At 37.0% G+C, this 57671-nt stretch carries 53 protein-coding genes and 1 tRNA gene (1 of these 54 only partly in view); 21 read left to right on the top strand and 33 right to left on the bottom strand.

What is annotated here, in order from left to right; all coding sequences use genetic code 11:
- The 3 genes in view from G602_RS25400 to sufC are tightly spaced (at most 13 nt apart) and all read right to left on the bottom strand, a layout consistent with a single transcriptional unit that may run on beyond the window.
- Positions 1-769, bottom strand: the 5' portion of a protein-coding gene (locus G602_RS25400; protein ID WP_049945079.1) for a SufB/SufD family protein. 395 nt of this gene lie to the left of the window's left edge; only the first 769 of its 1164 coding nucleotides appear in the window; it begins with the start codon at positions 767-769; the stop codon falls past the left edge of the window.
- Between the two features lie 4 nt (positions 770-773).
- Positions 774-2183: a Fe-S cluster assembly protein SufB gene (gene sufB / locus G602_RS0105835; protein ID WP_026658140.1), complete on the bottom strand. Its 1410-nt coding sequence runs from the start codon at positions 2181-2183 to the stop codon at positions 774-776.
- Positions 2184-2196: 13 nt separating this feature from the next.
- Positions 2197-2976 (bottom strand): Fe-S cluster assembly ATPase SufC, encoded by a 780-nt coding sequence (gene sufC / locus G602_RS0105830; RefSeq protein WP_026658139.1) that lies wholly within the window; start codon positions 2974-2976, stop codon positions 2197-2199.
- A 261-nt stretch (positions 2977-3237) separates the two neighbouring features.
- Between sufC and G602_RS0105825 the strand changes: the two genes are divergently transcribed.
- Entirely contained in the window at positions 3238-4251 is a 1014-nt protein-coding gene (locus G602_RS0105825) for a putative manganese transporter (RefSeq protein ID WP_026658138.1), read from the top strand.
- On the opposite strand, the gene G602_RS0105820 is transcribed toward G602_RS0105825, so the two are convergent.
- The 3 genes from G602_RS0105820 to G602_RS0105810 all read right to left on the bottom strand — a co-directional run bounded on the left by G602_RS0105820 (position 4248) and on the right by G602_RS0105810 (position 7442).
- Positions 4248-5591, bottom strand: a complete 1344-nt coding sequence (locus G602_RS0105820) for a sensor histidine kinase (protein WP_026658137.1) — start codon at positions 5589-5591, stop codon at positions 4248-4250. The genes G602_RS0105825 and G602_RS0105820 overlap by 4 nt on opposite strands.
- Before the next feature lie 4 nt (positions 5592-5595).
- On the bottom strand, positions 5596-6273 hold the full coding sequence (locus tag G602_RS0105815) for a response regulator transcription factor (protein WP_026658136.1): 678 nt from the start codon (positions 6271-6273) through the stop codon (positions 5596-5598).
- A gap of 80 nt (positions 6274-6353) precedes the next feature.
- Positions 6354-7442 carry a DUF3810 domain-containing protein gene (locus tag G602_RS0105810; protein WP_026658135.1) on the bottom strand — a complete coding sequence of 363 codons (1089 nt, stop codon included), beginning with the start codon at positions 7440-7442 and terminating at the stop codon, positions 6354-6356.
- Between the two features lie 76 nt (positions 7443-7518).
- Here G602_RS0105810 and G602_RS0105805 point away from each other — a divergent pair, with 76 nt between their 5' ends.
- Positions 7519-8211: a hypothetical protein gene (locus G602_RS0105805; RefSeq protein ID WP_026658133.1), complete on the top strand. Its 693-nt coding sequence runs from the start codon at positions 7519-7521 to the stop codon at positions 8209-8211.
- A gap of 4 nt (positions 8212-8215) precedes the next feature.
- On the opposite strand, the gene G602_RS25395 is transcribed toward G602_RS0105805, so the two are convergent.
- From G602_RS25395 to G602_RS25390, 3 genes are read right to left on the bottom strand one after another with little or no spacing between them, the layout of a single operon-like run.
- Entirely contained in the window at positions 8216-9955 is a 1740-nt protein-coding gene (locus tag G602_RS25395; RefSeq protein ID WP_049945077.1) for a carbohydrate-binding domain-containing protein, read from the bottom strand.
- A 30-nt stretch (positions 9956-9985) separates the two neighbouring features.
- Complete coding sequence (locus G602_RS0105795; RefSeq protein WP_026658132.1) at positions 9986-10669, bottom strand: DUF4956 domain-containing protein; 684 nt, start codon at positions 10667-10669, stop codon at positions 9986-9988.
- A gap of 35 nt (positions 10670-10704) precedes the next feature.
- Entirely contained in the window at positions 10705-11472 is a 768-nt protein-coding gene (locus G602_RS25390) for a polyphosphate polymerase domain-containing protein (RefSeq protein ID WP_044931195.1), read from the bottom strand.
- Between the two features lie 201 nt (positions 11473-11673).
- Between G602_RS25390 and G602_RS0105785 the strand changes: the two genes are divergently transcribed.
- The gene (locus G602_RS0105785) at positions 11674-12189 is read left to right on the top strand and encodes a hypothetical protein (RefSeq protein WP_026658131.1); all 516 of its coding nucleotides are present in this window, start codon (positions 11674-11676) and stop codon (positions 12187-12189) included.
- Positions 12190-12257: 68 nt separating this feature from the next.
- On the opposite strand, the gene G602_RS0105780 is transcribed toward G602_RS0105785, so the two are convergent.
- From G602_RS0105780 to G602_RS0105765, 4 genes are read right to left on the bottom strand one after another with little or no spacing between them, the layout of a single operon-like run.
- Entirely contained in the window at positions 12258-13016 is a 759-nt protein-coding gene (locus G602_RS0105780) for an RluA family pseudouridine synthase (RefSeq protein WP_026658130.1), read from the bottom strand.
- Between the two features lie 41 nt (positions 13017-13057).
- The gene (locus G602_RS0105775) at positions 13058-13747 is read right to left on the bottom strand and encodes a response regulator transcription factor (RefSeq protein ID WP_026658128.1); all 690 of its coding nucleotides are present in this window, start codon (positions 13745-13747) and stop codon (positions 13058-13060) included.
- A 29-nt stretch (positions 13748-13776) separates the two neighbouring features.
- Positions 13777-14904, bottom strand: a complete 1128-nt coding sequence (locus tag G602_RS0105770) for a sensor histidine kinase (protein ID WP_026658127.1) — start codon at positions 14902-14904, stop codon at positions 13777-13779.
- 24 nt (positions 14905-14928) lie between these two features.
- Complete coding sequence (locus tag G602_RS0105765; RefSeq protein WP_026658126.1) at positions 14929-16806, bottom strand: HD-GYP domain-containing protein; 1878 nt, start codon at positions 16804-16806, stop codon at positions 14929-14931.
- Between the two features lie 155 nt (positions 16807-16961).
- Here G602_RS0105765 and G602_RS0105760 point away from each other — a divergent pair, with 155 nt between their 5' ends.
- Positions 16962-17885 carry an alpha/beta hydrolase gene (locus tag G602_RS0105760; protein WP_026658125.1) on the top strand — a complete coding sequence of 308 codons (924 nt, stop codon included), beginning with the start codon at positions 16962-16964 and terminating at the stop codon, positions 17883-17885.
- A 14-nt stretch (positions 17886-17899) separates the two neighbouring features.
- On the opposite strand, the gene G602_RS0105755 is transcribed toward G602_RS0105760, so the two are convergent.
- Entirely contained in the window at positions 17900-19459 is a 1560-nt protein-coding gene (locus G602_RS0105755) for a glucosyltransferase domain-containing protein (protein ID WP_026658124.1), read from the bottom strand.
- 96 nt (positions 19460-19555) lie between these two features.
- Between G602_RS0105755 and G602_RS0105750 the strand changes: the two genes are divergently transcribed.
- Positions 19556-21226, top strand: coding sequence for a hypothetical protein (locus tag G602_RS0105750; protein ID WP_026658123.1), 1671 nt, complete (start codon positions 19556-19558; stop codon positions 21224-21226).
- Positions 21227-21288: 62 nt separating this feature from the next.
- A complete protein-coding gene (locus G602_RS0105745) occupies positions 21289-22359 on the top strand; it encodes an undecaprenyldiphospho-muramoylpentapeptide beta-N-acetylglucosaminyltransferase (protein WP_026658122.1) in 1071 nt (356 codons plus the stop codon).
- Positions 22360-22475: 116 nt separating this feature from the next.
- Here G602_RS0105745 and G602_RS0105740 read toward each other — a convergent pair whose 3' ends face one another.
- From G602_RS0105740 to G602_RS0105725, 3 genes are all read right to left on the bottom strand, one after another.
- Complete coding sequence (locus tag G602_RS0105740) at positions 22476-24056, bottom strand: glucose-6-phosphate isomerase (protein WP_026658120.1); 1581 nt, start codon at positions 24054-24056, stop codon at positions 22476-22478.
- Positions 24057-24179: 123 nt separating this feature from the next.
- Positions 24180-24884 carry a 5'-methylthioadenosine/adenosylhomocysteine nucleosidase gene (locus G602_RS0105735; protein WP_026658119.1) on the bottom strand — a complete coding sequence of 235 codons (705 nt, stop codon included), beginning with the start codon at positions 24882-24884 and terminating at the stop codon, positions 24180-24182.
- Positions 24885-25048: 164 nt separating this feature from the next.
- A complete protein-coding gene (locus tag G602_RS0105725; protein ID WP_026658118.1) occupies positions 25049-25591 on the bottom strand; it encodes an NADH peroxidase in 543 nt (180 codons plus the stop codon).
- Positions 25592-25840: 249 nt separating this feature from the next.
- Between G602_RS0105725 and G602_RS0105720 the strand changes: the two genes are divergently transcribed.
- Complete coding sequence (locus G602_RS0105720; protein WP_026658117.1) at positions 25841-26698, top strand: MurR/RpiR family transcriptional regulator; 858 nt, start codon at positions 25841-25843, stop codon at positions 26696-26698.
- A 96-nt stretch (positions 26699-26794) separates the two neighbouring features.
- Here G602_RS0105720 and G602_RS0105715 read toward each other — a convergent pair whose 3' ends face one another.
- From G602_RS0105715 to dnaA, 12 genes are all read right to left on the bottom strand, one after another.
- Positions 26795-27895, bottom strand: coding sequence for a hypothetical protein (locus tag G602_RS0105715; RefSeq protein WP_026658116.1), 1101 nt, complete (start codon positions 27893-27895; stop codon positions 26795-26797).
- Between the two features lie 29 nt (positions 27896-27924).
- Complete coding sequence (locus G602_RS0105710) at positions 27925-29355, bottom strand: MBOAT family O-acyltransferase (protein ID WP_242835491.1); 1431 nt, start codon at positions 29353-29355, stop codon at positions 27925-27927.
- Positions 29356-29461: 106 nt separating this feature from the next.
- On the bottom strand, positions 29462-30223 hold the full coding sequence (locus G602_RS0105705; protein ID WP_026658113.1) for an exodeoxyribonuclease III: 762 nt from the start codon (positions 30221-30223) through the stop codon (positions 29462-29464).
- An 82-nt stretch (positions 30224-30305) separates the two neighbouring features.
- Entirely contained in the window at positions 30306-30515 is a 210-nt protein-coding gene (locus G602_RS0105700; RefSeq protein ID WP_026658110.1) for a hypothetical protein, read from the bottom strand.
- A 93-nt stretch (positions 30516-30608) separates the two neighbouring features.
- Complete coding sequence (locus G602_RS0105695; RefSeq protein ID WP_026658109.1) at positions 30609-31352, bottom strand: GGDEF domain-containing protein; 744 nt, start codon at positions 31350-31352, stop codon at positions 30609-30611.
- 318 nt (positions 31353-31670) lie between these two features.
- Entirely contained in the window at positions 31671-32060 is a 390-nt protein-coding gene (locus tag G602_RS0105690) for a hypothetical protein (RefSeq protein ID WP_026658106.1), read from the bottom strand.
- Between the two features lie 5 nt (positions 32061-32065).
- Positions 32066-34603 carry a DNA gyrase subunit A gene (gene gyrA / locus G602_RS25385; protein WP_242835495.1) on the bottom strand — a complete coding sequence of 846 codons (2538 nt, stop codon included), beginning with the start codon at positions 34601-34603 and terminating at the stop codon, positions 32066-32068.
- Between the two features lie 166 nt (positions 34604-34769).
- Positions 34770-36710, bottom strand: coding sequence for a DNA topoisomerase (ATP-hydrolyzing) subunit B (gyrB, locus tag G602_RS0105680; RefSeq protein ID WP_026658105.1), 1941 nt, complete (start codon positions 36708-36710; stop codon positions 34770-34772).
- 10 nt (positions 36711-36720) lie between these two features.
- A complete protein-coding gene (gene recF, locus G602_RS0105675) occupies positions 36721-37821 on the bottom strand; it encodes a DNA replication/repair protein RecF (protein WP_026658104.1) in 1101 nt (366 codons plus the stop codon).
- On the bottom strand, positions 37818-38039 hold the full coding sequence (locus G602_RS0105670) for an RNA-binding S4 domain-containing protein (protein ID WP_026658103.1): 222 nt from the start codon (positions 38037-38039) through the stop codon (positions 37818-37820). The genes recF and G602_RS0105670 overlap by 4 nt, the downstream gene beginning before the upstream one ends.
- Before the next feature lie 4 nt (positions 38040-38043).
- Positions 38044-39153: a DNA polymerase III subunit beta gene (gene dnaN / locus G602_RS0105665; protein WP_026658102.1), complete on the bottom strand. Its 1110-nt coding sequence runs from the start codon at positions 39151-39153 to the stop codon at positions 38044-38046.
- Positions 39154-39455: 302 nt separating this feature from the next.
- The gene (gene dnaA / locus G602_RS0105660) at positions 39456-40847 is read right to left on the bottom strand and encodes a chromosomal replication initiator protein DnaA (RefSeq protein ID WP_026658101.1); all 1392 of its coding nucleotides are present in this window, start codon (positions 40845-40847) and stop codon (positions 39456-39458) included.
- 486 nt (positions 40848-41333) lie between these two features.
- On the opposite strand from dnaA, the gene rpmH reads away from it, so the two are divergent.
- The 14 genes from rpmH to G602_RS0105590 all read left to right on the top strand — a co-directional run bounded on the left by rpmH (position 41334) and on the right by G602_RS0105590 (position 53594).
- Positions 41334-41468: a 50S ribosomal protein L34 gene (gene rpmH, locus G602_RS0105655; protein WP_022761795.1), complete on the top strand. Its 135-nt coding sequence runs from the start codon at positions 41334-41336 to the stop codon at positions 41466-41468.
- 84 nt (positions 41469-41552) lie between these two features.
- On the top strand, positions 41553-41930 hold the full coding sequence (gene rnpA / locus G602_RS0105650) for a ribonuclease P protein component (protein WP_026658099.1): 378 nt from the start codon (positions 41553-41555) through the stop codon (positions 41928-41930).
- The gene (yidD, locus tag G602_RS0105645) at positions 41902-42111 is read left to right on the top strand and encodes a membrane protein insertion efficiency factor YidD (RefSeq protein ID WP_026658098.1); all 210 of its coding nucleotides are present in this window, start codon (positions 41902-41904) and stop codon (positions 42109-42111) included. The genes rnpA and yidD overlap by 29 nt, the downstream gene beginning before the upstream one ends.
- A gap of 17 nt (positions 42112-42128) precedes the next feature.
- The gene (locus G602_RS0105640; RefSeq protein ID WP_026658097.1) at positions 42129-43421 is read left to right on the top strand and encodes a YidC/Oxa1 family membrane protein insertase; all 1293 of its coding nucleotides are present in this window, start codon (positions 42129-42131) and stop codon (positions 43419-43421) included.
- A 15-nt stretch (positions 43422-43436) separates the two neighbouring features.
- Positions 43437-44252, top strand: a complete 816-nt coding sequence (gene jag / locus G602_RS0105635; RefSeq protein ID WP_026658094.1) for an RNA-binding cell elongation regulator Jag/EloR — start codon at positions 43437-43439, stop codon at positions 44250-44252.
- An 85-nt stretch (positions 44253-44337) separates the two neighbouring features.
- Positions 44338-45735 (top strand): tRNA uridine-5-carboxymethylaminomethyl(34) synthesis GTPase MnmE, encoded by a 1398-nt coding sequence (gene mnmE, locus G602_RS0105630; protein ID WP_044931189.1) that lies wholly within the window; start codon positions 44338-44340, stop codon positions 45733-45735.
- A gap of 31 nt (positions 45736-45766) precedes the next feature.
- Positions 45767-47695 (top strand): tRNA uridine-5-carboxymethylaminomethyl(34) synthesis enzyme MnmG, encoded by a 1929-nt coding sequence (gene mnmG / locus G602_RS0105625; RefSeq protein WP_196808598.1) that lies wholly within the window; start codon positions 45767-45769, stop codon positions 47693-47695.
- Between the two features lie 166 nt (positions 47696-47861).
- The gene (rsmG, locus tag G602_RS0105620) at positions 47862-48599 is read left to right on the top strand and encodes a 16S rRNA (guanine(527)-N(7))-methyltransferase RsmG (RefSeq protein ID WP_044931187.1); all 738 of its coding nucleotides are present in this window, start codon (positions 47862-47864) and stop codon (positions 48597-48599) included.
- Between the two features lie 231 nt (positions 48600-48830).
- Positions 48831-49595, top strand: coding sequence for a ParA family protein (locus G602_RS0105615; RefSeq protein WP_026658086.1), 765 nt, complete (start codon positions 48831-48833; stop codon positions 49593-49595).
- A gap of 22 nt (positions 49596-49617) precedes the next feature.
- A complete protein-coding gene (locus G602_RS0105610; RefSeq protein WP_026658085.1) occupies positions 49618-50508 on the top strand; it encodes a ParB/RepB/Spo0J family partition protein in 891 nt (296 codons plus the stop codon).
- 24 nt (positions 50509-50532) lie between these two features.
- Positions 50533-51045, top strand: a complete 513-nt coding sequence (locus G602_RS0105605; RefSeq protein WP_026658084.1) for a DUF4446 family protein — start codon at positions 50533-50535, stop codon at positions 51043-51045.
- Positions 51046-51093: 48 nt separating this feature from the next.
- Positions 51094-52380 (top strand): serine--tRNA ligase, encoded by a 1287-nt coding sequence (serS, locus tag G602_RS0105600; RefSeq protein WP_026658082.1) that lies wholly within the window; start codon positions 51094-51096, stop codon positions 52378-52380.
- 52 nt (positions 52381-52432) lie between these two features.
- Entirely contained in the window at positions 52433-53317 is an 885-nt protein-coding gene (locus G602_RS0105595; protein ID WP_026658081.1) for a DUF3881 family protein, read from the top strand.
- 203 nt (positions 53318-53520) lie between these two features.
- Positions 53521-53594, top strand: a tRNA-Arg gene (locus G602_RS0105590).
- A 29-nt stretch (positions 53595-53623) separates the two neighbouring features.
- On the opposite strand, the gene G602_RS0105585 is transcribed toward G602_RS0105590, so the two are convergent.
- The 4 genes from G602_RS0105585 to G602_RS30875 all read right to left on the bottom strand — a co-directional run bounded on the left by G602_RS0105585 (position 53624) and on the right by G602_RS30875 (position 57421).
- Complete coding sequence (locus tag G602_RS0105585; RefSeq protein WP_196808597.1) at positions 53624-54862, bottom strand: tyrosine-type recombinase/integrase; 1239 nt, start codon at positions 54860-54862, stop codon at positions 53624-53626.
- Between the two features lie 399 nt (positions 54863-55261).
- A complete protein-coding gene (locus G602_RS0105580) occupies positions 55262-55549 on the bottom strand; it encodes a hypothetical protein (RefSeq protein WP_026658079.1) in 288 nt (95 codons plus the stop codon).
- Positions 55550-55722: 173 nt separating this feature from the next.
- The gene (locus G602_RS0105570) at positions 55723-56955 is read right to left on the bottom strand and encodes a DUF5688 family protein (RefSeq protein WP_026658077.1); all 1233 of its coding nucleotides are present in this window, start codon (positions 56953-56955) and stop codon (positions 55723-55725) included.
- A gap of 169 nt (positions 56956-57124) precedes the next feature.
- Entirely contained in the window at positions 57125-57421 is a 297-nt protein-coding gene (locus G602_RS30875) for a hypothetical protein (protein WP_026658076.1), read from the bottom strand.
- Between the last annotated feature and the right edge of the window lie 250 nt (positions 57422-57671).

The raw sequence follows: 57671 nt of genomic DNA, 5'->3' as shown, positions 1-57671 counted from the left end.
CAACATAATTCATGTCATAGCTCTGCTTATGACGGCACAGATATCCTGTGTGGTTATTAAATACACTCTTGTCTCCAAGAAGTGCCACTCTGCAGCCTCCCCAGGTATTTCCTGCACCCAGCTGCATATTTATTGTCTCAATATCAGCCTTATCATCACAGACACCGCCAATATCATCAAAATGAGCAATCTTTTCACCAAGCATCTGAACCTTTATAAGATTTATCTTTGCACCTTCCTCGGCCAGAAGTCTTGTCTGGATTCCCAAAAATCCATTAGTTTCAGGCTCTGAATCATATTCCATGATTACGGTTATCTCAGAATCCTTTTTCGCATGGATAACCTGATTTCCAAGAACGCAGTCTCCATCCTTAAGATCAAATCTTATCATCACAGGTTCAGATACCTTGCAGCCTTCATCTGCAGTGATTACTGTTACGGGAACCTTCATCTCCTGCATAAGGTTATCAATCTGTGCTCCCATTCCGGTGCGTACACTCTGAGCATCATTTAAAGGTGCTGTATCACCGTTTGGTCCGGGAACATCAGTCTTTTTGCTTTCAGCCTTAGCATTTACAGCATCAAAAAGCTTGCGTACATCCTCTTCTGATGCTTCCTTATTTACGGATACTCCGTCCTGCCCATTTTGCATTTCAGGACTAAAGGTATCCTTAATCTTTATATCCTTTATCTCTATCTCACTGTCATTTGACTTTAAAAACCTGTAAGTCAGGGCAGGAAGATGATTAACTTTCATATTTATATCCACTTTCTCAGCCTCCTGACATCTCAAGCTTAATCAGATTGTTCATCTCAACAGCGTATTCCAGCGGAAGCTCCTTTGAAACAGGATTCGCAAACCCACTGACGATCATAGCTCTTGCATCTGTCTCTGAGAGACCTCTGGACATCAGATAGAATACAGCTTCATCACTGATTCTGCCTATCTTTGCCTCGTGTCCAACATCCGCATCATCAGTTCTGATATCCATTCCTGGAATAGTATCTGCACGTGAAATGGAATCAAGCATAAGTGAATCGCAGGAAACAGAAGTCTTGGCATGCTTTGCTTCCTTATTGATAATTACGGAACTTCTGTAGGTTCCGATACCGCCTGACTTGGAAATGGATTTTGTAGATATCAGGGATGATGTATATTTTCCCTGATGAACTACTTTGGCACCTGTATCAAGGTTCTGTCCTTTTCCCGCAAAGGTTATTCCTGTGTATTCCATTGTGGAATGATCACCCTTAAGAATTGTCATAGGATATAGGTATGAAGTATGTGAACCGAAGGATCCGGATACCCACTCCATACGCGCGCCTTCCTCAACAAGCGCACGCTTGGTGTTGAGATTGTACATATTCTTAGACCAGTTCTCTATAGTTGAGTAACGAAGTCTTGCATTCTTTTTTACAAAAAGTTCAACGCATCCCGCATGTAAGTTAGCCACGTTATACTTGGGAGCTGAACATCCTTCGATAAAATGAAGGTCTGCACCCTCATCCACAATTATCAGAGTGTGCTCAAACTGGCCTGCTCCTGCTGCATTCAGTCTGAAATATGACTGAAGAGGTATATCAACCTTCACTCCCTTGGGAACATATACGAAAGAGCCACCTGACCATACCGCTCCATGAAGCGCTGCATATTTGTGGTCTGTAGGCGGTACCAGCTTCATGAAATACTCATGAACCATATCCGCATATTCTCCTGTCAGGGCACTCTCCATATCTGTATAAACAACACCCTGCTCAGCCACTTCATCCTTTACATTATGATAAACAAGCTCAGAATCATACTGGGCTCCCACACCTGCAAGAGATTCACGCTCTGCCTCAGGGATACCAAGTCTTTCAAAGGTATTCTTTATATCCTCGGGAACATCCTCCCATTTGCCCTTCATGTCAGACTTTGAACGAACATAGGATGAAATAAGATTCATATCGAGATCATCCGTATCCGGACCCCAGTCAGGCATCTCAAGCTTGTTATATAATTCAAGAGACTTTAAGCGGAACTCCCTCATCCACTCGGGATCATGCTTCTCCTCGGAAATCTTTCTGACAATATCCTCGGTAAAACCATCTTCCATGCGGTAGAAGTCCTGCTCGTTCTCCACATCCTTTATGTCATAAACACTGCGGTCTATATCTACAACCGCTTTATTATTATCAGCCATCTTTTTTCCTATCTTAATTCAGCGGACTGCATCCGTCGCAGCCTTCGCATCTTACATATTTTTCAAAACCGTGTTCATTTATCTCTTCTACAAGACTTCCATCACCTGTTGTCACGATATGTCCTTTTACAAGTACATGTGTATAATCAACATGAAGTGACTCAAGAATCTTTGTACTGTGAGTTATGATAAGGAGTGCTCCGTCCTTCTTTTTCTGATACTCCTGAATTCCCTTTGATACAGTTCTTACCGCATCAACGTCAAGTCCTGAATCAGTCTCGTCAAGAATTGCAAGTTTTGGATTAAGCATAAGCATCTGAAGAATTTCTGCCTTTTTCTTCTCACCGCCTGAAAATCCTACATTAAGATCTCTGTCCGCATAATCACCGTCCATTGTGAGAAGATCCATAGCCTCTGCAAGCTGCTTCTTATATTGAAGAAGCTTAACAGGCTTACCTGTCTGCTCATGATATGCATTTCTTATGAAGCTTCCAAGAGAAATTCCCGGAACCTCAAGAGGATTCTGAAATGACAGGAACATTCCTGCCTTTGCTCTCTTATCAGCAGACTCCTTAGTAAGATCCTGGCCATCAAAAATGATGGATCCGTCTGTTACGTTGTAATGTGGATTACCCATGAGCGTATATCCGAGAGTTGACTTACCTGCTCCATTAGGTCCCATAAGGACGTGGGTCTCTCCTGCCTTTATTTCCAAGTTTATGTTGTGAAGAATCGGCAATTCCTCAACTGATGCAGATAGGTTTCTAACCTGCAATAATGACTGTTCTGACATTTGCGTTACTCCTTTAAACCAATTAAACAGTGCTCAAATGCACATAATCCGAATTATTATAGCATATATTAAGGAAAAGATGAAAAAATAGTGCATTTTTATGTCATATTATTATTTACCTATTAAATTACTAGGTATTATATTAGCTATGTAAAAAAATTGCAACAGCATGGGAAAAAATCCCTGATTTGCAAAAGAATACATAAAATGCTTAAATAAGTACATGTATTGTAAGCAATGATTTAACTTTGGAGATATTATATGAATTTTTGGATTCCTGTTTTGGAAGATACAATAGTAGACGGCATTAAAATACTACCGTTCCTGTTCATCACTTACCTGATAATGGAATATCTTGAGCATCGCACCGGTGATAAAACTCAGTCAATGGTCCAAAAAGCCGGTAAATTCGGACCTTTGTTTGGAGGTCTTTTCGGAGCCTTTCCTCAGTGCGGATTCTCAGCTGCTGCCTCAAACCTTTATGCAGGGCGAGTCATCACTTTGGGAACTCTTATTGCCATTTACCTCTCAACCTCAGACGAAATGGTTCCATTATTCATATCTTCCCAGGTACCTATATCAAAGATGATAACAATAATCTGTATGAAAGCTGTACTGGGAATTTTTTATGGCTTCCTAATAGATTTCGTTATAGTTCACTACAGAAGATGGAAAAAAAGAGCTGAAACAGAAAAGATGAAAATTGATGAGCTCTGTAAAAGAGAGCATTGTCACTGTGAAGAAGATACCCCAAAGATATCAGCTCACAGAGGACGTAATGAGTCCCCCGACCTTGCTGTAAATAAGCCCATAAGTAAAGCCCAGGTAGCAAAAGAAACCAGTACAAAGCATGAACACTCCCATGAACACGAAGGGCATGGTAATATTCTTCGTTCAGCTCTTGTACATACGGTTCATATTTTTATATATATACTCATTTTTACGCTTGTTCTAAATGCACTTATTGAGTTTATAGGTGAAGATGCCCTCGCAGGAATCCTGCAAAGTAACACCGTCCTTAGCCACGCTGCTGCAGGTATTATAGGACTTATTCCAAACTGTGCTGCCTCCATTGTCATAACAGAGCTTTATATAAACGACATTATAACTTTCGGTGCGATGATGTCAGGATTACTTGTAGGTGCCGGTGTTGGTCTTTTAATTCTGTTTCGCGTAAATGAAGGTACCACCAGAAATATACAAATTACTTGTCTTTTATATCTGATAGGCACCTTCACAGGATTATTGCTTGATTTAATTGGTATAGCCATTTAATCGGCTTTTTCGTTCTTTATCATTGGAACCTTAACGATGAATCTCATTATATGATCACCATCTGCTTTAGCTTCAATAGTACCGCCATGTGACGTCGCGATTGCCCTTGCTACGGATAAGCCAATTCCGTACCCGCCGCTCTCGCGACTTCTTGATGTATCGGCCCTGTAGAATCTGTCAAACAATCTGTCCAGTTTTCCTTCAGGAACCTTATCACAGGTATTTGTTACTTCAAATATGGCATTTCTCATACTGTTGTCACTACTGAGGCTCACATTTATACTTCCTTCTTCGGGTGTATACTTAATTGCATTATCAATAAGTAGTGTACAGAGCTGATTAAATGCATTCTTATCTCCGTTTATATGTATATTTTTCCCAATATCGACGGTATATTTTATCTTTTTAAAATCCGCCATTGCGTTAAAATACATCGTAGCATCTTCTGTAATCTTGCTTATATTGATATCTGAAAATACCAGATGGATATTTTCTTCTTCCATTCTTGAAAGTGTAAGGAGATTCTTAACAAGACCATCCATCCTCTTTATCTGATTCTTAGTGCTTTTTGTCCACTCACTCTTTCCCGCCTCAAGCTCTATTACATCCATATTTGCGGAAATAACCGCAAGAGGTGTCTTAAGTTCATGTCCCGCATCGGTTATAAATCTCTTCTGCTTTTCAAGTGATTCCACCACAGGCGCAACTGCTTTTCCCGAAAATAGATAAACCAGTATGAACATTGCAATAAGTGCAATAAGTCCGATAAGAAGAGTTCTTAAAAGAAGCATATTTGCATTGTAAAAACCATTGCTGCAATCTACAAAAATGATCAGACAGGAGCCATCATCCTTCCTCGAAATCAGATATCTGTAATGTTTATCCACATATCCCCTTGTATTCTTCTGATTATAGAAAAGCTCCTTAGCATAATTACTGGCATCTTCTGAAGAAATGGCCGCTATATGCCCGGTGTTAATTTCAATCGGCTTTCCATTTTTATTTAGCTTTACCCAGAAATATCTTGACTGAAAAGGAAGTTCAAGCGTTCTGTTATACTCCATTTTATCGCCAAAGAACGGTCCCTCCGCGGGCGGACCCTCAGCTTTATCTCCATTGCTATCATCATCCTTTGTGTTCTTTCCATCAGGTTTTGTAAGCTTTTCCTTCATCTCAGGAAACATTCCGTTATTTTCGGAAAGAATGCTCAGAATATCATCCGCTCCTGCCTGAACCTGTATGTAATTAGCCACATTAATAAATCCGATTATTCCAATCAGAATCACCAGAAGTGATAATGTTGCGGTAAGGACAAACTTTTGTCTTAGCTTTTTTACCATTTAATCATTCCGCCTTTTCATGCATGGAGTATCCAACTCCGCGAGAAGCCTTGATTTCACAGGTTGCATCCAATGATGTGAGCTTTTTTCTAAGATTTGATATATAAACCCATACTACGTTTACATCTGCCTCACCATCAGCCCATATCCTGTCCATAAATGCATCCACAGAAATAACTCTTCCCGGATTTTCCATGAGCATCTCAAGCATCTGAAACTCACGTCCCACAAGTCTTATCGGTTCATGTCCCGGTGACTTAAGCTCATATCCTGCTCTGTCAAGCTCAACATTTCCACACTTTAAATTATTAGGAGCAAAGTCTGCCTTTCTTCTTGTCATTGCACGTATTCTCGCAAGCAGTTCTCCCATTTCAAAAGGCTTTGTCAGGTAATCATCAGCGCCCAGATCAAGCCCCATGATTTTATCATCTGTCTCAGATTTAGCAGTCAAAAAAAGAACAGGAGTGGATATACCCTTTTCGCGGATTTTTTTTAATACCTCTGTTCCCTCTAACCCGGGCATCATAATATCAAGAATGATACCGTCATATTCGCTGGCAAGAATATAGTCCAGAGCATCCTGTCCGTCATATACGGCATCCACCGTATAGCTTGAATGTTTCAATATTGCCACCAGCGCATTTGAAAGTTCTTTTTCATCTTCAGCAAGAAGAAGCTTCATTATGTTTTTCCTCCGAAAATATAAGTTAATTCCATCATATCAGATGCATAAATAATAAAATGTAAATTTTATATAAACTATTATTCTGAGTAATATTCCAAAAGCATAAGCTCCACTACTCTGTTGTAGCTTGCTTTTCCATCACCTACGCCATTTACCTTAAGCGTGGTATCAACAAATGTATCTGCTGCCTTTTTTACTGTTTCAGTATCTAAAACCGCTGTATCCTCCACCTTTTTCCAGTTTTCATCAGTCAGAAATATATTGTCATCCCAGACTGTTTCGGAAACTGCAACATGAGACTTATATTCCTCCTTGGTTACATTTTCATAAAAGGCATTATTCACATAATTAAGTACCCCAAGATACCCACTATACTGGAAAAAAAAATCATCCGAACCCGTACATGCCAGATATGCGAGGAAATTGGCCTCATCCTCAAATATGTAGCTCTTGGTATGAGCAAGTTCATGACACATAGTAAAAGGCTTGTTGGTAACATACATTATATCGTTATAATTAGCTTCCATTGAAAATGGAAAGTAATATCCTTGCATATACTGCTGACTTATAAACCCTGATGAAAGAAGAGCCTTAGGCGTCACATAAAAACCTGACAGCTTTGGAAATCTTTCTCCCAGTGCCTGCATGGATTTTTTTGCTGTATCCTTCATTTCATTTTCATCGTATATAAGTGTTCCATCCTCTTGCCTCTCTACCTCTGATGACAACTCATTACATTTATTTACGATGTAATCCCTCAATTCCCCCAACTCTTCAACAGTAAATTCCCTGCTGCCATCTTGGCCATTACTGTCAGTGTTGCTATCATCTTCTCCGCTTACAATCTTGTAAGAATCCTTAATTGGAGTACAGTGATAGTTTATAAAACAGTTTAGAGTCATGATAAGAGAAATCATGACAAGCAGAAGTATGGTGTTTTTTCTTATTTTTTTAACAAAGGGAATTAAAATAAGCCAGATTATACCTGCAACAATAAGAAATTCTCCCACTGAAAAGGAAAACATGGAGGTTAATCTTCCATAACTTTCAACCCATAGCGGAAAGGTATACCTTGTGTAGTAGTCTGAAAATTCGGGAATCAACCAGGAGAAAACATTTAATACAATTGTAAGAACAAACGCAAATACTATTATTTTCTTTTTCACGTCGAATGTTTGCCTTTATATGATTTTGTCTTTTATTCCTTAATATATTATACTCCTAACATAGGAGACCTAAAACATGTCAAAAAAACACCTTTATGCACTAGCTATACTAATATGTTGTACAATGCTCTCAGCCTGCAAAGTATCTGAGGAAAATCTCTCCAGCATTACAAAAGCCAGGGATGAACTTACTCAGCAAAAAGGATTTGCAGAGGAAATCTACGGAAAGCTCACTACCGATGCCTATGGAGAAGATCTTTTAGCATATGAAACACAATATAATGCAATTACTGATTTTGATACTGAAAAATTAAAGGATAAGGATGTCCAGGAGCTGCTCCCTAAAATAAACAATCTAACCGAATCCTATAAAACACTCTATTCCGAGATGGAAAAAGAACTTGAAGTCGAAGGAAACGCATTGGCAGAGTCTGCAAAGCATACCGAAATTCTGTGCTATATCGAGAATAAATCCGGGTCGGAGTTTAACTCTATTATTCTAAAGGATACCTCTTTGGCTACAGAAACAGAAAACTACCTGAAAGAAGGTACAACGCTTCCCTCCGGTAGAATTCTTACAGGAATAATTCTTCCTATAAACCTGGATAGTAATTCCCGCATTCTCAGTGTTACCGATACTCTCGGCAACGTCTATGACTATGCTCTGAATATAGAAAACATAAGCTCTGCCGCGGAAAACGGAATCTCCATCATTCTTGGCATCCCCGAAAATGGAGCAGAGATCAGTTCCTATTCATCAAATAACTGATTTTTTAATTCTGTCCATCCTGATTCTGCATTTCTGCCGGTGGCTGTCCTTCAGGTTTTTCACCCTGCATATTTTGCATATCCTGTCCCTCAAGCATTTCGTTTTTCATTCTTCTCCCCTGGCCAAGACCGGCACCTCCATGGCCACCCATAGTTCCTACTGATGCACCTGCTGTAGTTGACTTATCACTCACTGTTATTGTATCAGTGAAATCACCTGCAGTAATTGTGTACTCACCTTCAGCTAAATCTTCAGAACTAAACACTACTGAAGATGCTGTCTTATTCAGTGTATATCCCATGCATGTATTTCCATCATTGTCAGTAATTGTGATTTCTGTCCCTGCTTCCAGACTACTCTCAAAGCCATACAAAATCGAATATTGTTCCGACTCCGAGCTAAATGTCTCAACCATACCACTTGATCCCACTGCAATTACCGTTCCACCTGAAATATATGCTGTACCTCCTTTATCAAGAGGACCATTTCCGTCATTGACAGGACCATCTACTACTACATAGCCCCCATCTATATAGATGTCTCCATTAGAGTCAATTCCATCTCCGTCAGCATTTACATATATATCACCGCCACAGATATGGATATAAGCATTTTCGTCATAATCCATGCCACCTCCCATCTGTCCGAATCCTGACTCATCCTGGGAAGTACTTGTTGATGCATTAAGTCCGTCATCACTTGACTTCACCTTAATAGTTCCGTCAAGAATCTCTATGGTATCTCCTTCAAGGCCTTCATAGCTCTCTGTTACATCAATATTACCGCCGCATATGTAAAGCACAGTCGCTGCATGGATACCGTCATCCTGAGCATTTATAGTAATATCTCCACCCTCAATGTAGACATACCCTTTACCTGATTCCTCCTCATTGCTCGTATGGATTCCGTCCTTATCCTTACCGCTTATCAGATTAAAGTTTCCATTATTTATCCTTACGGAATCCTTGCCCTCTATTGCATTACCCACAGCGGTAATATTGTATGTTCCTCCTGTAAATTTCACATCATCTTTTCCGACTATTCCATTAGCATAGGATGCGTTTATAGTAAGACTTCCTGAGCCGTTAAATGTAATGTCATCCTTACTGTAAATCACACCATCAACATTTGTTTCACTGTCTTCCTGTATATATTCCGACCCGGAATCAGATAATGAATTTTCCGTTCCCTGTGCCAGTGTCACAAAGACCTTATCTGCGCATTTTACATATATGCATGCGCTGTCATCGTTAGTTATGGTCACACCATTTAAAACAATCTGAACCTTCTCACTGTCATCTACATCGACAATGATCTGTCCTTCCTTCAGTTCTCCGCTGAAAATGTACGTACCTTCCGAAGTAATCGTGATGGTTGTTCCATCTGCATTCACTCCTTCTCCTGTCACCTCAGCACTACTGTCACTAAGCGTTATGATAGTTGAATTTGACTCATCATATCCTGTATCTATATCCCTTTCAGTGAACATTCCTTCCAAATCCAACTCTGATACGGATGTCACTGCACCTATTGTTGTAGTATCAGTACTCATGTTTACTGTTGATACCGTTTCTGTATTACTTATGTTCTCAGCTGTTTTTTCTGTATCTTCACTTTCTATTATCACTGAAGTATCCGTTGCATCATTTGCATTTGTTACTGTGCCGGCTGCTCCACAGGCAGCTGCACATATGCCAAGTACCATTCCTGTGGCAAAGATTATCGGTAGTGTTTTTCTTTTCATTGTATTAACCTCGCTATATCAAATGTGTAGTTACAGCTCTGCCCCTGCAAGAGCAACCGGTCTTGAGCAGGATATTTCCAGATTACCGTTCCTTTGTCTCATCTCATCGATCATTCCCTTGGTTGAAGCTTTACCTCTCATGGTAACGCTATATGTAAGTTTATAAAGACTTCCCATTCCGGTTGTTTTTACTTCTTCAAGCTCTGCACTTGTTGTATATCTTGCAAAAATATCATCAAAAATCCCTTCAAAGTCAAGACTCTCAGGAACTGTTATCTTAATCGTCTTTACTTCCGAACCTGCACCGCCGAATCCTATAGTCTTTAACACATAATTAATAAGTGTTACTACTATGGCAAATAAAACCGCTAATCCTATATATCCCATTCCTGTCGCAAGTCCCACTGCCATGGCAAGAAAAATATTTGTAATATCCTGTGCTGAACCCGGCTGAGACCTGAATCTCACAAGACTGAATGCCCCTGCAACCGCTACACCTGCGCCAAGATTACCATTTACCAACATGATAACCACCTGTACTATCACGGGTAGTAATGCCAAAGTTATCGCAAGACTTCTTGATGCTCTTCCCTTTAAACCTGCCATAAATGCTATATATATTCCTACCGCAAGGGATACAAGTGTTGCTGAAATAAAAGCACTTCCTGTGATTGTTCCTGACTCCATTACTGTTCCAAATAATAATTCATTCATTGTTCTATAATCTCCTTTAATAATGTTACTACACCTTATGCAGTAAGAATTCTCCTGTCTCTGATAATATTACCTTGCCTATTCTGATAGAAAGCCTCTCTGTTACCATCAGGATACATATAATCCAGATAACCTTTTCCGTATTTTGAAAATGATGTCTGTCTAATCTCAAGTTCATCAAGTATCCTGGCCATTTCCAGGGACATGGCTCCCGCAATCTTAAGCTCCATAAGATGCTGTCCCGGCTTCAATATGTCTTTACCTATATTACCGTGCTTAAGATTAAGATGACTTACTCTCCATCTTATATTTTCATCAAATGTTATTCGAAGTTCCGGATCATCGGTTCCAGCCATTGCTATCCTGTCATAGGATATTGCCATAGCAGGTCTTAATCCTCTGTAAAACCTCTTAAAATAATCTATCTCATGAGATATCTGAGATTCCTCAACAGGCTCCATTCCTTTGTTCAAGTACTCCAGAGCACTTTTATAATCCATTCCTATTCTTCTCTTATATACAATGCCTTCAAATTTTTTCTTTATCTCTATAAATGCTCTTGTGTCATCCTTTGGAATGCCATAGCTGCGAAGCCTCAATTTTTCTTTGTACACCGGTTTTTCAAGTGAAGTTCTTATAAGCGAGTAATTCGGTGTATCGTAATATATATTTAAGATGGAGGTCTTTCCGTACTCATCGACTCTTGCCATGTTTTCAAGTCTCTCTCTTATTGCTTTGTACTGAAAATCCTCCAACAGATATTTCGTTTCATATCTTTGAAAGGTATCTTTAAATCCGCTCATTATTACCTCATTTCTGTGCACCTATTCCTTTGTTCTGATGCAAGAATACATGTTTAACCTAAAACAGACCTAAATTCTTTAGATTTTCTTAAAAAACAGGGAAAGGTCTTAAAAAAGCGGAAAAAGCCTTGAATTCAGTGCTTTATAGGACTATAGTGTTTTTGCAAGAAAAGGTAAAAAGGGCAATGAGGAGAAAATATTATGGCAAAATTTAAACCGGATGACAAAGTCATCATATTAGACTATAATGGCAAACCTTTGGTACCCCAGGTAGTTGCCAGAATTGAAGAAGTTTATGAAGACGGCAGATATAGACTTGATCTTCCTGACGGAGCTGCATGTTTCGAATATGAAACTAATTTTCAGAAAGTTGATGAAGAGACCTATAAGAAATATTTACAGCTTGTAAGAGAAAGAGAACAGGATCTTCCTCTTGATCTCAAAATGGACATCCGTAAGTTTGTTGCCCAGCGTCCACGTCTTCGTCGTGAGATTTACAGAAATTACGAGCTTGATAAAAAATATGTAAGTATCATTCACGCTTATGCAGGACGTATTTCTATGTATGGCCGTGATAATATACCTGAGCAGTTCCTTTGGGAGTTTGAGGATGCCAAAAGAGGAATTGTCGCAACAAGGGCATTTTTCCATGATATTGATGAATCTATTAAGGAAGTAAGTGTTCCTGAGCAGGCTAATGCTCCTGTAATAGAGTAAACATGCGCACTTTGCGCATTTATTATAAAAAGCTGCTAATCTGAAAAAATTTCAAATTAGCAGCTTTTTTAAAATTCTTTAAAAATATTTCCCTGTGGCTTTACTTCAAAATCCATTATTTTATGTGTCACAGGATGTTTAAAGGAGAGCTTATAAGCACACAATGCAACATTTTTTACTCTAAGTCGTGCTGATGCTTCATCACTTTTATCTGAGCAGTATCTTCTGTCTCCAAGGAGGGGATGCCCCGCATTAGAAAACTGCGCACGTATCTGATGATATCTTCCAGTCTCAAGCTTTATTTCCACAAGAGATATTTTCTCAGATACATTTTCCCCTTCGAAATCCACCACGTTATTTTCTGAAATATCCTTTATGCATTTCTCGGAAATGACCTTATATGATAACAGGCATTTCTTTGCAGCTTTGTTTTTATCATCAGTATCGACAATTACAGCCTTTTTAGTTGCAGTGTCTCTATAAATATAATCCTGAAGTTCTCCCTCTTTCTCATCCTCAGTAAACGATCCATATGCCACAGCAAGATATGTTTTATTCATATCTCCTTGTGCCTTAACCTGTGCGCTAAGGTCAGCTGCTGCCTTCCTGGTTCTTCCAAATACGATTATACCCTCCACCGGCTGGTCCAGTCTGTGAATTACATGGAGAATTGTGGACTTGTTTTTAAAGCTTCCACTCCTCAGAATCTGCGTGCGCAGTATTGTCTCCATGTCAGGAGATGTGACACTGCTACTCTGTACCGCTATTCCTGCCGGCTTTGCGCATACTATTATGTCGTTGTCTTCGTAGAGTATTTCTATGTTCATAAAACCTCAAAAAAGACCCTCCTTTGCGGAGGGTCTTAATATCAAACCTTAAAGCGATATCCAACGCCCCAGATAGTTTCTATATACTGGGGATTAGAAGTATCAAATTCAATCTTCTCACGGATTTTCTTGATATGTACAGTAACTGTAGCAATATCTCCGATTGAATCCATGTTCCAGATTTTCCTGAAGAGTTCCTCTTTGGTAAATACGTGATTGGGATTCTCTGCAAGGAAAGTAAGAAGATCAAATTCCTTTGTTGTGAAGCTCTTTTCCGCTCCATCAACATAAACTCTTCTGGCGGTCTTGTCAATTCTAAGACCTCTGATCTCCACCACATCATTTGACTCATGGCCGCTTCCAACAAGTCTGGAATAGCGTGCCATATGAGCCTTAACTCTAGCTACGAGCTCTGAAGGACTGAAGGGTTTGGTGATATAGTCATCAGCACCAAGACCAAGACCTCTAATCTTATCAATATCATCTTTTTTGGCTGATACCATAAGAACAGGAACATCCTTCTTTTCACGGATTCTCTTACATACTTCAAATCCGTCCATTCCCGGAAGCATGAGATCAAGTATAACGAGGTCGAACTCCTCATTAAGGGCAGTCTGTAATCCCACATCACCGGAATTTTCAATTTTTACTTCAAAATCAGATAGTTCCAGATAATCTTTCTCGAGGTCAGCAATCGCTTCTTCATCCTCAACAATAAGTATTCTGCTCATACCAATGGCCTCCTGTCTTTTATGTTGTTTTATACGCTCTCAAAATCATGATCTACCACAGATTCTCCGTCCGCTTTTTCATGATATTCCATATACTTGCGAAGAACGAAGTGCATGCAGGTGCCCTCACCTTCATGACTGGTAGCCCAAATGTATCCCCCGTGGTCCTCTATGATTTTCTTTACTATTGAAAGTCCTATACCGCTTCCTCCCTGCTTGCTGTTTCTGGAAGCGTCGGTTCTGTAGAATCTGTCAAAGATATTCGGAATATCCTGAGATCCTATGCCCTTTCCGTTGTCCTCTATTTCAACTCTTACAGAGTCAACTTCATCTAGAATTCTAACATCAATGGTTCCCGTACCATCATCACGGCCTAAGTATTTAACACTGTTACTTACTATATTGTTAACTACTCGTTTAAGCTGTTCCGGATCTGCAACTATCTGTGTATCAGGTGCTGTAAGGTTGGCATAATTCAGCTTGATATCCTTACTATCCAGATCCATTCCTATTTCTTCTATGCAGTCCCCAAAATAATCTCCAACCACTATTCTTGTAAAATTATAGGGAATGCGGTTATTGTCGATACTTGAGTATAAAGTGAGTTCATTTATAAGGTTATTCATATCATTCGCCTTATTGTAAATCGTGCGAATATACTTCATCTGTCTCTCAGGGGTATCGGCAACTCCCTCAAGAAGTCCCTGAGAATAGCCCTTTATCGCTGTAATAGGGGTTTTAAGGTCATGAGATATATTACTTATCAGTTCCTTGTTCTGGCCTTCCCTTATTACCTTTTCATCGGCTGATTCCTTAAGCCTCAGCCGCATGTCTTCATAATTTCTGTATAATTCTCCTATTTCACCCTTATCACCTATATCTGTTGGCAGCATGTAATCAAAGTTACCATCCTTGATGTGCTGCATCGCGACATTCAGCTCATCAACCGGTTCGAAAAATCCTTTTCGTAGCCATGCAGTAAGTATCATACTTGTTGCGATCATTATCAGTCCAAATGCTATCACCATGTAGGTAATCAGACTGGTATAAGATTTGGCAACGGAATTCTGTATGATGACAAATGAAGCAACAACCAGGATAAAAGGTAAAATAACTATGGTCGCCGATGTTATCATCAGCCTGGTTCTAAAACGCATGTATGCTCCTTAAGTATATCATATTTATATCTCCGGAAATTCCTCCGGAGTATTGCCAAGTATCTCCTGCATAGCTCTGTAATACATGTCGTATCTTCCCTGTCCGGTGAGTTTTTCAAGCTCCTCAATAAGTTCCGGAGAACTCTCTATAACCTTGACTATGCTTGGATTATATCTGGTTCCGGCTTCATTCTGAAGCTCTTTTAGAAGTCTCTTGAAATCCTTTCCCTTAGTGTAGCTCCTGGTCAAAGTATCCGTACCTGCCTCAACCGAGTCGGCTATTGAAATCAGATCAATTATGATTCTGATAGGAGATTCTGTGTTGTCATAGTTTAAAGGATATCCGTGGAGACCATCATAGTGTTTGTGGTGTCCTATAATAACATCCGCATAGGGCAAAAGTGCCGTATTTTCCTTTGCAACCCTGAACCCTACCTCTGAATGCTTTCTAATTGTGGCATATTCTTTGGTATTCAGACTTCTGTTCTGCCTGTTTATAGTATCAGGTATGTAGCATTTTCCTATGTCATGTACAAGTCCGCTCATTGTTATAAATGAAAGCAGATAAGCCTTATTTTTCTGTATATCCTCAAGAGTCTCTATTCCTCTTATTCCAATAAGCTCTTCCGGCTTCTTTTCTATTATTCTCTGTCCGATCAGAGTTGCTATCCTGGCAACCATTTGGGAATGAATGTAGGTAAACGGCTGTCTTCTTACAATCATCTCCATTATGAACTGTACCTTGTTAAGCTCTCCCGAGATCATGGGACCTGCAGCGTGATACCACTGCTCACATATCGGTTGCATCTCCCCTGTAAAAAATCTATAGGGGATATTTGCAAGAATAGACTGTGACTTAGGCAGAAACTTTTCTATCCAGACTTCTCTGGTTTCATCATCAATCTCCATCTTGCCCAGTATCATTATGCACGTACAAGCATATTTAAAATGCCTCATAACAAGTTCTAGATTTATTGGATCATTCTTGCTGAAATCAGGTGTTGGAATAATCTCATTTATACTTTTTATTAGTGCTTCAAGTACATCTTCCGATGGTATCTCTCCGAGAAGCCATTTGTAGGTCACGCAGGTTCTAAAGTCTGGTGTTCCCTGCTTTTCACCATCACCATCCTTCGCTCTTTTGTAAGAATTCCCGAGAAGATCGAGATATCTGTCTCTGTCCTCTTCCGACAAAATATCTATGTTTATGGATTTTGCCATAAATGCATCATCCATTATCGACAGGAACTCTCTTATCTGTCTGTTGTCCTTATCAAGCTGCTGAACATTTTCGTTTTCCCAAAGCGCCCAGACTTCATCATAAAGTCTTATACTCTCTGTTTTTTCTGTATAAAAACCTGTAAGGTATGAAATTAAAAATAAATAATCCTGGAAAATAAACTCCCGAACTTCCGGAGTGGAAATCTGTGAATAGCGACTGGCCTCTTTTATTGATTTACGGAAATACTCAAGGGCAGTATCCATTCCCTTTTTATCGCCAACAGAGCGATAGAACTGTGCATACTCGCTACCCAGAACATGATATATTGCAACAAGAAATTCCGGTTCATCCATATCAATGAAAACCGGCAAAATCTTTTCACAGAATTCAGTAAGTACTACAAAGTCATGGTAATCATCAAAGAAAAATCCGATTGCAAGGTCATAGAGAAGCTCTGCTTCCTCAGGACTAATCTCTTCTGAGCAATTTTCCCATAGCTCCGCCATAAGCTCTTCATTCTCTTCAAAAACATCTCGCATAACATAGGCTCTCTCAGAGAGAAGCTGTATCCAGTCAAACGGATCCTGCAGAGTAAAAAGCTGATCCTCATAATTTTTAAGCTTTAAAGAGTTTTCAGTGTAAAGCTTCCTGAATTTCTCTGCAAGTTTTCTTTCTAACATCTGTACCCCTCAATACATTCTAGAAAAAGTATGCAAAATATCAGTTAAAATTATCATACCATATTTCGTTAATATGTGCTATGGGGACTGTAGTAATTGCACATTTTATTGGTATTTGCTAAAATTCATATACATTAATAAACAAGGAGGTTCCTATGAGCAAAAAGCGAAATTTCGTATTCTTCGGCTTATTAACAGCTCTTTTGGGTGGAGGAGCCGCTACGGCATCAGTTTTTTATGACATGGCTGTAGTACCAAAAAGGAAGACTCAGGAAGAAATCGAATCTGATCCAATTGACGCAAAATCAATAAAGTGGCTTAGAAATGCCCCTGAAAGAGAAGATGTATATATAAATTCAATTGATGAATTTAAGCTTCATGCACACTTTTTAAAAGCATCTGAGGAAAGCCATAAATATGCCATCTGTATCCACGGTGTAAAAAGTGATGGAGAGTACATGGCAATGTATGCAAAGCATTATCATGACCTTGGCATAAATGTTTTACTTCCCGATAACCGCGGCTTTGGTCAAAGTGAAGGAGATTATACCGGATACGGATACTTTGACCGTCTCGATATTTTGGAGTGGATTTACTACATAATAAGAAATGATAAGGAAGCCAAAATTCTTCTTCACGGTACCAGCATGGGAGCTGCCATTACTCTTATGACTACCGGAGAACATCTTCCCGACAATGTGGTATTTGCTGTTGCTGACAGTAGCTATACTACACTTATTGAAGAATTCATACATGTATATAAGATGGGAAAACACATTATTCCTGTTTCCATCTGTCTGTTCATTCTTCGCATGGTAATTCTTTTAAAATGCGGTTATGACATTAAGAAGGTTGATGTTCTTGAAGCTGTCTCTAAATCCAGGACGCCTACGCTTTTCATCCACGGTGATGAGGACAAGCTGATAGATCCGCATATGTCAGCAAGGCTTTATGAAAAATGTGCTGCACCCAAGCAGTACTGCCTGATACTAGGAGCTGCTCATGTAAAGGGTGCTTATGTTAATCCTGAAAAATACTGGAATAAAATTGAAAAACTAATGGAAAAGACTGGGTATTAAAACCCAGTCTTTTTTCACTTACTATCATCCTCGTTTATCTTTACTACCCATACCCCGTCTATTTTCTTCGCACATCCATCAGCAGGATATATAGGCATCTGTTTAAACTCTTCTGTCTCCATTATCTTCTCTTTTTTGTCTGAAGTAACATCTCCCGTTTCGAGTCCAAACCATATCTGAAGAACTCTGTCTCTGTTTGTGGGAAGGAAGAGTAAATCCTCAAGAGTTGCTCCCTCAAAATCTGCCAGCTCTTTACCATTCATGTCATGATTTGCAACCGGTAACGGGTCAGGATAAAATCCTCCGAGAATTGTCAGCGGCTCACCATACTGGAACCCTTCTGCCTCTTCAAGCTTAGACAGTATCCTGTTGTAATACTGCATCACTCTGTTCTGTGCTATATAGCTCCTGTAATATGCATTGTTAATAACTCTCGCACTTGAATAAAACTCAAGCAACAGGGTTATAAAAATAATCGATGCAAAAAATACCAATCCTTTATTTTCCCTGCCTGTTGTAAGAAGTCTCTCCATTCCTGCTATTATCATAAAGTAAAATACGCTATAGGAGTAGATCATCACAGTTGACGCATGAGAAAGCTGCGGTGCCATAACATAAACAAGTCCTAGTGCAAGTGGCAGTATTATCAAAAGTATTACTGACAAAATCAATCTGACAGGTTTTATATATATCTTCTTTTTTATGAAAAGGATCACTATAATTCCAATCAAAAGAATTACAAGTACCCTGTTAAAAAGTGTGGGCGATCCCTTCATGAAGCTCTCAGGCGCAGTTATGAAATATTGCAGAACCCTGTGATAAGCTCTGAGAACTGCCAAAAGAATATCTCCTGCAGAGGTATGACCTATATCACTAAGTCCCTTATAGTCACTTAAATCCACAAATTTCAGGCTTATAAGGTATCCGCCCATTGCAATTCCGAGGCCGATAATACTTCTTAGACCTTTTTTTACAATTATCAGAATATCTCCGCCATCTATCAGCATTAGGAAATATAACAGTACAAACAACGATGCAGAAAGTCCGAAATACGCCTGATAGCATGCCATGCTGAAAAACTGAAGCACTGAACCAAGTATGAATCCTAATTTATATTTTGAAGTGATCTGTACATTAATTGTGCTGGCTAATATTGAAAGGGCAAAAGTCGGCGCAAGATACATATAGTACATATTGCTGGCTGTACTTGGAATCGTCATCATAGTAATTCCTATAAGAACCGCTCCGGTTATACTCTCAATTTTCAGTGTATTTACTATAACGCAGGCAGCTATTGAGAGAATTATGATAGCCATTATTCCGTTCAGTGCAGGACTTGACCAAGGTGAAAACAGGTCATGCACCGGTTCCTGGAACCATCTTCCCAGAACCTTTCCTCCACCCACTCCCGGTACACATACGATATCATCAAGATTCGTTATCTTATTTGAAAGCATATAAAAATGAACCAGCAATCCTGTTATAAGGCTTACTGAAAAACAGAATCTGTCAGTAATCGGAATGCTGCTCCATATTTTTTTCAAAAAATCAGGCATTTGCTTCTTTTCTTCCATCGCAAACTCCTCTTTAATTATTTAAAATCGAATTCAATTATAGCAGAAAATATGGTAGTATGAACAGAATGATAATATAGATAGAGGAAACTATTCATGAAAAAGCTACGTACTACTCCAATTGCTTTTATTCTTGTAAATCTTTTCACACTGCTCATTTTTCTTGCAATATTCAACTTCAAATACCCAATCCGATATAACAATATGGGCGGTGACAATATATGGCAGTCCGCTTCAACAATAAAATACGTTAATATCTGGTTGGAGGAGGGAGCTGCATCCATGCATTTTACCGCATGTGAAAACTACCGCTCCATAGAATTCCAGAGCTTTAACGACAGAGTACCGTTTATCAGTTATCCAAGCGGACATATTTTTCTTGTCTGGCTGTGTGCAAAGATCTGCGGCAGAGATTTTATAAACATTTCTTTTGTTAAGCACCTTCAGATGGTTCTGTTTGCCATTGAATCCATGCTTTTTTCCAGTTTTATTTTTGTCTTATTCTGGAAGTACCGCATCGGCGGATGGCTGTCCCGTATAATAATTCCATTATGCACTGTTGCTTTGTGGATGCTACTTCCGGTTAACGCCTGGTATATGCCAAACGTATTTTTCACTGATCAGAGCGTTATTTTATATGTTATGCTTTTCCTGTTTTTGGAAGAACTGATATATATACCTGAAGTCAGACTTCATAGTCACCTTTATAACGTTATTCGTATCCTGCATTTTGTAACAATCTACTGCGGTATTCTTACAGACTATTATTTCTGGATTCTGGCATTTTTCGTATTTGTAATGAGAACCATTGGACTTATTCTCAGGAAAAAGAGCGTAAAGGATATTATTCTCGAATCTCTGTATTATGCTGTCCCTGTTGTTCTTGCTGTTGTTACCTTCATTATCCAGCTGAGCTTTGTTGACGGCTGGCTTGATACGCTAATATATAAGCTTAAGTTCAGAACAGGCGGAGATGATAGTCTTTCTGCCATTGTATCAAGGCTTATAGAGAATTTCACCTCATCATTTACGCAGGAACAGCGAAGCTTTATGTTCTACCTTTGTATTTTCCAGCTGGCTTCAATTGTTATTGCATTCCTCACATTAAAAAAAGGAAAACGTTTAAAAACACTTTTTGTAAATCACGATATAGCGCTTATTGTTGCAGCTTATGTTTCAGTTATTTTTCAGATTTTAATGCTTAAAAACCATTCTGCGGTACATGAGTTTTCCATGATGAAGGCAGGATGGTGCGTAGCAATGACTGCTCCTATTGCTGCTGTTTCCTATGTTCGTGCTATCAGTATGGGAAAAACAGATGGAACAACATATTTCCTTGGTCGTAAGGTTTCGCCACTTATTCCGGCTTTTGCAGTTTGCTTTTTCATACTGATTCTCATAACAGGTGTGCCTACCTCGACCTCCAGGTATATAGTTTCCAGAGATGGTGAAGAAGACTATACTCTTGACGAGTTTCTTTACAGAAATACTGATTACAACGATGTTTGCTTTTCCTTTACCAATGAAGTTCACTACGAGCCTCCTATGGACCTCACCATTTCCCATGAGAGGGTTTATCTTGTGGATACTGTGGAAGAGATAGATACAAAGTTCCCTGATTTAAGTAAGGATGCGGTTAAGCTCCTTCTGGTAGATGAAGCTGCTATGGATAAGAATCCTGAGCTTAAGGATATGGTTCTTCCTCTTATAGAAAAATCAAAAATACGTGCAATGGATAACGGCTACATCCTTTATGAGTTACCATAAAAAATCATATGTGTCATAATATGGAATCTGTGGTACTCTAAATAAACAAGGAGATTTTTAAAATGTCTAAAAAAATAGTATTAACAGGTGGCGGTACTGCCGGCCACGTTACACCTAATATGGCTCTTATTCCCGAGCTTAAGGAAAAAGGTTATGAAATCAGCTATATTGGCTCACATACAGGAATTGAGAAAAAGCTTATAGCGGATTATCATATCCCCTACTTTTCAATTTCCACAGGAAAACTCAGAAGATACTTTGATCCCAAGAACTTCTCTGATCCTTTCCGTGTTATGAAGGGATTCTTTGAAGCCAGACAATTACTGAAAAAAATTAATCCAGATGTGGTTTTTTCAAAAGGTGGTTTTGTATCTGTTCCTGTTATAAGGGCAGCTTCCACACTTAAAATTCCATGCATATTACATGAATCCGATATGACACCGGGTCTTGCAAATAGGCTGAGCTTTTCTTCTGCAAGAACTATTTGCTGTAACTTCCCCGAAACACTGGATCTTCTTCCTCCGGATAAGGCAGTTCTTACAGGAACTCCTATAAGAAAAGAGCTCCTGAAGGGTTCAAGAGAAGCAGGAAAAAAGCTTTGCGGATTTACGGATGACAAGCCGGTAATTATGGTAACCGGTGGAAGCCTTGGCGCTCAGAGCATAAACGAAACCATTCGCTATGCGCTTCCAAGACTCCTTCCGCACTTCAATATTGTTCATCTTTGCGGTAAGGATAAGATGGATAACTTAAAGCTCAGCATGGAGGGCTACAAACAGTTTGAATATGTTAAGAACGAAATGAAGGATATTTTTGCGATGGCAGATGTAGTCGTTTCCAGAGCGGGAGCCAATGCTATCTGTGAACTCGCAGCTCTTCGTAAGCCCAACGTTCTGATTCCCTTGTCTGCAAAAAGCAGCCGCGGTGACCAGATAATAAATGCCAAATCCTTCGAAAAGCAGGGATTTTCTGTTGTCATCGATAATGAGGAATTGGATGAAGATATCCTTGTTGAAAGTATTTTTGCTGTGTATGAGGAAAGAGATAAATACATTGCAAAAATGTGTGAATCCAATCAGTCAGGTGCGACTGAAACAATATTAAAGCTTATTGATGAAGCAGCTACAAAATAATAAAGGCGACGGATTGAGGTAGTCCCCTCATCCGTCACCTCCGGTGACACCTTCCCCCCAGGGGGAAGGCTTTTTATTTGTAAACATATACCCCAGAGGCATATTATTACAATAAATTAAATATTCAGAAGATCACTGTATACAGCAAGTGCTCCGTCTGTCTCGTGAGCAAGTACCTTCTTAGCAAGTACCTTACCGAGCTGAACACCTTCCTGATCGAAGCTGTTAAGATTCCATACAAAGCCCTGGAACATAACCTTGTTCTCGAAGTGAGAAAGAAGTGCACCAAGTGACTTGGGATTAAGCTCATCACCGATAATGATACTTGAAGGACGTCCACCCTTGAAATTCTTATTGAGATTCTCATCCTTTTTACCACAGGCAAATGCTACTATCTGAGCTGCTACGTTAGCGCAAAGCTTCTGCTGGCTTGTGCTTCCCTGGATGTCAACGTCGTTCTGAAGCTGGCTGTTCTTGAAACCGATGAACTGCATCGGAATAACGTCTGTTCCCTGGTGAAGGAGCTGATAGAAGGAGTGCTGACCATTTGTGCCGGGCTCACCGAAAATTACAGGACCTGTTACATAATCGATAGGCTCTCCAAAGCGGTTAACGCTCTTACCGTTTGACTCCATATCAAGCTGCTGAAGGTGTGCAGGGAAACGGCTAAGTCCCTGTGAGTAAGGAAGAACTGCAGTTGAAGGATATCCAAGTACATTTCTCTCATAGAATCCGATCATTGCATCAAGCATTGCAGGGTTTTCCATCATATCCTTCTTAGCTGCAAGCTTATCCTCTGCTGCTGCACCATCAAGGAACTGAGCAAATACGTCAGGACCAAATGCAAGAGAAAGAACTGCTCCGCCTACACCTGAAGTTGAGGAATAACGTCCGCCGATATAGTCATCCATGTAGAAAGCTTCAATGAAATCATCGCTCTTTGCAAGAGGTGATGTCTCAGAAGTAACTGCTATCATGTGCTTTGAAGAATCAAGTCCTGCCTTCTTAAGGGCATCCATTACAAAGCTCTGGTTTGTAAGTGTCTCAAGTGTTGTACCTGACTTTGAAACAAGAATAAATATAGAATGAGCAACATCAACGCTATTAAGAACTGCAGATGCATCATCAGGATCTACGTTACTGATGAACTTTGCTTCCATCTTGAAGTTGCCTGTTCTGTGTGCCCAGTTCTCAAGTGCAAGGTACATAGCTCTGGGACCAAGGTCTGATCCGCCGATACCAATCTGAACAACTGTTGTGAACTTCTCACCCTTTTCGTTAGCGATTTCACCTGAGTGAACCTTATTTGCAAAATCAGCAATTCTCTGTTGCTCTTTTACATAGAACTCACGCTTGTTAACACCATCAGCCATAACATCATTGCCGAGCTGTCCTCTTGTGAGCTGGTGAAGAACCATTCTCTTCTCACCTGTATTAATTACCTCTCCATTGTAGAGAGCTTCGAATTTCTCAGAGAGCTGTGCTTCCTTAGCAAGTTTATCAAGTGCTGCAAGGATGTCATCATCAACTTCCTTCGCTGCATAATTGTAAGCAAGGCCTTCAGCCATCTTAACTGAGTACTTCTTAACTCTCTCAGCACCGGAATCACCGGACATTGCTGAAACGAGGTCAATGTGTTTTACGTCTTTTAATTCCTTGTAAGAATCAAGTGTATCAAGGTTTTTCCAATTAACCATTTTGTAGAATCCTCCTAAATTTTTGGTTATTTCTACTTTCGCGTTCAAGTTTAGCAAAACTTCATATCCTACGCAATATTTTGCACACTAAAACTCATAAAAATCTTAATAAATATAGAATATTCAAGCAATAACTTTAATAAATGCTTCTGTAAGTGCAGCACAGTCCCTTGCTGCCTTCTTCTCAAACTCAGGATAATCCATAATGTCACTTCCGTCAGCCTTATCGGAAATAGCTCTAAGAATAACGAAAGGAATATTGTTAAGGTAGCATGCCTGAGCAATTCCGCAGCCTTCCATCTCACAGCAAAGACCGTCAAATTCCTTCTTAATTTCATCCTTAACGGATTGTTCAGAGATAAACTGATCTCCGGAGCATACTCTTCCATCCCATAGCTTTCCGGTAATACCGGCCGTGGCTGCTGCCTTTTTTATATTTTCAATCATCCATTCATTTGCATTAAATTCACGGCATCCTGTCTGTGGAACTTCACCCTTTTTATATCCAAAAATAGTTGCATTTACATCATGGTAAACAGCGTCCGTTGATACCACAAAATCACCGATATCAATCCTTGCATCAAGTGAGCCTGCCGCACCTGTATTTATAACATGAGTAACCTTAAAGTCATCCACAAGGATTTGAACACAAAGCGCTGCATTTACCTTACAGATTCCACTCTTTACAACAACTACATCAGTATTTCCGATCTTTCCTTCATTAAATTCCATGTTAGCCTTTTTAAGAGTCTTTGTAATAGTCATTTCTTCCTTAAGACTCTCAACCTCAATCTCCATGGCTCCGATAATTCCGATTTTATAACTCATAGTTGTATCCCCTTTTCGGCTCTATATTTTTCTAAAATATAGTTATTAAAATCTATCGTTTTAATAATACCATCATCTTCTTTAAAGCTGTTAATCATTAATGAAAAAAGGTGCAAAATCCTTATGACTCTGCACCTTTAAAATATTTATTTTTTTATTGTTATTTATTTAAAATATCTGTCGAGAAGTCCCTTAAATGCCTTGCCGTGTCTTGCCTCATCTCTTGCCATCTCATGAACTGTGTCATGGATTGCATCGAGATCAAGAGCTTTAGCGCGTTTAGCAAGATCAACCTTTCCTGCTGTAGCACCATTTTCTGCGTCAACTCTCATCTGCAGGTTCTTCTTGGTTGAGTCTGTGAGAACTTCTCCCAGGAGTTCAGCGAATTTAGCAGCATGCTCAGCCTCTTCCCAGGCAGCCTTTGCATAATAATCACCAACCTCAGGATATCCTTCTCTGTATGCCTGGCGGCTCATTGCTAGGTACATACCAACTTCTGAGCACTCACCGTTAAAGTTAGAACGTAGATCTTCAATGATATCATCCGGAACTCCCTTTGCAACTCCAACTACATGCTCTGCAGCCCATGTAAGTTCACCTTCCTGCTTTGTGAACTTCTCAGCAGGTGCATGACATACAGGACATTCTGCCGGTGGCTGATCTCCCTCGTGAACATAACCGCAAACTGAACATACCCACTTCATAATTAAAATCTCCTTTCTCATTGCCTGAATTTAAAAAGCCCTTTTTGATTGAATTTTTATAATCTGTTTAGAAAAATTCATTCTTACTGATATTTAGTATACCAAATAATTCTTATACATTTAATCGTTTATAGAATTTTAATAAATGATCAAATATATTATTGTTATTTAATAATGTAATTAGTGCTTTTGCGTTATACTATAAATGGTTAATTACGTAATTCTCGCATTAAAGAAAATGGAGAGAAAAATATGTCACTATTAGAAGAAAGAATTAAGAGTGTTTATGCAAATCTTACCAGAGAAGAGAGAAAAGCAGCTGATTATTGCCTGAAAAACGATGCAACCATCTATAATCATACAGTAGCTGAACTGGCAGAGGCTTCCGGAACAACTCAGGCCACCTGGAGCAGATTCTCCAAGTCTCTTGGCTACTCCGGACTAAAGGGCCTGAAACGTGAAATATTCTCCGATGCAAAAAAGGCAGAAAAAGCCGGCCCTCATATTGAGTTCAAGGATTTAAATCAATATACCTCCATGCAGGCTATCGCAGATAATATCTGTGCTACAAGCTCGCAGGCTATTCAGACTACATACAGATTGTTTGATTCCCAGTCCTTTGAAGGTGCGGTTAATGCTATTATAAACGCCAGAATGATAAGAATCTTCGGAGTTGGAAGCAGCTCACTTGCAGCATCCGATCTTTTCACTAAATTTCAAAGACTGTCATACAATGTAACCTACAATGAAGATTTTCATAACAGTCTCATGAATGCGGCACAGCTTCAGAAGGAGGATGTTGCAATCTTCTTCTGTGACTCAGGAAAGACTGAAGAAATCATGCAGATTCTAAAGGTTGCAAACGATCGCGGCTCCGATACCATAGCCATCACCAAGCTTGGTAACAGTCCTCTTGCACAGGGATGTAAGCATGTACTCTTTACCACTTCTCCTGAAATAGATAAAAAGAGCGGTGTCACAAGTTCCAGATTTGCACAGCTTTTCCTGGTTGATACTCTTTATACTGCAGTGGCAAATAAAGACTTTACCAATATACGTCAGCATCTCCAGGATTCATACGATCTCTTCCACGATATGGGAACCTACTGATATCATTCCCTGTTTTTATCAGACAATATAAAGGCAAGCCCACGGTACAATAATTGATATACCGTGAGCTTGCTTTTTCATATATATTTTCAGTTTTTATTCTTCTATCTGCTCGTATGTTAAGATGTTCTGTTCTTCATATGGCTTTATCAGTTCATCTACTATTTTATCTGAAAATGCTTTCATATCATCAAGCATCTCTTCATAGTTTTCCATAGTCATCTGATAATCACCTGCTATCATCTGATCAAGCATGAGTTTATTTATATCCGGAGAAAAATGAATTGAATCCATATAATTATCCAGATTGGTTACAACCTCCTGCTCGTTCTGAAAACAGAATACCTTCACATTATCATATTGTAAAAGGCTTCTGACCATCTCCTTTTCGCAGTGGATAAATGCATCTCTCTCACCGGTTCTGTAAATTCCATCCCACCACAGCATAGAATAGGCAGGGAAGAAAAAATAAAACTCTGTATCTGGATGCTTTTCCACTTCAGAGGTCAAAAGCTCTATATTTCCACTAAGCTGATCATCATATACTTTCTCATCCATCATAGGAGTAATATTTCGTGTTCTGAAATATAGTCCCAATGCACTCTCTTTGTTAAAGCTTTTCCACTTTGCCCAGTTATATGAAAGGTTTTCATTATAATCAGTTAAATATGAATTAACTATCATATATGGGATTTTCTCAAGAATTACTCCCTTGTTATAGAGATACTGAACATCATTAAAAGGATTGTGATCATATAAATACATAGGACATCCCGTCATTTCGTAGGTTGTCTCATTACTTGCATTTAAGGCAGACGGATCAATATTATAAAATACTCTTTTTATATTATTTCCTGATGAAAATGCCTCATCCAATAAATAACATAAATCTGCTGTTGCTCCATAGGACCTGATAGCTTTAATTGTTTTACAGTTAAAAGCTTCATCATACCAGCCATTGTCATTATTCTCAGCTACTGATGAACCTACTATCAGTGTATCGTAATCGAAGTGTCTAAGCGTACCTATGCACTGATATTCCTTATCGTTCAAAACTGCTTTAAGTCCAAACCAGGGTTTATGGTAATGATAGAAAGGATCTATCAGAAATACCAATAGCCCTGTCAGGATTATTACCACCAGAACTGCTATAGCAAATCTCTTTATGAAATTTAAATCATTACTACTTTTTTTCAAGAATTTTCCTCATTTATTCAGGCCTGAAATCAGAATTGAAAGTAAATAAACGTACTAACCTGTGATAGTGAAATGAATGACCATAAAAATATAAATACCAAAAATACCAAATGTCTTCCTGAATTGTTCTTTTCACTGATTATCTCATGGGCATTTTTTGCCCTTATCACTATAACTGATATTACAAGAAGAATTATCCAGCTTATAAGGTATATGATATTTGTATATTGCTTTGCATACATATTAGCTGCAGTTATGACAAGATAGTTTTCCGATATATCAAGCATGGCTGAAGTTTTATACATAAATCCCGGCCATGTCGGTATAACTAGCTGCTTAAAGTACTGAAGAGCATATGTCATATCTTTTGATCTGAAAAAAATAAGTGATATAAGGAACATTATAAATGTAAGAATCTGACCAAGCTTTTGCGGTATTATGAGTAATGGCTTTTCTCTCAGAAGATAATGATTTTTTACATCTCCTTTTACAGCCATGATTCCGAGATCATCCCACACTACAACAATACCCATAATCAGTCCCCAGCATATGTATGTCCATCCTGCGCCGTGCCAGAATCCGCTAAGTATAAAAATTGTAAGTACATTAACTGCAGTTCTTAAATTTCCTTTTCTTGATCCTCCAAGTGGTATATATACATATCTGACAAAAAATCTCGTAAGTGTCATATGCCATCTCTGCCATAAATTTCTTACACTGATTGCCTTATATGGTGAGTTAAAATTACGGGGTAGCTCTATTCCAAGCATAAGGCTGACACCTTCTGCCATATCACAATAACCTGAAAAATCGAAATAGAGCTGAAATGCATAGGATATAAGTACCAGTGAGCCTGTCAAAGTATCCATATAATATGTGTACTTAAATCCATAGTCAGCTATTTTGGCAAGATTATCACCAAGAAGAACCTTCTTGGAAAGTCCTATTACAAAAAGCTCTATTCCATTTCTGAAATTCTCAGCTTTTAAAATTCTTCTGTTCCTATCCCTGACCTGAGTAATAATCTCATATGGAAGTGCTATTGGTCCCTGAACTATTTTGGGAAAATATGTAATATAAAAAAGATATTCGGTAAAACTTATATTTCCCAGTTTTTCCGCATCCTTTATCTTATTTTCCTTTTCTCTTTTTATATCTGTTATAAACGCTATCTGGGAAAATACATAAAAACTTATTCCTACTGGCATAATAATATTTAATTCAGGAATTTCTTTTCCCATGACGGAAAAAATATTAGAAACAAAAAAACCGGTATATTTAAAATAACCCAAAAGTGCAATATTAAGTATTATTCCGAATTTATGTATAAGACCCGATTTTCCTTCAGGTAAATCTCCTATAGCCTTTGATATTCCAAAATTAACAAGGCATGAAAGCAACAGAATAACAACAAATTCTATCGAAAAAAATCCATACAAAATCAAGGAAGCTGAAATCAATATAATATCCGCCAGCTTCCACTTTTTTATTTGATTAAGACCATGCCACAGTATAAGCACAATCGGTAAAAATATTAAAATAAATGAGAATGAATTAAATGACATATTATTTTAGTATAAGTCCTACAGGACAGTGGTCTGATCCCATCTGATCCTTGTAAATAACTGCATCTTCAAGTTTATCTTCAAGCGCCTTGGAAGTAACAAAATAGTCTATGCGCCATCCGGCATTCTTTGCTCTAGCCTGAAATCTATAGGACCACCATGAATAAGCCCCTTCAAGATCAGGATAAAAATATCTGAATGTATCTATCAGACCGGCATCAACTACATTGCTGAATTTTTCACGCTCTTCATCAGTAAATCCTGCATGTCCACGGTTGGGCTTGGGATTTTTCAGATCTATTTCCTTATGAGCCACGTTCAAATCTCCGCAGTAGATTACGGGCTTTGTTTCTTCAAGCTTTTTTATATATTTAAGAAAATCATCTTCCCATACACATCTGTACTCTAATCTGGAAAGGTCGTCCTTGGCATTAGGAACATAAACTGTTATGAGATAATAATCGGGATACTCAGCTGTAATCACTCTTCCCTCATGATCATGTTCTTCTATTCCCAATCCATAGGTTACATTTACAGGCTCTTCTTTTGTAAAAAGAGCTGTTCCTGAGTAGCCTTTTTTCTCCGCATAATTCCAATACTGATGATATCCCGGAAGATCAATTTCAATCTGTCCCTCCTTAAGCTTTGTTTCCTGTAGTCCTATTACATCCGGCTGCTCTTTTTCCATAAAGCTCTGGAATTCACCTTTTTGAACGCATGCTCTTAGTCCGTTAACATTCCATGAAACCAGCTTTTTTGACATATATCCATCTCCTGTTTAAATCCCATAAAAAAAGGCAGCTCTCACTGCCTATATTATTATTTCAACAACATTACTATTTCTATCATTTAGACATAGAAGCTATAAGTGCATCAATTTCAGCCTGACTTAGCATTTTACCACTATCCGCCGGATTTGGTGCGGCTGCAGGCGCACTTGGCGCTGCAGAAGCAGGCATACTAAAATTACCTGCTCCCTGCTGAGAAGATTTACCCATTATACTTGCAAGCAAAGCCTGCTGTTCAGGATCTAATCCGTTAGCATCAGTACCCATTAATAATCCTCATAAATTAAGTGTTAATGATACATATTTAAGCACATTGTATCTTTTTTTTCGGTATTTAACAACTAAATAAATTATAAACTATTACTTACCTAAGGTTTCCATGCGTCTCATATTTTTCAGATTATCATCTGTTTCCTTAAGCATTTCTCTTAGTGACAGACTCTCTTCATAGTCAAATTCGCATATTGAATATATAAGGTGATTTAAGTATTTTGTATTTTCCATCAAAAGCTTATTATTCTGACGGGCCATCTCAATTCTGAATTCCTCAGCCTTATCTTCCTCTTCTGTCACTTCAATAACTGCAAACTCATCACCGCGAATTCTTCCGCAAATGCTGTTTTTCCCGAATACTTCTCCAAGTATATCCGCTACTCTCTTAACAGCATGATCACCTTCATCATGTCCGTGTATGGCATTGATATTTTTAAGTGAATCCATATCTATATAAGCTACAACTGCATAAGTGCCTTCCTTGAAATGCATTTTAAGAAGATCATATGCTTTTGCAAAAAATCCTCTCCTGTTAGGAAGATTTGTAAGATAATCCTTATCTCCTATATGATCAAGGACAGATCCGTCTCTTGCTATTTCTTCCTGGCATTGTGAAAGCTCTTCTTCTGTATCAACAAGACATTTTTTTAAGAAATTCATCCTTATTCCGCTAAGAACGATACTCATAATAAGATCATCAAATGTACCTGTTCGTACACTATTGTCAAAGCCTATAATAAAGAGACCATATTGTTCTTCACCTCTGAAGACATTCCTTATTATTTTTGTTCCTTTTATGGTTGAAAGATCAAAAATATCAACTGTATCCATGTCTCTTTTCTTTTCGAATTTATCTGCTTTTCCGTCATGGATTGTAATTATTCTTTTGCTGTATTTTGGAACCTTCCAACCCTTTTTTAATGAACATATTTTAGGACTGTCCAGAAGATAAACTTCAAAATCTTTAAAACCTGCTTTTGCAATTTTTTTAATTATACGATCATAATTATCTCTTTCGTAATTGCATTGCGAAACAAGCTCTGCCAGAGCTGAAGTTCTGCTATTTACACTAAGAATTTCATCGGAAGTAAACTCTTTTATAGTTTGTCTCTTTGCTTTTACCTTATTTCCTGCTATTTTATCGATTATCTACTCAATAGCAAGAAATCCTATCTCAAAAAATGGAGTATCTTCGGGATATTCTATTTTGTCGAATCCTTCTAATTCTGAAACTGTAAGGAGCGGCTTTTTCCCAAACTGTTTAAGAAATGCCTCTTTCTTAAGTATGGGCGCACTATCTCCTATACGTCCTATATCTACAATAAGTCCGTCAAAACCGGCCTCATAGATATAGTCAAAAACTGCCTGATGCTGATATTCAAAGGGATTATCATCACTGAAATTCTTATCAGTGATGATATATTTTCCCGGGAATATAACCAGTTCAATCCCTAAGTCCCTGGCAGCAATATCTGCTCCAAGGCAAATATCACAAACATTTTTATCCTTAAATTCAGATATTAAAAGCCCAACTCTCATAAGTATTACTCTTCGTCTGTATCTTCTTCAGTATCCTCAAAGGTATCTTCTTCGATATCATCATCAAAGTTGTCATTTATTTCTATTCCTTCATCCTCAGGAATATCTTCCATAGCATCCTCGATATTTTCAAATTCTTCGTCGCCATTTGATATCTTTTCACGTACCTTTGCGATAGCAACTACACTGACACCCTTGTCAAGATTTATCATCTTAACACCGGAAGTTACTCTGCCATGAATAGTTATTTCTTCCATTCTCAGCTGAATAAGTATTCCACTATTGGTTATCATCATAATTTCATGCTCATCCTTAACAGCTTTTACACCGATTACATTTCCGGTCTTCTCTGTTATCTTATAGCACTTAACTCCCTTACCACCTCTGAGCTGAATATGGAATTCATTTAATTCTGTTCTCTTTCCAAATCCTTTTTCAGAAACAATAAGGAGCGAATCTCCCTGAGAATTCAGCTGCATTCCTACAACTTCATCCTGATCACCAAGCATAATTCCTCTTACACCCATTGATGATCTTCCTGTAGGTCTTACATCTGTCTCCTTAAATCTGATACACATTCCATTCTTGGTAACAAGGAAAATCTCAGAATCTGCCTTTGTTGTCTTAACCTCAATAAGCTCGTCATCATCATCAAGATTAATTGCTGTAAGTCCGTTCTTTCTTACATTTGCAAATTCCATTACAGGAGTCTTCTTAACAGTTCCCTTCTTGGTAACCATGAAGAGATTCTTCTCCTCAGAGTATTCCTTTATCGGAATAGTAGCTGTGATTTTTTCTTCAGGTGAAAGCTGCAGAAGATTTACAACAGCTGTTCCCCTGGATGTTCTTGATGCCTCGGGAATCTGATAAGCCTTAAGTCTGTAAGCTCTTCCCTTATTGGTAAAGAACATAATATAGTTGTGTGTTGTGGTCATAAGAAGATCTTCCACATAGTCATTTTCAATTGTGGATATTCCCTTTATTCCCTTACCTCCACGATTCTGTGCGCGGAAATTTTCTATGGACATACGCTTGATGTAGCCAACGTTTGTCATAGCTATAACTGTATTAACATTTGGAATCATATCCTCAATGTTAATATCGGAATCATCATGTCCTATCTGAGTTTTACGATCATCGCCATATTTATCTGATATTTCAGTGATCTCTTTTCTGATTACTCCAAGAAGTACTTTCTTGTCGGAAAGAATGAGCTTCAACTCCTCAATTCTCTTTAAGAGTTCAGCATGCTCCTGCTCAAGCTTGTCTCTTTCCAAACCGGTAAGAGTACGAAGACGCATGTCTACGATAGCCTGTGCCTGAACATCTGATAATCCGAATCTCTCCATTAACTGTTCTTTTGCTATCTGAACAGTTGAACTGCCGCGGATTATCCTGATAACCTCATCAATATTATCAAGAGCTATCAGTAATCCCTCAACAATGTGATTTCTCTCTTCAGCTTTGTTGAGATCGTACTGAGTTCTTCTTGTTACTACTTCCTCCTGGTGGACAATGTAGTGATGAAGCATATCAACAAGTCCAAGAATCTTAGGCTCATTATTAACAAGAGCCAGCATGATAATACCAAATGAATCCTGGAGCTGTGTATGTTTAAAAAGACGGTTAAGCATCACATTTGCATTAACATCATGTCTGAGCTCTATAACAATTCTCATACCTTCACGGTCTGATTCATCTCTAAGAGCTGTAATACCGTCAAGTTTCTTAAGCTTTACATATTCGGCAATCTTTGAAATAAGATTTGCTTTGTTAACAAGGTAAGGCAGCTCAGTTACTATAATTCTGCTCTTGCCGTTTGGCATAGTTTCAATATCTGTTACCGCACGAACTACAACCTTACCTCTTCCTGTTCTGTATGCTTCCTCTGCACCTCTTGTACCGAGAATGATACCACCTGTAGGAAAATCGGGAGCCTTTACTATTGGAAGAAGCTCCTCTATATCTGTCTCTCTGTCTTCATTGACCTTATTGTCAATCATCTTAACAACAGCAGCAATTACCTCACGAAGGTTGTGAGGCGGAATATTTGTAGCCATTCCGACGGCAATACCTGTTGTTCCATTCACAAGAAGATTGGGAAATCTTGCAGGAAGTACAGCAGGCTCTTTCTCTGTCTCATCAAAGTTAGGTGTGAAATCAACGGTGTCTTTATTAATGTCAGCCGTCATTTCCATGGAAATCTTGGTAAGTCTTGCCTCTGTGTATCGCATGGCAGCTGCGCCGTCACCATCCACAGATCCGAAGTTACCATGTCCGTCAACAAGACAATATCTCATTGACCAGGGCTGAGCCATGTTAACCAAAGCTCCGTAAATTGAACTGTCACCATGAGGGTGAAATTTACCCATTGTATCACCTACGATACGGGCGCATTTACGATGCGGCTTATCAGGTCCGTTATTCAGCTCTATCATGGAATAGAGAATTCTTCTCTGAACAGGCTTAAGTCCGTCTCTTACATCAGGAAGCGCACGGGAAGCGATTACACTCATGGCATAATCTATATAATCAGCTTCCATTGTCTTCTGAAGATCTACTTCCTTTATTCTGTCAGTAGTTACCTGATCAAATACATCATCAGCTAACTCTTCTCCATTCTGGTTATTATTGTTGTTATTGTTATCCGCCATTTTTTATCCTATCCGTCAGCTTCGCTGACGCCTTCCAATAATTGAAAGGCAAATATTATATATCCAGATTCTTTACAAATTTTGCGTTCTTCTCAATAAACTCTCTTCTTGGTTCTACCTTATCTCCCATAAGAGTTGTAAATGTGACATCAATATCAGATTCTGCTTCTTCATCGATATTTACTCTTAAAAGAACTCGTCTGTCAGGATCCATTGTTGTTTCCCAGAGCTGTTCGGGATCCATCTCTCCAAGTCCCTTGTATCTCTGAATCTTATTATTCTGATCACGACCAACGTCACTAAGAATCTTATTTAATTCCTCATCACTGTATGCATACCATACCTTCTTGTTCTTCTCCAGTTTATAAAGCGGAGGCTGAGCAAGATATACATGTCCTGTTTTAATAAGCTCAGGCATAAATCTATACAGGAATGTAAGCATAAGTGTAGCGATATGTGCACCGTCTACATCGGCATCAGTCATGATAATGATTTTGTTGTAACGAAGCTTTTCAATATCAAAATCATCATGTATTCCGGTACCAAAAGCTGTTATCATTGCCTTGATTTCGGCATTTCCGTATATTTTATCTATCCTGGCTTTTTCTACGTTAAGTATCTTACCTCTAAGCGGAAGTATAGCCTGTGTAGCACGGGATCTTGCAGTTTTTGCTGATCCTCCCGCAGAATCTCCCTCAACTATGAATATTTCACAGTTCTTGGGATCCTTATCAGAACAATCTGCAAGTTTTCCTGGTAGTCCAAGTCCATCCAAAGCAGATTTTCTTCTTGTAAGATCTCTCGCTTTTCTTGCTGCATCTCTTGCATGCTGAGCAAGAATTGCCTTTTCAAGTATTACCTTTGCAACCTGAGGATTCTGTTCAAGGAAATATGTAAGCTGCTCTGCAACTACACTGTTTACTGCTCCTCTTGCCTCACTGTTACCAAGCTTCTGTTTTGTCTGACCTTCAAACTGAGGATCCTCTATCTTAACACTGATGATTGATGTAAGTCCCTCACGGATATCATCACCTGTAAGATTATCCTCATTGTCTTTAAGCATCTTCTTTTCTCTTGCATAGTCATTAAAAGTCTTTGTAAGAGCGGCTTTAAAGCCTTCAAGGTGAGTACCACCCTCAGGTGTATTAATATTATTCACAAATGTATAGGTACTTTCATTGAAGGAATCATTGTGCTGAAGTGATACTTCTACCTGAACATTGTTTTTGTTTCCTTCAAAATACATTATCTGATCATAAAGAACGGTCTTACTCTTATTAAGATACTGAACAAATTCCTTTATTCCGCCTTCATAGTAGAATGTCTGCTCAACAATATCAGCACCTTCTTCAACTCTGTAGTCTCTGAGCGTGATTTTAAGACCTTTTGTAAGAAAGGCCATTTCTCTTAATCTCTGTTTTAAAATATTGTAGTCAAAAACAGTAGTCTCTTTAAAAATTAGAGCATCGGGCTTAAATGATACTTTTGTTCCTGAAGTTACAACATCTGTAGTTCCAACTTCCTTAAGAGGATAACAAACCTTACCTCTTTCATATCTCTGCTGATATATTTTTCCTTCACGAACAACCTGAACCTCAAGCCATTCAGAAAGGGCATTAACAACTGAAGCACCAACTCCGTGAAGACCTCCGGATACCTTATAGCCTCCACCACCAAACTTTCCGCCTGCATGAAGAATGGTAAATACAACTTCAACACCTGTAAGACCTGATTTGTGGTTAACGTCTACAGGAATACCACGTCCGTTATCCATAACAGTAATGGTATTATCAGCATTAATGTTTACTTCAATGTGATCACAGAATCCGGCGAGTGCTTCATCAACCGAATTATCAACTATCTCATAAACCAGATGATGAAGACCTCTTGCAGCAGTTGTACCGATATACATACCGGGTCTTTTTCTTACAGCTTCAAGTCCTTCAAGAATCTGTATTTGATCCGCGCCATAGTTATTGTTTTCTTCGTTACTCATTCTTTTCCTCTTATTCTTCAGGTATACTTCCGTTAACTACTCTGAATACTTTGTTTATTTCAAAGCGATTGTTTACAAATTCATCAAGTCCGGTACAGGTAATAATTGTCTGTATATCACCTATAGTGTTTAAAAGATAATTTTGTCTGTTGCTGTCAAGCTCAGACAAAACATCATCAAGTAAAAGCACCGGATTTTCCTTTTTTGTTCTTTTTACTATTTCAATTTCAGATAGCTTGAGTGAAAGTGAAGCAGTTCTTTGTTGTCCCTGTGATCCGAATTTTCTTATATCAATTTCTTCAGGAACATTTTCAGTTGTCACATTAAAAGAAAAATCATCCTTATGAGGTCCAACTGATGTCTGTTTCAGGTAAATATCCTTTTGTCTGGCCTGCCTTAATTTATTTTCATATTCGGAAGCACTTACATTAGGCTCATAATAAATCTTCAGTTTTTCTCTTCCACCTGTCAGCTTATTGTGAATCGGATCTATTATTTCACATAAACTGTTAATGAACTTTTCTCTGGCCTTGATTATTACAGATCCATATTCTAACAGCTGTTTATCCTGAACATCCAAAAGAACAGTGTTTTCAGGATGCTCATACATATCTTTTAATACCTTATTTCTCTCTGTTATCAGCTTATTATATTTTGCCAGATTTTCTAAATAAATTTGATCCAGCTGACAAAGCTCCATATCCATGAATCTTCGTCTCTCTGCCGGACCATCTTTTATAATGCTTAGATCCTCTGGAGAAAAAAATACAACATTGCATCTTCCAACAAGGTCAGATGCTTTTCTTATTTTTTGCCCGTCGATTGCAATTCCCTTGGATTTACTTTTTCTAAGGTGCATATCTATGCGATATTCCGCACCATCTCTCTCGATAATTGATCTGATATGTCCCTCTTCTTTTCCAAAGGATATTATTTCTTTGTCCTTACTTCCTTTGTGGGACTTTGTTGTAGCAGCAAGATATATAGCCTCAAGGATATTTGTTTTTCCTTGGGCATTATCACCATAAAGAATATTGGTTCCACTGCTGAAATCTATTTTTAAATATTCGTAATTTCTAAAATCTGCAAGTTCTAATGATTTTATTATCATTTTGTTATTTGTACCTGAACGCCTTCGTATTCGATAGTATCCCCGCTGTAAAGCTTTCTTCCTCTTCGTGTCTCAACTTCTCCGTTTACCTTAACGAGACCTTCCTGAATATCCATTTTGGCGTCAACTCCGGATTCTTCGAGACCTGCCTTTTTCATGGCCTGTCCCAATTTAATGAATTCGTCGTTTTCTCTTAAACTTATTTTTATTGTTTCCATTATCTTAGCTCACTGTTAAAAAATTTATAGGAAGAACAAGATAGATATAATTTGAATCCTTATCCCTTATAAAGCATGGTGCCTTTGGATTAACCATATAGATATCTATGTTCTCATCATCAATAGCACGAAGAGCATCTATAAGAAACTTGGGATTAAATCCGATTATCAGATCCTTACCCTGTTTCTCTATTTCGATTTCTTCATCCATACTTCCTATAGTTGAATTGATCTTAAGTTCCATCTTTTCATCTGTAATTGAAATGATAACAGGCTTTTTATCGCCTTCCTTAACAAGAAGAGTAGCTCTGTCTATACAATCAAGCATCTCTTTTCTTGAAATAGTCATCTTTGTTTCATAATCACTTGAAAGCATCTGATCAATATTGAAATATTCTCCCTCAAGGAGTCTTGAAACAACGATAGTCTTATCAAATTCAAATAAAATATGTTTATCAGTAAAGAAAATCTCTACGTTATTCTCTGTACTGTCAGTAATTATCTTGCTAATGTCAGAAAGAGTTTTACCGGGAACTACAACCTTTTTGGAATTATAAGAATTCTGAAGCTTAACTTTACGTATTGAGATACGATGTCCGTCAAGAGATACCAGTTTTAAGGTATCCTGATTAATCTCGAATAACTCGCCACTCATCATCTTATTGGCGTCATTTTCAGCAATAGAGAAAATAGTCTGCTGAATAATATTCTTCAAGGTAAACTGAGATACAGAGATACCGTCTATTCTTTCTATATTGGGAAGATATGTAAAATCATCTGCATTTCTTCCTACAATACCAAATTTAGCTTTTTCACAGCTTATAGTAACTTTGCCATTAGGATCAGATTCGATAGTTACATCACTGTCAGGAAGCTTTCTGATAATGTCAAAGAAAATTTTGGCATCAATTGCTATATATCCTCTTTCAAGAATATTTCCATCTACCTCAGTCTGAATACCAAGCTCCATGTCGTTGGCAATAAATTTAATTACCTGTTCGGTTGCATCAATAAGAATGCATTCCAAAATTGACATAGTTGTCTTATTAGGAACAGCTTTGGAAACAATCTGTAATCCGGCAATAAGATTTGATTTAGAACAAACAAACTTCATGAGTTAAGAACTCCTCCAACAAGAAAGTGATTATGCACAAAACACTATGTATAAATTAATTAATAATAAATAATATTATAATTAGTAATAGGTGTTGATATGTGGAAATCCTTATCTATTATACAATTTATCTGCCTTATTTACAAATTTTTAATAGTTGATAAATAAAAATTTAATGTTAAAAAGCTAAATGTTCTCCACAAGGCAAATTTTGCGATTTAAGGCCATAAAAAACTTTTCCACTCTTATCCCCAGTTTATAAACAATTTATAAACTATTTATAAACTGAGTTATCCACTTTATCATGCAGAAGGGTTTAACTTCTTATTAATAATATCAAGATTTCTGTTAAGCTCATCATCTATAGTTAAAAGATCTTTTATTTTGTTTACACCACTCATAACGGTTGTGTGGTCCTTTTTACCAAGAGCTTTACCGATTTCCTCAAGTGGAAGATCAGTAAGTTCCCTTGCAAGATACATTACTATCTGTCTTGGAAGAACTATTTCCTTGTTTCTTTTTTTCGAGGTAATATCTTCCTGCCTTACTCCATACTGTTCACAAACTGTACTTATAATAAGAGAGATAGTAATAACCTTTGAAACATCAGGATAAATAATGTCCTTAAGAGCTTCTTTTGCATTATCAAGAGTAATCTCTACCTTATTTAAACGTGAGAAAGCAATTATCTTATTATATGCACCTTCAAGTTCTCTGATATTTGACTTAATATTAGTAGCAATATATTCGAATATCTCATCGTCAATATGTTTTGAATAGCTTTCTGCGTTTTTCTTAAGAATAGCCATTCTGGTTTCATAATCGGGAGCCTGAATATCTGAAATAAGTCCCATCTCGAATCTTGAACGGAATCTTTCCTCAAGAGTTTCCATTTCCTTAGGTGGTTTATCAGATGAAATAATAATCTGTTTTCCAGACTGGTGAAGTACATTGAAGGTATGGAAAAATTCTTCCTGTGTACTTTCCTTACCTATAATAAACTGTACATCATCTACCATAAGAACATCTACAGTACGGTATTTATCACGAAGACGGCTCATGGCTTCGGCTTTACCACTTCTGATTGATTCAATTACTTCATTAGTAAATTGTTCAGATGTGACATACAAAACCTTAAATCCAGGATTGTTTTCAATAATAAAATGACCGATAGCATGCATAAGGTGAGTTTTACCAAGTCCCGGTCCTCCGTATAAGAAGAGGGGATTATATGCTTCACCGGGTGATTCAGCAACTGCAAGTGAAGCATTGTATGCGAATCGGTTATTTCCACCTACAACATATGTATCAAAAATATATTTAGGATTCAGATTTGAAAATTCATAGTTATTCTGATTTGATTTAGGTTTATCAGAGTTATCTGAATGAGTTTCTTCTTTATTAATATGAGCATCTTTTTCTAATAAAAATTCGACCTCTATATTTTCATCTAAAAACTCAGAGAGAGTTACCTTAAAGAATTTTTGATATTTGCGTTCAATATAGTTGAGAGCATTGGTGTCATCGAAAGGAATTAAAACGATGACGGTACCATTTTCATATTTATAAAAAGAAAGGGGTTTGATCCAGGTATCAAAAGATATTGTGGTCATTCCAAGTTCTACTCGTATTTCTTCCTTTAACTTTTCAAAGTTCTCTGTTAGTTTTTGTGTTATTTCCGTAGCTTTTTCCATAAAAATCTCCCAATTGCGAATTTAAGACTTATTTTATCGTATGGAAAAATAAATATCAAACATGGGGCAATTGTGGATAACTTTTTTAAAAAAAATATTTTTGTATAATAAAAAATATCAGAAGTGGAAAAGTCGAAAAAAGTGGATAAACATATTCACCATATCTAAGCCGCATAAATACTGGATTTCTTATTTTTTATAAAAAATAATCTGAAATGTTTTCCACATTCAATCCACATTTTGTGGATAAAATAATCAAATTTACAGATAATAACAAGTTATCCACAAAATCAACATTTAGATGTGGATAACTATTAATAACACCATATATTGTTAAGAAAATTTTTAATTATTTTTTATAGTTATCCACAATTAATTTTAAACTTGACGTAAATGCTGAATTTTATTATAATAACAACGATTTTTTCTGATTCAGACAATTATGTTATTTGCTTAATAGATTTAAAAAGGAGGTGTATTTCGACTATGAAGAGAACTTATCAGCCGCATAAGCTTCAGAGAGCTCGTGTTCACGGCTTTAGAGCAAGAATGGCAACTAAGGGAGGCAGAAAGGTACTTGCTGCCAGAAGACTTAAGGGTAGAAAAAAGATATCTGCATAATTAGGACCACATCATATTGTGGTCTTGTTACGCGAATGTGCATAGATGCATATTCGCGTATTTTCATATTCGTAGAATAATAATATGCAAAAAACAGAAAGCTTAAGAAAAACAGCTGATTTTAAGATTGTTTATAAAAACGGTAAGTCATACGCAGATAAGAATATTGTCATATATGTCAGAGAAAATAATACCGCAATAAACAGACTTGGTATTTCAGCTAGTAAAAAAGTAGGGAACAGTGTTGTAAGGCACAGGTTTGCAAGACTGATTCGAGAAGTTTACCGACTACATGAAAATATATTTAATAGTGGTTTAGATATAGTAGTCGTGGCCAGAAGCCGTGCTAAAGATGCTTCATATTTTGATATAGAAAAGTCATTTTTATATCTGGCCGGGAAGTCTCATCTAAGGAAAAATGATGAGGTGAAAGATGAAGAAAATACTGATATTCCTGATTAAGATTTATCAAAAGTATGTTTCTCCCATGAAGAGAACAAAATGTCCGTATATACCGACTTGTTCGCAATACGGATTAGAAGCAATAGAAAAATATGGTGCAATAAAAGGAAGTATACTTGCTGCCTGGAGAATACTAAGATGTAATCCATTTTCCAGCGGTGGTTATGATCCGGTACCTTAAGTATTGGAGGATAGGTTTTGAATATTGTTACGTTGACACAATATCAGGGAAAAATTGTAGGTCCCATTGCATGGCTTCTTGGTCATATAATGAACTGGATTTTCATAGTCCTTGATAAGATTGGTATTCCCAGTACCGGTCTTGCAATTATTTTATTTACTATTATCATGTACATTTTTCTGATGCCTCTTACCTATAAGCAGCAGAAGTTTTCTAAGCTGCAGGCAAGAATGAATCCTGAGATTCAGGAAATTCAGAAAAAGTACAAAGGAAAAAAAGACAACGAGTCTATGCTCGCTCAGCAGGAAGAGATTAAAGCTGTATATGCCAAATATGGCGTATCACAGACAGGTAGCTGCGTTCAGTTAATAATTCAGCTTCCTATCATGGTTGCTCTTTACAGAGTAATTTATTCAATGCCTGCTTATGTTAGTCAGGTTAAGAATGCATTTTATCCTTTAGTTTCAGAACTTCGTGAGACAGCGGGAGCATCTGAGTTTTTACAGACTCTTTCAAGTGCATCTCAGTATTCCAAGCAGTTCAGTAATGAAGCTTTTACATCAGGTAATGTATCTTATGTTGAAAATACATTTATTGATGTTCTTTACAAAGCTTCCTCAGCTGATTGGAACTCACTTACAGAAAAATTTGGAAATCTTTCTGATTCTATATTCAGATCGCATGAACTTCTTAATAAGTACAATAATTTCCTTGGTCTGAACATGGGTGATTCACCTTCTTATATGGTACAGACTGCTTGGCAAAATAAGTCATTTGTTCTTTTTATAGTTGCGCTTATTATTCCGCTTCTTTCATGTCTGACTCAGTGGATAAGTCTTAAACTTATGCCTCAGCCTGCACAGACTTCAAATGATCCTAATGATCAGGCAGCTCAGATGGCTAACTCTATGAAGACAATGAACATGATGATGCCTCTCATGTCACTTTTCTTCACATTTACTTTTCCTGCAGGTCTTGGTATTTATTGGATTGCAGGTGCTGTTGTTCGTACTATTCAGCAGATAGTTATAAACAAGCACATTGACAAAATTGATATTGATGCTCAGATTGAAAAGAATATCGAGAAGTATAACGAGAAGATGGAAAAAATGAAGGCAACACCTCAGATGAATCGTTATGCAAGCATGAATACAAGAACAATGAATACATATACATCAACCAGATCTGAGAAGGAGAAGGAAGAGGGTATTAAAAACGCAAACAAAATTTACGAATCAGGTAAGATAAGAAAAGATAGTCTTCTTGCCAGAGCAAATATGGTAAAAGAGTTTGATCAAAAGAATAACTAATTAGGGGATAATAAAATGGAATATATAGAAATTTCTAAAAAGACTGTAGAGGATTGCATCACAGAAGCGTGTGCTCAGCTTATGGTTACAAGTGACAATCTTGATTATGAAGTTATTTCTTCAGGTTCCACAGGATTTCTTGGCTTAAATGTTAAGCCTGCTGTTATTAGGGCAAGAGTAAAAGTATCAACTGCAGAGACTGAAGTGAAAACTTCATTGGAAGAGCAGGTTGATACAAAGGTCAAGGAAAAAGAAGAAAAGAAAGAAAGTAAAAAGGCTCAGAAGAAGGAAGAGAAAAAAGAAGAAATAAAGAAGGAATCTTCTGAAGATAATAAGGAAGTTAAAGAAGAGAAGAAGATTTCATATGTTTATGATCATGAATTTATAACTCGTTCCAAGGAATTCTTATCAAATGTATTTGGTGCTATGAACATGAAGGTTGAGTTTAATGCCAAATACAATGAAACAGATAAAATTCTTGAAATTGAACTTTCCGGTGATGAGATGGGTGTTCTTATTGGAAAGAGAGGACAGACACTTGATTCACTGCAATATCTTATTTCTCTTGTTGTTAACAGAGGAAGTGAAGATTATATTCATGTAAAGGTTGATACTGAGAACTATCGTGAAAGAAGAAAAGCAACCCTTGAAAATCTCGCTAAGAATATTGCTTATAAGGTTAGAAAAAACAGACAGTCAATGTCTTTGGAACCTATGAATCCTTATGAGAGAAGAATAATTCATTCAGCACTTCAGTATGATAAATATGTTACAACTCATAGTGAAGGAGAAGAACCGTTCCGCCGAGTTGTTGTAACTCTTAAAAAATAAGCTAATGTTAAGAGCTGCCATTGATTTTAAATAAATTTCAATTGGCAGCTCTAATTTACATTAAAATAAAATTGAGGATTGGATAATGTTTTATAAGGAAGATACTATTTGTGCAATTGCAACAGCAATGATTGATGCCGGTATTGGCATCATAAGAGTAAGCGGTGAAAAATCAATAGATATTGTCAGTAAACTCTATATAGATGCGAAGGGTGATTTTTCTTTAAATAATTATCAGTCCCATACCATCAATTATGGTTTTATTGTTGATGAGAATAAAAACAAAATCGACGAAGTTATGGTATCGGTTATGAAAGCTCCGAGAACTTATACCAGAGAAGATGTTGTAGAGATTAATACACATGGTGGAAGAATTATCATGGAAACCATAATTAATCTTCTAATTTCTAACGGATGTAGACTTGCTGAGCCTGGAGAATTCACAAAAAGAGCATTTCTAAATGGTAGAATTGATCTGACCAGAGCAGAAGCAGTTATGGATTTGATAAGTGCTCAAAATGCTTTTGCCATGAAAAATTCTGAATTACAACTGGATGGAGCACTCTTTAAAAGAATAGATTCTCTAAGAAAAGAAATATTATATGAGATGGCTTTTATAGAATCAGCTATCGATGATCCTGAAAATTATGATCTGACAGGATATGATGAGAGGTTATCTGAAAAAAATCACGACTGGATATCTAAATTAGATTCACTGATAAATTCTTCTGAAGAAGGTATTATACGTAAGGATGGTATTAAAACTGTTATTATAGGTAAGCCAAATGCAGGAAAATCTTCCTTACTTAATAAACTTGCAGGTGAAGAAAAGGCAATTGTTACTGAAATAGAAGGGACAACACGTGACATTATTGAAGAAACAATAAGACTTGGTGATTTTGTTTTAAGAGTAATGGATACTGCCGGTATCAGAGATACGGAAGATAAAGTTGAGAAGATTGGTGTTGAAAGAGCAGTTAAATATGCGCAGAATGCAGATTTAATTTTATATATAATCGATTCTACTGATAAAACAGTTTCAGAGGATAAGAGAATAAAAGATATAATAAATAAAAAACATGTAATTGTATTACTCAATAAAAATGACATGAGTGACAGTATTAGTATTCTTGAAAAGGATATACACAATATATATGGTTTTGAAATTCCTGTGATTAAGACATCTATGGTTGAGGAAACAGGAATAGAAGAATTAAAAAGAATAATAACTTATATGTTTTTTAATGGAAGTATTACTCCAAAAGAAGAAGTATATGTAACTAACTTGAGACAAAAAGAAGCTTTGATAAATGCTTATGATAGTTTGAAAAAAGTTGAAGCAAGTATAAATGCTATGATGTCCGAAGATTTTTATTCAATTGATCTAATGAATGCATATGCCTTTCTTGGAGAAATAATCGGACAGGAAGTTGACGAAGATTTAGTGGAAGAAATTTTTTCCAAATTTTGTATGGGAAAATAATTTTTATTATTTATGATTTATGGAGCAAAGTATGGTAGCAGATAGTGTAGATGTAATAGTAATAGGTGGCGGTCATGCAGGATGTGAGGCAGGACTTGCTTCAGCAAGACTTGGTTTAAAAACCATAGTCTTTACTTTAAGCGCAGATAATATTGCGTTTATGCCATGTAATCCTCATATTGGTGGATCTTCAAAAGGGCATCTTGTCAGAGAGATTGATGCTCTTGGTGGAGAAATGGGAAAAAATATTGATAAAACATATCTTCAATCAAAAATGCTTAACAAATCAAAAGGCCCTGCAATACATTCACTAAGGGCACAGGCTGATAAGCTTGAATATTCTAAATCTATGAGGAATATTTTGGAAAATCAGGAAAATCTTTCTATAAAACAATCTGAGATTTCCGAGATAATTTTTGAAGATTTAGATACAAATCATGACAATGAACTTATAAGCGATGGTTATGAAAAAAGAGTAAAAGGAATAAAAACGGTTACAGGTCTTACTTATGAAACAAAGACTGTTATTTTATGTACCGGAACTTATTTAAAGAGCAGATGCCTTTGTGGAGAATCTATTTCATATACCGGTCCCAATGGATTGCAGCCATCTAACTTATTATCTGATTCATTAATAAAGGCAGGAGTTGAACTAAGAAGATTTAAAACAGGAACACCTGCAAGAATGGATGGTAATACCATAGATTATTCTAAGATGGAAATTCAGACAGGTGATTATCCTGTAATTCCATTTTCTTTTGATACTAATCCTGATGATATTCAAAGAGATCAGTATAATTGCTGGCTCACATATACTAATGAAAAAACACATGAAATCATACGCAACAATATAGACAGATCTCCTATTTATGCCGGAATTATAGAAGGAATAGGTCCAAGATATTGTCCATCTATTGAGGATAAAGTTGTAAAGTTTCCTGATAAGATAAGGCACCAGGTTTTTATAGAACCCGAAGGAAGTCATACCAATGAAATGTATGTTGATGGAATGTCTTCTTCAATGCCTGAAGATGTACAGCTTCAGATGTACAGATCTGTTCCTGGACTTGAAAAATGTGTAATTGTAAAAAACGCGTATGCCATTGAATATGATTGTTTATGTTCCGGACAATTATGTCCTACTTTAGAAATAAAAAAGATAAGAGGATTATTTAGTGCCGGTCAGTTTAATGGAAGTAGTGGATATGAAGAAGCTGCTGCTCAGGGATTATATGCCGGAATAAATGCATCTATGCAGATTCTTAATAAACCATATTTATCCATAGACAGATCTGAAGGATATATTGGAGTTCTTGTAGATGATATTGTTACAAAAGATAATCTTGAACCATATAGAATGATGACTTCAAGAGCTGAATATAGATTATTACTTCGTCAGGATAATGCAGATATAAGACTTAGAAAAAAAGGATATGAGATTGGACTAATATCTGAAGATAAGTATCAACACTTAATAACAAAAGAAAAAGAAATAGAAGAGGAAACAAATAGACTTAAAAATATAAAAGTTGGTGCTTCAAAAGATGTCCAGAATTTTATGGATAATCATAATTCACCCAGACTGAAGACAGCTGTTTCTCTTGCTGAACTTATTTGCAGACCTGAACTAAATTATGAAAATATTTCAGAGTTAGATACTGATAGAAAACCTCTCTCAAAAGAAGTTATTGAACAGGTTGAAATAAATATTAAATATGAGGGATATATTGAGAGACAGCAGAGACAGGTAGATAAGTTTAAAAAAATGGAAAACAAAAAGATACCTGCTGAGATAAATTATGATGATATTTTAAGTTTAAGACTTGAAGCACGTGCAAATCTTAAAAAGTTTAAACCTATAAATGTTGGACAGGCTTCACGAATAAGTGGAGTTAATCCTGCAGATATTTCTGTATTACTCGTGTATTTAGAAAATTATAACAGAAATAGTAACCACTAATTATATTAAATGTTTCACGTGAAACACTATATATAGTACTATAATTATTTTATAAGCGGTTAATTACTTATGTAATTTATAAGTGTAGTAGATAATTATATACTAAAATTATTTCAATATTGATATTTTAATATAATATAGAGTTTCTTTACAGAGGAGTTATATATTGAATAATAATTTTGCTAATTTTATAAGAGATATAGATCAGTTAAATATCAAAATAACTGATAATCAATTGAATCAGTTAGATAAATATTATGAACTTCTAGTTGAATGGAACAATAAAATAAATTTGACTGCTATAACAGAATTTGAAGAAGTATGTAAATTACATTTTATCGATTCAATATCATCTGCACAATTTTATAATTTTGATTCTGATGACTTATCACTAATTGATATTGGTACAGGAGCAGGATTTCCGGGAATAGTATTAAAAATTATTTTTCCAAATTTAAATGTCACATTGCTTGATTCATTACAGAAGAGAATAAATTTTCTAAATACTGTTATTGAAGAATTATCACTTAACGAACAAGGTTCAATAAAAACTGTTCATGGTAGAGCAGAAGATTTTGCTGATTATAAAAAAGGTGAATTAAGAGAAAAATTTGATATAGCAGTATCAAGAGCTGTTGCTAGATTTTCTACATTATGTGAGTATGATCTTCCTTATGTTAAAAAAAATGGATGTTTTATTTCATATAAAGGTGACAAAGGAATTGAAGAAGTAGAGGAAGCAAAAAATGCTATCTTTTTATTAGGCGGTAAAGTGAAATCAATACATGAATTTAAACTGCCTAACAGTGATATAAAAAGAACAATTTGTATAATAGAAAAAACACAGAACACCTCATCTAAATATCCAAGAAAATCTGGTATTCCCCAGAAAAAACCATTATAAGTATATGTCAGAAAGTTTCACGTGAAACATTTATATATGGAAAATTTATTCTACAAGAAATTGTTTCACGTGAAACATTAGAACCCAATATATAGTAAAATAATATCGTGAAACATTAATATCATAAATATTGTAGCAAAAATTACAAAAATTAACCCTATAATTGTAAAACCGCAGCACTAAAATTGTGATATAATTACAAAGTTAAAAATGGAAGAGGGAGAGAAAAGAATGGGACGTGCAATAGCAATAGCAAACCAAAAAGGCGGAGTTGGTAAAACTACAACTTCTATAAATTTGTCTGCGACACTAGCTGAAAAAGGAAAAAGAGTTCTGGTGATTGATACAGATCCACAGGGTAATACTACAAGTGGATTTGGTCTCAATAAAAATCAGTTAGAAAATACTATATACGAATTACTAATTGGTGAATGTAGTGTGACAGATGCGTTATATCAGAATGTAGTTGATGGTGTAGATATAATTCCTTCAAACGTTAATCTTGCAGCAGTTGAAATAGAACTTATTGACATGGAAGAGAAGGAATTTATTCTCAAAAAATCAATAGATACAATCAGAGATAATTATGATTTTATTATAATAGATTGTCCTCCTTCATTAAGTATGCTGACTATAAATGCAATGACTACAGCGAATACTGTTTTAGTTCCTATTCAATGTGAGTATTATGCATTGGAAGGATTAAGTCAATTAGTGCATACAGTTAATTTGGTAAAAGAAAGATTGAATAATTCATTGGAGATGGAAGGTGTTATCTTTACAATGTATGATTCAAGAACAAATCTTTCAATGCAGGTAGTTGAAAATGTTAAAGACCATATTTCTGAAAATGTTTATAAGACAATAATACCAAGAAATATTCGTCTTGCAGAAGCACCTAGTTATGGACTTCCTATTAATCTTTATGATACCAGGTCAGCTGGAGCAGAAGCATACAGATTATTAGCGGATGAAGTTATCGGAAGAAAATTCTAATAAATATAGAAAGAGGTATAACATGGCACCTAAAAATGCTAAACGAGGATTAGGCAAAGGACTTGATGCACTTATAGCTCCTGCACCTTCATCTGCTAAATCCGGTAAAGAAGAAAAAATTGAAGAGGGACAGGTAGTAATTGTTAATATTACAAAGGTTGAACCAAACAGAGATCAGCCAAGAAAAACTTTTGATGAAGATAAATTATTAGAATTATCTGATTCAATAAAACAGCATGGAATAATTAACCCTCTTATTGTACAGGACAGAAAAGACCACTACGAAATCATAGGTGGAGAAAGAAGATGGCGTGCAGCTAAGAAGGCCGGACTTAAAGAAGTACCGGTTATAATAAAAAATCTCACAGAAGAAGAAATTGCTGAGTACGCACTCATTGATAACATTCAGAGAGATGACCTCAATCCTATTGATGAAGCACTTGCTTTCAAAAAACTTATTGATGAATTTGGATATACACAGGATGTTGTAGCTGAAAAAGTTTCAAAGAGTAGAGTAGCAATTACAAATTCTCTTCGACTTCTTAAACTTTGTGAGGAAGTCAGACAGATGGTAATTGATGGAAAACTTTCTACAGGTCATGCAAGAGCACTTATATCTATAGAGGATAAAGAAAAACAAATTCAGATAGCTGAGCAGATTTTTGATCAGAAGATGAGTGTACGTGATACGGAAAAGCTAGTTAAGAATCTGGATAAACCTGAAAAGAAAAAAAAGAAAATAGAGATTAATCCAAGTGTTGAATCTGCATACAGAGAGCTTGAGGATAAATGTACTCAGGCAACAGGAACGAAGGTTTCAATATCTACAAAGGGTGATGGTGTAGGAAAAATTGAAATAGAGTTCTACAGTACAGATGATCTTGAAAAAATAACAGAGAGATTATATAGGTAATACTATTACGCTAGGAGAAAAGGTATGAACAGTAATTTATTTGATCAACTTGGATTAAACATAGATATTGCCTATGTATTTATAGGACTAATAATACTTTTAATCATTTTATTTATTTTAATAATTATCCAAAATAACAAAATAAAAAGAATTGTTGAACAGACATCAAGATTCATGAAGGGAAGAGATGCTGCTTCCTTAGAAGATGAAATAGTTGCTCTGTTTGAAGATAATCGAATTATAAAAAAAGCAACAGAAGAAAATCAGAAAGATATAAACGATTTATATAACAGATTAGCTTCCTGCTTTCAAAAAATTGGTATCATAAAATATGATGCATTTAATCAGATGGGAGGACAATTGAGTTATTCGATTGCTCTTCTTGATGAAGATAATAATGGTTTTTTATTAAATTCAGTTCATAGTACTGAAGGATGTTATTCTTATTCAAAAGAAATTCGAGGCGGAAAGTGCAAACTTGAGCTTGGTGAAGAAGAACAGATGGCATTGAATGAAGCTATGGATTATCAAAACTAATAAATAATATTTCAAAAAAATGAAATAAGAAATAAAGGGGAAAAGAAAATGATAGATATTAGATTCTTAAGAGAAAATCCTGATGTTGTTAAAGAAAATATTAAAAAGAAATTTCAGGATGAAAAACTCCCGCTGGTTGATGAAGTTATTGAACTTGATAACGAGAGAAGAAAAAATCAACAGGAAGCAGATGACCTTCGTGCTCACAAAAATAAGATATCAAAAGAAATTGGTGCACTAATGGCACAGGGTAAGAAGGAAGAAGCTGAAGAGAGAAAAGCTGAAGTAGCAGCTAATGCAAAAAGACTTGCTGAGTTAGAGGAAAACCAGAAAGTAGTTGATGAAAAAGTGATGAAAATCATGATGGTTATTCCTCAGATTATCGATGATAGTGTTCCGATTGGAAAAGATGATTCTGAAAATGTTGAAATCGAAAAATTCGGTGATCCTTTTGTTCCTGAATTTGAGATTCCTTATCACACAGATATAATGGAAAGATTTAACGGAATCGATTTTGATGCAGCAAGAAGAGTTGCAGGAAATGGTTTTTATTATCTTATGGGTGATATTGCAAGACTTCACTCAGCTGTTATTTCATATGCCAGAGATTTCATGATTGACAGAGGATTTACATACTGTGTTCCTCCTTTCATGATTCATGGTAATGTTGTTGAAGGTGTTATGAGCTTTCCTGAGATGGAAGCAATGATGTATAAGATTGAAGGTGAGGATCTTTATCTTATCGGTACCAGTGAGCATTCCATGATCGGTAAGTTCAAGGATCAGCAGATTCAGGAGGAAGAGCTTCCCCAGACTCTTACCAGCTATTCACCTTGCTTCCGTAAAGAAAAAGGTGCACATGGTATAGAAGAGCGTGGCGTTTATAGAATACACCAGTTCGAAAAACAGGAAATGATAGTAGTATGTAAACCTGAAGAATCCAAGATGTGGTACGATAAGCTTTGGCAGAATACAGTTGACTTATTCAGATCACTTGATATTCCTGTTCGTACTTTGGAATGCTGTTCCGGAGATCTTGCGGATCTTAAATGTAAATCATGTGATGTTGAAGCATGGTCACCCAGACAGAAAAAATATTTCGAAGTAGGAAGCTGCTCAAATCTTGGAGATGCACAGGCAAGAAGACTTAAGATCAGAATAAAGGGTAAGGACGGAAACTATCTTGCTCATACTCTTAATAACACAGTAGTTGCTCCTCCACGTATGCTTATTGCATTCCTTGAGAACAATCTTAACGAAGACGGATCAGTTAATATTCCAGTTGCTCTTAGACCATACATGGGTAACAAGGAAAAGATGATTCCGGTAAAATAATTTTTTAGATATAAAATGCAAAAAATGAAAATAAAGAAAGGAGGTGAAATCCATGCATAATTATTTAAGAGCTATTGGTTTTGAAAATTTCAGAAGCAGAGAAGATATACAAGAACTTATTGCCATGACTGTCCAACAGGCTGATTCAAGATCTTATGTAACTAAAGATGGAGAAAAGCTTATCGGAGAATTCTGCAAGGATTTCACCGATAGTATAGGAATTTGTGTTTGCGGTGAATTTAATGAAAATGACAAATTCCTATATGATTATTATTATCCTTATATCAGAGGTACTAATGTAACAACTGAGGAGGATATTACAGTTTCAAGACATTCATCAAAGGAATCATATGCCGGTGTATGTGATGATCTTCGTGTAGGGGTGACAATCATTTTTTATCTGCAGAACATGATTCCTTATATAAAGATTCAAAATGAAAACAGATTTCCAATAAAGGGAACATCACTTACATTATCAGCTCTTTCACTTAAAGGGACTGTAGTGATGCCAATTGCCAAGTCAGATAGTGATAAGAACTTTGCAAGAAAGCGAACCCGCGAGAGAGAAAAGCTGATGCATAAGGCCAGAAAAGGTGACGAATCAGCAATGGAATCTTTATCAATAGATGATATGGATACTTACAGTGCTATTTCCAAGCAGATTAAAACCACAGATATATACACAATTGTGGATAACTACTTTATGCCATTTGGTGTTGAATGTGATCAATACTCTGTTATGGGAGAAATTATGGAATGTCATGAGGAGACTAATAGCTTAACCGGACAGACATTGGTAATCATGACAATTAATTGCAATGAACTGATATTCGATGTCTGCATTAATAGAAAGGATCTTCTTGGAGAACCTGTTCCCGGAAGAAGATTTAAAGGAAATATTTGGATGCAGGGATATGTTAACTACCCGGAAAATTGATTATTATATTGAATTTGCACTTTTCCTATGATAAGATATTTTGGTGTTGAATAACAGTTGTTCTCGTAGCTCAGCTGGATAGAGCGTCCGCCTCCTAAGCGGGTGTGAATGGGCTACAAACCGCATGGTTAACGCTTTTTTAATAATTTCATATGGGTGACAGTGGGTGACAGATTTTATATCACATCCATTATCATAAATAAGTCCACGTAGCTCAGCTGGATAGAGCGCTAGCCTCCTAAGCCAGAGGTCGGAGGTTCGAATCCTCTCGTGGACGCTAAAAGAAGCCATTATTAAGGCTTCTTTTTATTTTAGACGAGACTTTATCTCATCAAGTCTGCGCTTATCAGTAAGCGAGTAGTGGGATTCATTTGTCTGAACTTCATGACCAAGAATGAGTGCTCTGTCATCAGCACTAAAGCCAAGTCTGATCAGCCTGGAATTGAATGCCATCCGGAAAGCATGGTTGTTGGTTGGTACACATCCAAGTCTCAAACAGCGTTTCCGGAGATTGTGTGAATAACTATCCTTGGTTACCATGGCATCACTATTAGGGTCATGAAACAGATAAACAGATTTTCCCGGAATATTATGTGCCGCTTTGATTACAGCTTTTGCCTTGTCTGTAAGGGGAATATATCTTCCGTCATGTGGGTGAGTACGCTCGTCCTTAGTGTAGCTAACTTCATATATCCGATTTTTCCCTGTTTCTGGGTCAGATTCACGAAGCTGCTGACGATGGATATGTATGTAATCATCGTTAATGTCATCAACATGAATTGCCGGAAGTTCTCCTGCTCTGCAGCCAGTCTCCATTGCAAGAAGTGCCATTAAAGCACGGGGATTTGACTGCTGACTTTGAGTATCTTCAGAAATCCTTCTTAGCTCATTCTCAGAAAAAGCTTTTTCTTCATCTGTTTTTTTGCTAGTATCACAGTATCTAAGATAATCGCTTATAGGAATATATGACATGGGATTTTCAGTACACGCCTTCTTACGTCGACCATACTCAAAAACCTGGTCTAGCAACTGTAGAGTCTTTTTGAAACGTGAAACTTTTGGATGCTTCAAAACAAAATCGTTAACAATCCAATAACGAACATCATCTTCAGTGATGTCCTGAATTGCTGAGGTCTGAAGCTCTGTAGATACATTAGAGAAAAATGAGCGGTCATCATCGATAGTGTTCTGGCTCCGCATCATGACAGTTTTCTTATATGAGCACAGCTGTTCAAAAACACTTATAAGAGTTTTTGAGGCATTATCTATCTTAGTGTAGTAATCATAAAGTTTATCATATAGTTCAAACTCGTCCTTCCCAAGAAACTCCTTTCTTTTACCTTCGACATAGACATAAGTTTTCCACATGCCTTTTTTTCTGCCTTTTGCATGGGGCATGGGAGCAATACTTTGGCTATGTCTTGAGAGAACATAATTCTTTTTTGCAACAGTTAACATATCTTGTACCATTGCGGGTTCCATTGTTCCACTACTTAATAATAGCGTGATTTCTGAAATTGTAAAAGACTGAGTTGATCTATCCATAGTAACCATGCCCTTTGTAATATATCAATTACTGCAAATAAAAAGCGGGCGAACACTTACAACAGCAGTTTAGCTGAGTTGTAAGCATTCACCCGTCGCGCTCCTATCTGAGATCGCTTTTTTTCGTCCATAAACTATAAAATGTAGCTTTGCGTCTGGACTATCCGCTTTTTATCTGTGGTTACGGCATCCCACATTCTACTGTCCGGTGCACCCATCAATGCAGGAAGTAAGTAGAAGAATCTTCCTGCTGTCTTGGCCTCTCCGTGAATGAAATATGTAATTTACTTTACATTCATGATACCGGATAAGAAAAAGATCGTCAACAGAAAAACTCAGTATTTATGCGGCTTTCAGCCATATATGGTTAAGAAAAATCATAAAGAATTATAATCAATTTTAATCAGTGACTAATTCTATCTGCTTATCAGAAAAAAGGTAAGATGTTGTTAGATAAAATTCTAGAGAAGAGTTTTTAACAACTCTTTTTTTCCATAATTTACACTTGATACCATACTCGCCTTCACGGATTCTATATTTGACACCTTTTTTTGAACCTATCAAATTCCATCCTTGAAGTGTATGTAAAGGAATGTCTTCGTTATTATCTAACATCTCTACAACTTGCATATCAGTATATAGCCCATGATCAATTGCAGCTTTTGCAATAATCTGCCTATTTGTCATGACCAATCACCTTGCTTTCTTCATAAATATCTTTTTTTTGACAACTTATTTATTGTTTTCTCAGATATATTCAAATATATTGTTTTTAAAATATGGCTGTAGAAATATCCTTTAAAAAAGTCATACCAAAAATCCATGAAATCTCCTTTCTGGCCGTTTAGCCGATACCTCAGCTAGTCTTTTTGTGTTCTACAGAGTCCTTTTTCTGCAGAGTAGGTATATATGTTGTCTGAAAGTCTGTCTATTGGATTAACGATTGTGCGGTTTACCTCTTTTACCATGAATTCCAGATCTCTTTTATCGCTCGTTAAATCAGCTGGAATTATCAGGACTTCATGCACACTTGACATCAGGATATGGAACTCTCCAAATCTTTCAACAATTGACTGCATCATCTTTGAATCCAGTAGCGCTGCTGCACCAAATTTCTGCTGTCGGTTACTGAGTACATAAAATGCATTATCTATGGGAAACATGTCATCTACATCATCAGCATTCATCATTCTTTTAAGGACTTCTCCAATAGAAATTAACGTGCTAGGAGCTTTCTCAGGGATATTTGAAACTGCCTGTTTATTAAGTTCTTCTTCCGTGATCCCCCACATATCCAGTATTCTGTTAGACACCGGAATGCTCATTTCATCGTTAATCTCTATTGCATATATCACTGCAAGATCATCAACAAACCGGTGTGGTCTGTCTTCCAAAAGTTCTGTATTCATCTCTCCGCTTACAAGTCTTGGCAATACCTTATCCTTGCAGCTGTCAAAATCTGATATGTAGGAGACATCGTAATCTTCCTTTACATCAAATCTTTCTCTCACATCTGCAATCTCTTCAAGGACCTTATCCATGCTCTTTCCGTTCTCATAGTCCTTATAAAAATCATCTAGATAGATCGTAGGTGCCATGTTTACATCCTTTCTCTTGATTGTCAGTCCGCAGAGCTTTCTATCATTGTTCTTTACCACATCATTTAGTTTTATCTCGGAATCCTCATATCCCTTCGGCAGGAAATCCATAATGTTCCTTACAACCTCATTCTTGAAATCCGTAAAATCCGCAACACTCACTGTCATCATATTGTTAATCTCCTTTTTCTTATAATCATCATCTTTTTCTTTTTTATCTGTTGCCCCACAGGGCTTCTGATGTAAAAACGCACATAGGCTCATTCTCCTTTCAAGGTGCATTGATACGACTGCTTTGCCACACGTCCAGCCGGGAGGGACAGGTTCTGCAAGGGCTGCATGCAGCTCCGTATACCCTTGCCGGTTCTGTCCTAGACGGCTAGTGTGAAGCCAAAGCTGTCGTATGCACTTTGTAAGGAGATTCCTTATATGCTTCATCAGAAGTACTGTGGGGCATATAAGAATCCATCCCACCACAATCAACTTCATGATCATTATTTTTGGATTACTCTTCTCTCTTATCCATCAGCTCGGGGAAAGAGTCTGAGAAAACCGGGGAAGGATGACCGGATGTTTTTTACGGTCTGCTCTGGGTGTCGGGGGTTTTCTCAGTTTCGTTTGCGCAAAAAAACAGACTCCCGAAGGAGCCTGTCGTGGTTGGAGCTTATCGCTGAAGGAAGTTCTCCGATAAGGATATGATGCAGTTACCTGATGCAAGCTTCTCAATCATTTCGCCAAATGATTTCTCGTCCTTGCACTTCTTCTGTGAAGTTACCACACGATAGAGATACTTCATTGCAGGCATTCCGCCGTCCTCATGTGCTCTGGGAAAAACAAACTTGCATGTATCTGATTCCATGTCCTCAAAAAGGTTGTCATTTACAAGGATTGTTTCTAGGTTGTTACCTTCAATCTCCACCTCTGTGTCGCTTATCTTTACGCTCGTTACTTCAATAATCATGGTTATAATCCTCCTTAAAACTGTGTTCGCAGACCATTCTGCTTGTCGTATCAGCCTACGAAGGGCAACCGTATTGACAAGGATGCCGCTCCGCCGGCACAACGCTTGTCCTTGCAATATGGGAAGTCCGAAGTATGATGCAGAAAGCTGAATGTGCGCACACTGATTAAGTGAGGATTTCCGTGATTATTGGATAGAGCATATAGCGGCTCAGAGAAGGAGATTGAAGCAACCTTAACAATACTAATGA

It is taken from the genome of Butyrivibrio sp. AC2005, assembly GCF_000424145.1.
Lineage (GTDB): Bacteria > Bacillota > Clostridia > Lachnospirales > Lachnospiraceae > Butyrivibrio.
This window is presented reverse-complemented; position numbering and strand designations above follow the sequence as displayed.

Excerpts from the sequence above, each read along its gene's own strand:
- sufB (WP_026658140.1), bottom strand. The coding sequence starts at position 2,183 with ATGGCTGATAATAATAAAGCGGTTGTAGATATAGACCGCAGTGTTTAT.
- sufC (WP_026658139.1), bottom strand. The coding sequence starts at position 2,976 with ATGTCAGAACAGTCATTATTGCAGGTTAGAAACCTATCTGCATCAGTT.
- G602_RS0105825 (WP_026658138.1), top strand. The coding sequence starts at position 3,238 with ATGAATTTTTGGATTCCTGTTTTGGAAGATACAATAGTAGACGGCATT.
- G602_RS0105820 (WP_026658137.1), bottom strand. The coding sequence starts at position 5,591 with ATGGTAAAAAAGCTAAGACAAAAGTTTGTCCTTACCGCAACATTATCA.
- G602_RS0105815 (WP_026658136.1), bottom strand. The coding sequence starts at position 6,273 with ATGAAGCTTCTTCTTGCTGAAGATGAAAAAGAACTTTCAAATGCGCTG.
- G602_RS0105805 (WP_026658133.1), top strand. The coding sequence starts at position 7,519 with ATGTCAAAAAAACACCTTTATGCACTAGCTATACTAATATGTTGTACA.
- G602_RS25395 (WP_049945077.1), bottom strand. The coding sequence starts at position 9,955 with ATGAAAAGAAAAACACTACCGATAATCTTTGCCACAGGAATGGTACTT.
- G602_RS0105795 (WP_026658132.1), bottom strand. The coding sequence starts at position 10,669 with ATGAATGAATTATTATTTGGAACAGTAATGGAGTCAGGAACAATCACA.
- G602_RS25390 (WP_044931195.1), bottom strand. The coding sequence starts at position 11,472 with ATGAGCGGATTTAAAGATACCTTTCAAAGATATGAAACGAAATATCTG.
- G602_RS0105785 (WP_026658131.1), top strand. The coding sequence starts at position 11,674 with ATGGCAAAATTTAAACCGGATGACAAAGTCATCATATTAGACTATAAT.
- G602_RS0105780 (WP_026658130.1), bottom strand. The coding sequence starts at position 13,016 with ATGAACATAGAAATACTCTACGAAGACAACGACATAATAGTATGCGCA.
- G602_RS0105775 (WP_026658128.1), bottom strand. The coding sequence starts at position 13,747 with ATGAGCAGAATACTTATTGTTGAGGATGAAGAAGCGATTGCTGACCTC.
- G602_RS0105770 (WP_026658127.1), bottom strand. The coding sequence starts at position 14,904 with ATGCGTTTTAGAACCAGGCTGATGATAACATCGGCGACCATAGTTATT.
- G602_RS0105765 (WP_026658126.1), bottom strand. The coding sequence starts at position 16,806 with ATGTTAGAAAGAAAACTTGCAGAGAAATTCAGGAAGCTTTACACTGAA.
- G602_RS0105760 (WP_026658125.1), top strand. The coding sequence starts at position 16,962 with ATGAGCAAAAAGCGAAATTTCGTATTCTTCGGCTTATTAACAGCTCTT.
- G602_RS0105755 (WP_026658124.1), bottom strand. The coding sequence starts at position 19,459 with ATGGAAGAAAAGAAGCAAATGCCTGATTTTTTGAAAAAAATATGGAGC.
- G602_RS0105750 (WP_026658123.1), top strand. The coding sequence starts at position 19,556 with ATGAAAAAGCTACGTACTACTCCAATTGCTTTTATTCTTGTAAATCTT.
- G602_RS0105745 (WP_026658122.1), top strand. The coding sequence starts at position 21,289 with ATGTCTAAAAAAATAGTATTAACAGGTGGCGGTACTGCCGGCCACGTT.
- G602_RS0105740 (WP_026658120.1), bottom strand. The coding sequence starts at position 24,056 with ATGGTTAATTGGAAAAACCTTGATACACTTGATTCTTACAAGGAATTA.
- G602_RS0105735 (WP_026658119.1), bottom strand. The coding sequence starts at position 24,884 with ATGAGTTATAAAATCGGAATTATCGGAGCCATGGAGATTGAGGTTGAG.
- G602_RS0105720 (WP_026658117.1), top strand. The coding sequence starts at position 25,841 with ATGTCACTATTAGAAGAAAGAATTAAGAGTGTTTATGCAAATCTTACC.
- G602_RS0105705 (WP_026658113.1), bottom strand. The coding sequence starts at position 30,223 with ATGTCAAAAAAGCTGGTTTCATGGAATGTTAACGGACTAAGAGCATGC.
- G602_RS0105700 (WP_026658110.1), bottom strand. The coding sequence starts at position 30,515 with ATGGGTACTGATGCTAACGGATTAGATCCTGAACAGCAGGCTTTGCTT.
- G602_RS0105695 (WP_026658109.1), bottom strand. The coding sequence starts at position 31,352 with ATGGATACAGTTGATATTTTTGATCTTTCAACCATAAAAGGAACAAAA.
- G602_RS0105690 (WP_026658106.1), bottom strand. The coding sequence starts at position 32,060 with ATGAGAGTTGGGCTTTTAATATCTGAATTTAAGGATAAAAATGTTTGT.
- gyrA (WP_242835495.1), bottom strand. The coding sequence starts at position 34,603 with ATGGAAGCTGATTATATAGATTATGCCATGAGTGTAATCGCTTCCCGT.
- gyrB (WP_026658105.1), bottom strand. The coding sequence starts at position 36,710 with ATGAGTAACGAAGAAAACAATAACTATGGCGCGGATCAAATACAGATT.
- recF (WP_026658104.1), bottom strand. The coding sequence starts at position 37,821 with ATGATAATAAAATCATTAGAACTTGCAGATTTTAGAAATTACGAATAT.
- G602_RS0105670 (WP_026658103.1), bottom strand. The coding sequence starts at position 38,039 with ATGGAAACAATAAAAATAAGTTTAAGAGAAAACGACGAATTCATTAAA.
- dnaN (WP_026658102.1), bottom strand. The coding sequence starts at position 39,153 with ATGAAGTTTGTTTGTTCTAAATCAAATCTTATTGCCGGATTACAGATT.
- dnaA (WP_026658101.1), bottom strand. The coding sequence starts at position 40,847 with ATGGAAAAAGCTACGGAAATAACACAAAAACTAACAGAGAACTTTGAA.
- rpmH (WP_022761795.1), top strand. The coding sequence starts at position 41,334 with ATGAAGAGAACTTATCAGCCGCATAAGCTTCAGAGAGCTCGTGTTCAC.
- rnpA (WP_026658099.1), top strand. The coding sequence starts at position 41,553 with ATGCAAAAAACAGAAAGCTTAAGAAAAACAGCTGATTTTAAGATTGTT.
- yidD (WP_026658098.1), top strand. The coding sequence starts at position 41,902 with ATGAAGAAAATACTGATATTCCTGATTAAGATTTATCAAAAGTATGTT.
- jag (WP_026658094.1), top strand. The coding sequence starts at position 43,437 with ATGGAATATATAGAAATTTCTAAAAAGACTGTAGAGGATTGCATCACA.
- mnmE (WP_044931189.1), top strand. The coding sequence starts at position 44,338 with ATGTTTTATAAGGAAGATACTATTTGTGCAATTGCAACAGCAATGATT.
- mnmG (WP_196808598.1), top strand. The coding sequence starts at position 45,767 with ATGGTAGCAGATAGTGTAGATGTAATAGTAATAGGTGGCGGTCATGCA.
- G602_RS0105615 (WP_026658086.1), top strand. The coding sequence starts at position 48,831 with ATGGGACGTGCAATAGCAATAGCAAACCAAAAAGGCGGAGTTGGTAAA.
- G602_RS0105610 (WP_026658085.1), top strand. The coding sequence starts at position 49,618 with ATGGCACCTAAAAATGCTAAACGAGGATTAGGCAAAGGACTTGATGCA.
- G602_RS0105605 (WP_026658084.1), top strand. The coding sequence starts at position 50,533 with ATGAACAGTAATTTATTTGATCAACTTGGATTAAACATAGATATTGCC.
- serS (WP_026658082.1), top strand. The coding sequence starts at position 51,094 with ATGATAGATATTAGATTCTTAAGAGAAAATCCTGATGTTGTTAAAGAA.
- G602_RS0105595 (WP_026658081.1), top strand. The coding sequence starts at position 52,433 with ATGCATAATTATTTAAGAGCTATTGGTTTTGAAAATTTCAGAAGCAGA.
- G602_RS0105585 (WP_196808597.1), bottom strand. The coding sequence starts at position 54,862 with ATGGATAGATCAACTCAGTCTTTTACAATTTCAGAAATCACGCTATTA.
- G602_RS0105580 (WP_026658079.1), bottom strand. The coding sequence starts at position 55,549 with ATGACAAATAGGCAGATTATTGCAAAAGCTGCAATTGATCATGGGCTA.
- G602_RS0105570 (WP_026658077.1), bottom strand. The coding sequence starts at position 56,955 with ATGATCATGAAGTTGATTGTGGTGGGATGGATTCTTATATGCCCCACA.
- G602_RS30875 (WP_026658076.1), bottom strand. The coding sequence starts at position 57,421 with ATGATTATTGAAGTAACGAGCGTAAAGATAAGCGACACAGAGGTGGAG.